The organism is Vibrio sp. RM-69-4 (genome assembly GCF_024743775.1).
In the GTDB taxonomy this organism is placed as follows: domain Bacteria; phylum Pseudomonadota; class Gammaproteobacteria; order Enterobacterales; family Vibrionaceae; genus Vibrio; species Vibrio anguillarum.
Genome location: NZ_JAMQXI010000064.1, coordinates 115,343 through 173,013 on the forward strand (window position 1 = coordinate 115,343; position 57,671 = coordinate 173,013).

41 protein-coding genes and 2 pseudogenes (2 of these 43 running past the window's edge) are annotated in these 57,671 nt (G+C 45.2%); 27 read left to right on the forward strand and 16 right to left on the reverse strand.

The genetic code is table 11. The features are described 5' to 3' along the window. Nucleotides 1-3,962 carry the final stretch of a retention module-containing protein gene (locus NB504_RS10120; RefSeq protein WP_258428808.1) on the forward strand. The gene continues 5,473 nt to the left of window position 1, outside the view, so 3,962 of the gene's 9,435 nt are visible here — the last part of the coding sequence; the start codon falls outside the window, past its left edge; the stop codon is at nt 3,960-3,962. A gap of 127 nt (nt 3,963-4,089) precedes the next feature. On the opposite strand, the gene NB504_RS10125 is transcribed toward NB504_RS10120, so the two are convergent. From NB504_RS10125 to NB504_RS10135, 3 genes are all read right to left on the reverse strand, one after another. Beyond that, nucleotides 4,090-5,418, reverse strand: coding sequence for an anaerobic C4-dicarboxylate transporter (locus tag NB504_RS10125; protein WP_013868401.1), 1,329 nt, complete (start codon nt 5,416-5,418; stop codon nt 4,090-4,092). A gap of 280 nt (nt 5,419-5,698) precedes the next feature. Then, nucleotides 5,699-6,148, reverse strand: a complete 450-nt coding sequence (locus NB504_RS10130) for a GNAT family N-acetyltransferase (RefSeq protein WP_013868402.1) — start codon at nt 6,146-6,148, stop codon at nt 5,699-5,701. Nucleotides 6,149-6,190: 42 nt separating this feature from the next. After that, nucleotides 6,191-7,285: a two-component system response regulator gene (locus NB504_RS10135; protein ID WP_258428810.1), complete on the reverse strand. Its 1,095-nt coding sequence runs from the start codon at nt 7,283-7,285 to the stop codon at nt 6,191-6,193. A gap of 123 nt (nt 7,286-7,408) precedes the next feature. Between NB504_RS10135 and NB504_RS10140 the strand changes: the two genes are divergently transcribed. Together NB504_RS10140 and NB504_RS10145 are read left to right on the forward strand one after the other, a co-directional pair. Then, a complete protein-coding gene (locus NB504_RS10140; protein WP_258428812.1) occupies nt 7,409-11,377 on the forward strand; it encodes a response regulator in 3,969 nt (1,322 codons plus the stop codon). 139 nt (nt 11,378-11,516) lie between these two features. Continuing rightward, nucleotides 11,517-13,253, forward strand: coding sequence for a methyl-accepting chemotaxis protein (locus NB504_RS10145; RefSeq protein WP_047688716.1), 1,737 nt, complete (start codon nt 11,517-11,519; stop codon nt 13,251-13,253). A 129-nt stretch (nt 13,254-13,382) separates the two neighbouring features. On the opposite strand, the gene yjeH is transcribed toward NB504_RS10145, so the two are convergent. Continuing rightward, nucleotides 13,383-14,660: an L-methionine/branched-chain amino acid transporter gene (yjeH, locus tag NB504_RS10150; RefSeq protein WP_405054809.1), complete on the reverse strand. Its 1,278-nt coding sequence runs from the start codon at nt 14,658-14,660 to the stop codon at nt 13,383-13,385. Nucleotides 14,661-14,851: 191 nt separating this feature from the next. Between yjeH and NB504_RS10155 the strand changes: the two genes are divergently transcribed. After that, complete coding sequence (locus NB504_RS10155; RefSeq protein ID WP_013868407.1) at nt 14,852-15,466, forward strand: LysE family translocator; 615 nt, start codon at nt 14,852-14,854, stop codon at nt 15,464-15,466. Between the two features lie 82 nt (nt 15,467-15,548). Here NB504_RS10155 and NB504_RS10160 read toward each other — a convergent pair whose 3' ends face one another. After that, nucleotides 15,549-15,758 carry a hypothetical protein gene (locus tag NB504_RS10160; protein WP_258428815.1) on the reverse strand — a complete coding sequence of 70 codons (210 nt, stop codon included), beginning with the start codon at nt 15,756-15,758 and terminating at the stop codon, nt 15,549-15,551. A gap of 318 nt (nt 15,759-16,076) precedes the next feature. Here NB504_RS10160 and hcp point away from each other — a divergent pair, with 318 nt between their 5' ends. Then, nucleotides 16,077-17,738 (forward strand): hydroxylamine reductase, encoded by a 1,662-nt coding sequence (gene hcp / locus NB504_RS10165; protein ID WP_258428816.1) that lies wholly within the window; start codon nt 16,077-16,079, stop codon nt 17,736-17,738. Nucleotides 17,739-17,833: 95 nt separating this feature from the next. Beyond that, complete coding sequence (locus tag NB504_RS10170; RefSeq protein WP_258428817.1) at nt 17,834-18,889, forward strand: hybrid-cluster NAD(P)-dependent oxidoreductase; 1,056 nt, start codon at nt 17,834-17,836, stop codon at nt 18,887-18,889. Nucleotides 18,890-18,995: 106 nt separating this feature from the next. Here NB504_RS10170 and NB504_RS10175 read toward each other — a convergent pair whose 3' ends face one another. Then, the gene (locus NB504_RS10175) at nt 18,996-20,438 is read right to left on the reverse strand and encodes a glyceraldehyde-3-phosphate dehydrogenase (RefSeq protein ID WP_258428818.1); all 1,443 of its coding nucleotides are present in this window, start codon (nt 20,436-20,438) and stop codon (nt 18,996-18,998) included. Between the two features lie 515 nt (nt 20,439-20,953). Between NB504_RS10175 and NB504_RS10180 the strand changes: the two genes are divergently transcribed. The 6 genes from NB504_RS10180 to NB504_RS10205 all read left to right on the forward strand — a co-directional run bounded on the left by NB504_RS10180 (nt 20,954) and on the right by NB504_RS10205 (nt 30,870). Then, nucleotides 20,954-23,620 (forward strand): ATP-binding protein, encoded by a 2,667-nt coding sequence (locus NB504_RS10180; RefSeq protein ID WP_309303443.1) that lies wholly within the window; start codon nt 20,954-20,956, stop codon nt 23,618-23,620. 112 nt (nt 23,621-23,732) lie between these two features. Beyond that, nucleotides 23,733-24,149, forward strand: coding sequence for a hypothetical protein (locus NB504_RS10185; protein WP_258428820.1), 417 nt, complete (start codon nt 23,733-23,735; stop codon nt 24,147-24,149). An 82-nt stretch (nt 24,150-24,231) separates the two neighbouring features. Beyond that, complete coding sequence (locus NB504_RS10190; protein WP_258428821.1) at nt 24,232-25,644, forward strand: TolC family protein; 1,413 nt, start codon at nt 24,232-24,234, stop codon at nt 25,642-25,644. Between the two features lie 9 nt (nt 25,645-25,653). Continuing rightward, the gene (locus tag NB504_RS10195) at nt 25,654-27,156 is read left to right on the forward strand and encodes an efflux RND transporter periplasmic adaptor subunit (protein WP_258428822.1); all 1,503 of its coding nucleotides are present in this window, start codon (nt 25,654-25,656) and stop codon (nt 27,154-27,156) included. Continuing rightward, a complete protein-coding gene (locus tag NB504_RS10200) occupies nt 27,153-30,281 on the forward strand; it encodes an efflux RND transporter permease subunit (protein ID WP_258428823.1) in 3,129 nt (1,042 codons plus the stop codon). Before NB504_RS10195 ends, NB504_RS10200 begins: the two co-directional genes overlap by 4 nt. A 76-nt stretch (nt 30,282-30,357) precedes the next feature. After that, nucleotides 30,358-30,870 carry a cupredoxin family protein gene (locus NB504_RS10205; protein ID WP_309303444.1) on the forward strand — a complete coding sequence of 171 codons (513 nt, stop codon included), beginning with the start codon at nt 30,358-30,360 and terminating at the stop codon, nt 30,868-30,870. A 76-nt stretch (nt 30,871-30,946) separates the two neighbouring features. Here the strand turns inward: NB504_RS10205 and NB504_RS10210 are convergent, their stop codons facing one another. After that, entirely contained in the window at nt 30,947-31,390 is a 444-nt protein-coding gene (locus NB504_RS10210) for a dCMP deaminase family protein (protein WP_010319355.1), read from the reverse strand. Between the two features lie 849 nt (nt 31,391-32,239). On the opposite strand from NB504_RS10210, the gene NB504_RS10215 reads away from it, so the two are divergent. The 4 genes from NB504_RS10215 to yddG all read left to right on the forward strand — a co-directional run bounded on the left by NB504_RS10215 (nt 32,240) and on the right by yddG (nt 35,337). Next, nucleotides 32,240-33,226, forward strand: a complete 987-nt coding sequence (locus NB504_RS10215) for a Gfo/Idh/MocA family protein (RefSeq protein ID WP_088733164.1) — start codon at nt 32,240-32,242, stop codon at nt 33,224-33,226. Nucleotides 33,227-33,256: 30 nt separating this feature from the next. Beyond that, the gene (locus NB504_RS10220) at nt 33,257-33,655 is read left to right on the forward strand and encodes an OsmC family protein (protein ID WP_026028175.1); all 399 of its coding nucleotides are present in this window, start codon (nt 33,257-33,259) and stop codon (nt 33,653-33,655) included. A gap of 171 nt (nt 33,656-33,826) precedes the next feature. Beyond that, entirely contained in the window at nt 33,827-34,426 is a 600-nt protein-coding gene (locus tag NB504_RS10225; RefSeq protein WP_258428825.1) for a sugar O-acetyltransferase, read from the forward strand. Further along, the gene (gene yddG, locus NB504_RS10230) at nt 34,423-35,337 is read left to right on the forward strand and encodes an aromatic amino acid DMT transporter YddG (RefSeq protein ID WP_258428826.1); all 915 of its coding nucleotides are present in this window, start codon (nt 34,423-34,425) and stop codon (nt 35,335-35,337) included. The genes NB504_RS10225 and yddG overlap by 4 nt, the downstream gene beginning before the upstream one ends. 76 nt (nt 35,338-35,413) lie before the next feature. Here yddG and NB504_RS10235 read toward each other — a convergent pair whose 3' ends face one another. Further along, complete coding sequence (locus NB504_RS10235) at nt 35,414-36,310, reverse strand: cation diffusion facilitator family transporter (RefSeq protein WP_017043151.1); 897 nt, start codon at nt 36,308-36,310, stop codon at nt 35,414-35,416. Between the two features lie 219 nt (nt 36,311-36,529). After that, a complete protein-coding gene (locus NB504_RS10240; RefSeq protein ID WP_010319645.1) occupies nt 36,530-37,408 on the reverse strand; it encodes a LysR family transcriptional regulator in 879 nt (292 codons plus the stop codon). Between the two features lie 213 nt (nt 37,409-37,621). On the opposite strand from NB504_RS10240, the gene NB504_RS10245 reads away from it, so the two are divergent. Beyond that, nucleotides 37,622-38,203, forward strand: coding sequence for a class I SAM-dependent methyltransferase (locus tag NB504_RS10245; protein WP_038198459.1), 582 nt, complete (start codon nt 37,622-37,624; stop codon nt 38,201-38,203). Nucleotides 38,204-38,521: 318 nt separating this feature from the next. Here the strand turns inward: NB504_RS10245 and NB504_RS10250 are convergent, their stop codons facing one another. Both NB504_RS10250 and NB504_RS10255 read right to left on the reverse strand, forming a co-directional pair. Beyond that, the gene (locus tag NB504_RS10250) at nt 38,522-39,457 is read right to left on the reverse strand and encodes a LysR family transcriptional regulator (protein ID WP_199871549.1); all 936 of its coding nucleotides are present in this window, start codon (nt 39,455-39,457) and stop codon (nt 38,522-38,524) included. Between the two features lie 133 nt (nt 39,458-39,590). Continuing rightward, a complete protein-coding gene (locus tag NB504_RS10255) occupies nt 39,591-41,564 on the reverse strand; it encodes an acetoacetate--CoA ligase (protein ID WP_258428846.1) in 1,974 nt (657 codons plus the stop codon). A gap of 270 nt (nt 41,565-41,834) precedes the next feature. Here NB504_RS10255 and phhA point away from each other — a divergent pair, with 270 nt between their 5' ends. The 3 genes from phhA to NB504_RS10270 all read left to right on the forward strand — a co-directional run bounded on the left by phhA (nt 41,835) and on the right by NB504_RS10270 (nt 45,592). Next, nucleotides 41,835-42,626 carry a phenylalanine 4-monooxygenase gene (gene phhA / locus NB504_RS10260; RefSeq protein ID WP_017045087.1) on the forward strand — a complete coding sequence of 264 codons (792 nt, stop codon included), beginning with the start codon at nt 41,835-41,837 and terminating at the stop codon, nt 42,624-42,626. Then, on the forward strand, nt 42,619-42,951 hold the full coding sequence (locus NB504_RS10265) for a 4a-hydroxytetrahydrobiopterin dehydratase (protein ID WP_258428827.1): 333 nt from the start codon (nt 42,619-42,621) through the stop codon (nt 42,949-42,951). Before phhA ends, NB504_RS10265 begins: the two co-directional genes overlap by 8 nt. A 316-nt stretch (nt 42,952-43,267) precedes the next feature. Further along, nucleotides 43,268-45,592, forward strand: coding sequence for a methyl-accepting chemotaxis protein (locus NB504_RS10270; RefSeq protein ID WP_094150859.1), 2,325 nt, complete (start codon nt 43,268-43,270; stop codon nt 45,590-45,592). Here NB504_RS10270 and NB504_RS10275 read toward each other — a convergent pair. After that, nucleotides 45,589-45,765: pseudogene (locus NB504_RS10275) on the reverse strand (MATE family efflux transporter); the annotation flags it as partial. The gene NB504_RS10270 and the pseudogene NB504_RS10275 overlap by 4 nt on opposite strands. Here NB504_RS10275 and NB504_RS10280 point away from each other — a divergent pair. The 3 genes and pseudogenes from NB504_RS10280 to NB504_RS10290 form a co-directional block, all read left to right on the forward strand. Further along, nucleotides 45,752-45,898: pseudogene (locus NB504_RS10280) on the forward strand (helix-turn-helix domain-containing protein); the annotation flags it as partial. The pseudogenes NB504_RS10275 and NB504_RS10280 sit on opposite strands and share 14 nt — an antisense overlap. Nucleotides 45,899-46,135: 237 nt before the next feature. Further along, nucleotides 46,136-47,683 (forward strand): DUF3369 domain-containing protein, encoded by a 1,548-nt coding sequence (locus NB504_RS10285; protein ID WP_017048193.1) that lies wholly within the window; start codon nt 46,136-46,138, stop codon nt 47,681-47,683. A gap of 50 nt (nt 47,684-47,733) precedes the next feature. Beyond that, entirely contained in the window at nt 47,734-48,507 is a 774-nt protein-coding gene (locus NB504_RS10290) for a transporter substrate-binding domain-containing protein (protein WP_258428828.1), read from the forward strand. 22 nt (nt 48,508-48,529) lie between these two features. On the opposite strand, the gene NB504_RS10295 is transcribed toward NB504_RS10290, so the two are convergent. Continuing rightward, a complete protein-coding gene (locus NB504_RS10295) occupies nt 48,530-50,500 on the reverse strand; it encodes an ATP-binding protein (protein ID WP_258428829.1) in 1,971 nt (656 codons plus the stop codon). Between the two features lie 113 nt (nt 50,501-50,613). On the opposite strand from NB504_RS10295, the gene NB504_RS10300 reads away from it, so the two are divergent. Further along, a complete protein-coding gene (locus tag NB504_RS10300; protein ID WP_258428830.1) occupies nt 50,614-51,588 on the forward strand; it encodes an ABC transporter substrate-binding protein in 975 nt (324 codons plus the stop codon). A 112-nt stretch (nt 51,589-51,700) separates the two neighbouring features. On the opposite strand, the gene emrD is transcribed toward NB504_RS10300, so the two are convergent. Then, nucleotides 51,701-52,906 carry a multidrug efflux MFS transporter EmrD gene (gene emrD / locus NB504_RS10305; protein ID WP_013868437.1) on the reverse strand — a complete coding sequence of 402 codons (1,206 nt, stop codon included), beginning with the start codon at nt 52,904-52,906 and terminating at the stop codon, nt 51,701-51,703. A gap of 345 nt (nt 52,907-53,251) precedes the next feature. Between emrD and NB504_RS10310 the strand changes: the two genes are divergently transcribed. Both NB504_RS10310 and yegD read left to right on the forward strand, forming a co-directional pair. Further along, nucleotides 53,252-53,509 (forward strand): hypothetical protein, encoded by a 258-nt coding sequence (locus NB504_RS10310; protein ID WP_115340040.1) that lies wholly within the window; start codon nt 53,252-53,254, stop codon nt 53,507-53,509. A gap of 107 nt (nt 53,510-53,616) precedes the next feature. Further along, nucleotides 53,617-54,969, forward strand: a complete 1,353-nt coding sequence (gene yegD, locus NB504_RS10315; protein WP_258428831.1) for a molecular chaperone — start codon at nt 53,617-53,619, stop codon at nt 54,967-54,969. Here yegD and NB504_RS10320 read toward each other — a convergent pair. Beyond that, entirely contained in the window at nt 54,960-55,913 is a 954-nt protein-coding gene (locus tag NB504_RS10320; protein ID WP_208892768.1) for a DMT family transporter, read from the reverse strand. The genes yegD and NB504_RS10320 overlap by 10 nt on opposite strands. 149 nt (nt 55,914-56,062) lie before the next feature. On the opposite strand from NB504_RS10320, the gene NB504_RS10325 reads away from it, so the two are divergent. Continuing rightward, complete coding sequence (locus NB504_RS10325; RefSeq protein WP_026027548.1) at nt 56,063-56,518, forward strand: Lrp/AsnC family transcriptional regulator; 456 nt, start codon at nt 56,063-56,065, stop codon at nt 56,516-56,518. A gap of 38 nt (nt 56,519-56,556) precedes the next feature. Here the strand turns inward: NB504_RS10325 and NB504_RS10330 are convergent, their stop codons facing one another. Continuing rightward, nucleotides 56,557-57,671, reverse strand: partial view of an SGNH/GDSL hydrolase family protein gene (locus NB504_RS10330; RefSeq protein ID WP_019282665.1) — the 3' portion only. It continues 136 nt past the right edge of the window; the window shows 1,115 of its 1,251 coding nt (coding positions 137-1,251); the start codon falls outside the window, past its right edge; the stop codon is at nt 56,557-56,559.

Below are 57,671 nucleotides of genomic sequence, written 5' to 3' on the forward strand. Positions count from 1 at the left end.
GCCGCATTAATATTCATTGGCAGCCAGAAGAGGAACAACATCTTGATGCTGATGAATATTTTGCCTCTGTTACACTTTCTGGCTTCCCAGCTGGTAGTACTATTTACGTCGATGGTGTTGTCACGGCCTTAGACAGTGACGGCAAGCTCATTTTGACCCCCGCACTGGGACAGAGCGAGCAAGATTTCTCAGCGCAAGTGCTGACAACTGGTTACGTTCAAGTTCGGCCACCAGAGCACTCCAGTACTGATTTTACCTTGAGCACTGAGATTGTGGTTAAAGAGCAAGACAACGAATACGTCGATGCAATCAATTCTGGAGAAGGTATTGCTTCGAAAGTCATTCACGGCTCTGTTGATATCACGGTAAGGCCGATAGTTGAAGCTGATGGACAACTGCGTGTTGAAGAAAACGGCGTAGTTACAAATAAAGCTGTCGCAGATGCCTCTGGTGCGATCTATTTTACTATTAATGATGCGGCCGGCGGCGAGCCTAATGCGAACGTTATACGCTTTGATAATGCAGACACTCAATCGACAGAAGGTTACCAATCATTAGAAGTGGTCGACCAACTGGTGGTGCGTTTTAGCAATATTACGCCACAGGTACTTGATCAACTACTGATTACTGGTGCCATTAATAATGGGGATGGTTCATGGACCATTGTTGATGAGCAGAATTTCAGTGTAAAAGCGCCGAATGGCCTGACATTGAGTAGTGGTAACGATCCTGATGGTGATGGTTATAACGACATCACTGTGACCATTTTTGCCCAAGTGTATGACCAAGGGGAAGATAGCTCTGAAGCCAAAGTGGTTCAACAAGTGCAATCAGAGCTCACCTTACAATTTCCGCTCACGGTTACGGGCAACAACACGGTAGCGGCTGACATTACTTTAGCTGGCAATGCGGATGATATTGTATTAGGCATCGAAGATAACGCCATTAATTTAGGTCAGCAAATTCAAGATAAATTGATGGTGAGCGCTTCAGGTTTTGATGGTGTAGAAGATGAGCTCAGTATTGTTATCGCGCAAAGTGTCCTGCCAGCGGGCGCAAGTTTATCTGGTGGTCATTTTGATTTCGTTGATGGCTTGTATGTATACAAAGGTACCGTGAATACCGATGGCTCGATTTCAGGGTTAGAAAATCTGCATCTGCATCTGCCCGAAGATTACTCTGGCGACTTTAATTTGCCGATCACTTTTGTGACGACAGACATGGCTTCTGGTGATGAAAAAACCCTCAGTACGCAAATCCCAGTGGCAGTTTCTCCGGTAGCCGATGTTCCCGGAACGCATCAACCGCAAGATGATAACATTAACCCTAAAGCGACATTGACTGTGGAAGGTTCGCTTGGGTTAGATGCAAATCATCAGCCGACTTCAAGCTCGTCCGACGTTCCGACCAATGACGGCATCGGGTATGAAGATGGTATTATTCATCTTTCGCTCGACATTGACCTTGCTGATATTCGCAATAGCGCCACGGAAGGACAAGAGGTGCTGAGCGAAGTCACCTTAACCCTACAAGGAACCAATATCGGAACCTTTGTTGATGCGCAAGGCCATGATCTCGGTACCAGTATCACTTTTAGTCAGCCTCAGCTACCTGCGGCATTAGACAATGTTTATTTCAAACCCGCACCCAATTATCCGACTGGCGATGATGATGATACCGTCAACATTACCGTGGCGGGGAAAGTGACTGATATCACGCAATTTGATGATACCAATGCCAATGCGTTGGGTGTGGCTAATACTGATGCTGATAAACCATTTACCACACAAGTAAGTTTTGATGTGACGCCAGTGGTAGACGACGTCATTATTTCCAGTGGTGGTAGCAGCAATATTGAAGTGAGCGGTCTGGAAGATGAGTGGATTGTCCTTTCTAAACCGGGTTCCGAATTTACCGTTGATCTGACCGATACAGATGGCTCTGAGGTATTTGTGTCGATCAAGCTTACTGGGGTGCCGACGGATTTTGTCGTGAGTTCTCTCTCTTCTGACTATACCGTGAAAAATAATGGTGGTGGTGAGTGGAGCATTCAGATTAACAACCCAGCACAAACCTCGATCAATTTATCCGATATTGCGATGAAACCTGCGAAGAACTTTAGTGGCGAAGTTGAAATTGGTATTAAGGTCTTCACCGAAGAATCCTTACTCGGTGTGCCAGTAGAGCATAACGGCAGCTTTAGATTAGATATTACGCCCGTTGGGGATGTGGTGGATGTTGAACCAGTGACTAACGGCGCTGGCGATGAAGGCGTTGACATTGAAATTGATATCAACGCGCAAATTATCGATAAAGCCGATTCCATTGCAGCTGGTACGAACCATAGTGAAAACTCACCAGAAACGTTGAGAATTGAAGTTTCTGGAGTGCCAGATGGAGCAAGTATTGCATTGCCTGATGGCACGCTGGGGACTTACATCGGTGGTGGAGTATGGCTGTTGAATGCCGATGCGCAAAGCTTAGATAAACTGATTTTTAATTCTGGTGATTGGCATAAGGACACTTGGGCGGGAGATCTGACGATTAAAGTACAGTCGGTCGATACAGGGCTGGACGGTACTGAACATTTGGGGCCTGCGCGTGAGTTTACTGTTTCAGTTGATGTTCAGGCGGTCAATGATGCGCCCACCATTGATAGTGCTACGGTCACCACAACGATTGATGAAGAGGCGGGGCAAAAAGTTACCGGCTTGAGTGTGAGTGATGTCGATTATGCAGGCTCACATGCCAACGACCCCATGACGGTGATTTTGAGCGTGAGCGAAGGTTTGCTCAGTGCCGTGATCCCCGCGTTAAGTTCTGTCACGCAGAGCACCAATTTGGCTGGAGAACTCGTCCTACAAGGCACGTTATCGGATATCAACGCACTACTTAATAGCAGCGATCCCGCCAGTGGCGTTTTTGTTGATGCCACCGCGATTGGTAGTGACCATATTGATCTGACAATTAAGGCCAATGATGGTGGTGTTTATGCCGACAATGTTTCTGGTATGGCGCTAGAAGAGACAGAAACCGTCAGTATTGCGGTGACGCCCAAAGCCAATACGCCGATATTAACCCTTGATCCGAGCTTTAATTATATGAAGCAGACGTATGTTAGCCAAAGTATCAGCGCTCAAGGTATTGCATTGCTGGGGTTAATCGCGGCATTAACGGATAGCCATGAAGTGTTGTCATTGGAGATCGACAGTCTGCCAAGTGGCGCTACGCTTTCTAGTAGCTCGGGCAGTGTGACTGAGCAAAACGGAGTGTGGATTGTTTCCGCTGATGCTATCGACGGATTACAGGTTAGTGGGCTCGATTTAGGGCAACACACTCTGTCGGTAGCGGCTATCTCAACAGAAACGGATGGTAGCCGTGCAGCCTCTGCATCAATTGATATTGCGATTGAAGTATTGCCTGACGGTAGCACGATTGATCAATCAACGAACGGGGATGATGCGCAATTGCTCGCCGGTAATGTTGGAGCGCAGTTGCTAGGTGGCAGTGGTCATGATCACCTTGAAGGTGGCGATGGTGATGACTCCTTAGTGGGTGGTGGCGGAAATGATATCTTGATTGGCGGGCTTGGTGCCGACATCTTAACCGGGGGAAGTGGCGCTGACATATTTAAATGGACGCTCGATACTGTTGATGAGCAAATCGACACTATCACTGATTTCAACGCTGGTGAAGGTGATGTGATCGATCTCACTGATGTTGTGGCCGATTTACATTTGCCCATGGATCAACTGCTCGTTTCGCTACACACTTCTCATCAGATAGAAGCGAAAGTGATGACCAACACGACGGATGTGGAATTGGAAATTCTGACGGACAATAACGTACATCAAACCATTGTGGTGCAAGATCTTGCCAGCCAATTCAATTTTGATGGCATGGCGTCGATTGACATTGTTGGCTTCTTATTGGACAACAACATTATCAAGCATGACGTTTAAATAAAGAAAAGAGCAGTTAAATAAAGAAAAAGTGCACCCAACGGCTTCAGGCTCAGTTGGGTGCACTTTTTTATTTAGCAGTAAACACACCCCAGCGCTGTATCAGTCTGGGGGCATTTACAGTGGGTTAACCAATGATGATTTGGCTCAGCACATAACCTAAACAGCACGCACTCACGACGCCAATTAAACCGACGGACATGAACGAGTGGTTGAAGTAGTACTTACCGATTTTGGTGGTTCCTGTGGTATCAAAGTTGACCGTTGCAATATCTGACGGATAGTTTGGAATGAAGAAGTATCCGTACAATGCGGGCATTAAGCCTACTAGTAGCGCAGGTTCTAAACCTAGCCCGAGGCCTACAGGTAACATCATCACCGCTACTGCGGCTTGTGAGTTCACCACAACAGAAACAATGAATAGTGCAAGCGCGAAGGTCCAGTGATGGTCGGTAACCATCTCAACAATGCCTGATTTAAACTGAGGCATCGCGTATTGAAAATAGGTATCCGACATCCAAGCGATACCGAAGATGGCAATTGCCGCCACCATACCTGATTTGAATACCACACCGTTTGGTACATCTCGTGGGTCGGTTTTGGTTGCCAGTAAAATGATACCGCCAAAGCAGAGCATCATCATCTGGATAACCACCGCCATACTGATCGGTTTACTGCCTTCAACAATAGTGCGTGTTTCTGGCACCATCGCTAGCACGACTATGGTTAATATCGCACCAATGAAAATCAACACAGAATTACGCGCTGCCGCGGGTAACGTTTCATTCAGCGTTGTCGCGGTTGTGTTTAGGATTTTCTCTTTCCACACTGGATCTTGCAGACGTTCTTGATACTCAGGATCATCATCTAGTTCTTTCCCGCGGCGCAAGCTGTACAAAGACATCAACAGCGTACCGAATAAGGTCGCAGGTACAGTGACCAGCAAAATAGAGAGCAAGGTGATCTCGTGTTGAATATTCGACAATTGAGCAAGGTAGTAGACAACGGCCGCTGAGATTGGGGAAGCGGTAATCGCGATTTGCGAAGCAACAGAAGACGCAGCCATTGGACGTTCAGGACGGATCCCATTTTTCAATGCCACATCACCAATGATCGGCATGATGGAATATACCGCATGGCCAGTACCCAGCATAAACGTCATTGCGTAAGTGACGAACGGTGCAATCAAAGTGACATTTTTCGGGTTCTTACGCAGTAAACGTTCTGCCACTTGCAGCATGTATTTCAATCCGCCAGCCGCTTCGAGTATTGAAGCACAGGTGACAACGGCAAGAATGATCAACATGACGGTGATCGGTGGTGATGTGGGTGGCATTTTGAAGACAAAAACTTCAATGACCAAGCCAATACCAGAAACCACACCAAGGCCAATACCACCGTAGCGTGAGCCTATATAGAGCATTAATAGCAGGAATAAAAATTCCAAATACAACATATCTGTTTCCTATCCAAAGGTGTTAATGAAAATATTGTCTAACGTAACGTTAAAAAAAGATGAAACCTTGTTCACACAACCATTTACCCTATAAATGAAACGACATTAATCAGAGATTGCTCACGCATTTTATTCAATAAGTAATGAATATGAATAAACAAATGTAACCATTTTGTTGTGCTACAGGTGGGCTGGCGTTAATGATGAAGCTTATTTTCTCGCCGCGTAGGCTGTTTGCCGATCGCTAACCTTAATTCAAGATAGCACAAAGGGTACTGAGCTATTGGCCTTTGGGCGTTGGAATGAAATGCATATGAGAAAACTCATCGTCCATTTGGTAGTGCGTAAACCCAAATCGCTGATACAAAGCACCGACGGGGCTACCTTGCAAATAACAGAGCTTACATGGGTATTGAGTCAGATTGGCTTGGTTGACGACCAGTTGTAACACTTGGCTACCCACCCCTCTATTTTGAAAATCTGGCAGAATAAAAAAGCGTGAGAAGTAGAGCGTTTCATGCTTGCTCTGCAGTAAATAAGTGCCAATCGGTTGGCCATCAGCGCAGATGATCGTTGGTAGACCAGAATGCCATTCTTGGCGATGCAGCACTTGCTGCAACTCTTCATCCCAGCCAAATATCGCCGTAATACCATCCATTTCTGCGACTTTTTTTAGATCAAAAGCAAATTGATAATCGCTGTCACTTGCGGGGCGAAAGGTTACCTTCATACGTTTATCTTTTTGTTTAATAATACGTTGCTTACCAAGATATCAATCGTCGGCGTATTCATGGGCAATCGAAATAAAGCGCTCTTCTATTGCCAAGAAGGCATCAATGACTTCAGGGTCAAAATGGCTTCCTCTTCCGTCCAAAATAATCCCTTTCGCATCGGCGTGAGGCATCGGCTCCTTATAGATGCGTCGGCAAATCAGAGCGTCATAAACATCAGCGACAGCCATTAACCGTGCGCTGAGCGGTATAGCATCACCTTGTAAACCGTTAGGATAGCCAGAGCCATCCCATTTTTCATGGTGCCCATGGGCGATCTCTTTCGCCATATCGATAAGGTCATTTTTCGCGCCTGACATCTTTTCCGCTTTTTCTAGCGCACGTAGCCCTAAGCTGGCATGGCCTTTCATGATCTCAAACTCATCACTGTCCAGTTTTCCTGGTTTTAATAGTATGTTGTCGGCGATGCCCACTTTACCAATATCGTGTAAAGGGGCGGCTTTAAAGTAGGTATTAATAACATTCGGCGTTAGCTTTTGTTGATATTTTGGCAGCTTAGCCAGTTGCTCGGCTAACGCTTTGACGTAATGTTGTGTTCGCAGGATATGGTTACCAGTATCTGGGTCTCTGGTTTCAGCGAGGCTGGCGAGAGCATACACGACCGCGTCTTGCATTTTATCCAATTCATTTGAACGTTTGATCACCTCTTTTTCCAAGTAGCCATTTTGGTTCTTCAGTATGTCTTTTGAAATTTTGTTTTGCAGGTGAGTATCTACTCTGGCTCTTAGCAACGGTACGCTTACGGGTTTGTATACATAGTCAACCGCACCTAACTCAAAGCCTAGTTTTTGATCTTCAGGGTTATCCTTTGCGGTCAGAAAAATCACAGGGATGTCTTGGGTGTTAGGGTTTACCATGATCTTTTGTATGACTTCAAAACCTGACATTTCCGGCATAACAATATCGAGCAACACTAGGTCAATAGAAAACTTGTCTAAGATACTGAGCGCCATCGGGCCTGATTTAGCGGCCTTGACATGATATCGGTTAGCCAACCCCTGTGACATAAATGCAAGGTTATCTGGCGAATCATCGACGATTAACACGGTACAATTGTCCAAGTTTTCGATGGGCATGAGTCTTTCCTAATAAAAAATAGCAATTGAGCGGCGAAGGTTGGGTTTAAGTCTAAACTTATCAATAACTATAGCTAATCTCAGCGTTAGTAGAGTGAGAAAATTATTAAGAAGGCGCTTCACATGCGATCCATCCGAACTTTATTCACCGTCTTATTTATTGCTATGGGATTATGTTCCATTGCGATGTTTAGTATCACAGACAAAGTAGCCGCTCTGAGAACTGAGAGCCGACAACTGAACGACGAACTTTACCGTTTCTATCGTCTGTCACAAGAGTTGAAGCAGAGCTCAGATCACTTAACCAAATTTGCCCGAGCCTACGCTTCGACTGGCGATGAAAAGTGGCTCAACCTTTTTAATTATGTGCTGAGCGTCAGAAATGGTTCTGTGCCTTTACCGAAAGGGAATGAGTACGAATTTTGGGATGTCGTTGCACAAAACAAACTACTTGCCCGCTCACTGGGTGGTGCACCAGACAACCCTTCGTTACTCGATAGAATGCGTCTTTCGGGCATTGAATCGGTGGAGTTTTTAGAGCTCAAAAATGCGCTTACTTTGTCTGATTCACTGGTGTCACTCGAAAGAGAAGCCTTCATGGCCATCAAAGGATGGAAAAAAAGTAGCCAAGGCGAATTTGTCGACACAGGTGAGCCGGATCTGGAATTGGCTCGGGCTATTCTCTATGGTGACCAATACTTCGCGGAAAAGGCGAAAATTATGCAGGCGATTGGTTCTGCGCATCAATCGATCATGCAACGCATGGAGCAAAACATTCAACGTGCCGATAGCGAAGCGCTGCGTTATGAATGGATAAACTTGGCGTTAGTATTAACCTTACTCAGCGTGATCATCGCCTCCTTTGTTCTGCTGTGGCGTCTTTACATCAATCCGTTAAGTCAGCTACTCAAAACGGTTGTGACTCAAGTCAAACGGGAAGATTACGCTTTTACGATCACTCAAACCGCCTATGCAGAGCTGCAACATTTTATCGACAGTTTGAATGTGGTGTTTCATCATATCGCTGAGCAGCTTAGCCAAAATACCTTGCTTAAAGATTTCAATATCATCCTGCGCAAAAACGATTCTACGGACCGTTTGTGTAATGAAGTTACGCAATTCTTACTGCATCAATTTCCTTTGGAAATGGTTGGCATGTACATCTATCAAGAGGGCGTATTAAAACGAGTGGCTGGGGTGGGTTATGGTGAGCATTCGGCCAGAGAATACACCGATCCATCATCGACGCAGCTCAGCGTGTTGCTCAGCGGTCAGCCCTATGCGATGAAAGCACTCGATGGCAACTGTCACATTGAATTTAACGGTGGCAAGTTAGTCATTAACGAAGTGTATTATTTGCCGCTGCACGTCAATCAGCATCCTGTCGCTTTACTAGAGCTGGGTACTATCGGGTCGTTGTCGAGTTTGCAATTTCAGTGGTTATCGCAAATGTTGGATGACTTATCGGTCAGTATTCAATTGAGCCAAAATCTTGAAATTCAGCGACGAGCCGAGCAGAAAGTACTCGAACAATCTCAACTGAATCAAGAGATCCTCGATGCGACGCCGAACCCCATGTATTGCTTGTCGGCCTCGGGTACGTATCTGACCATTAACGCTAAGTTTATGGATTTAGTTGGCCTGTCTGCCGAGCAAATTATCGGTAAATCGCCGCAAGATATCTTTCAAAATGAAACGGCGACCATTTTTGCCCAAGTACATAAAAGGCTTGGAGAGGAGCAGTCTTCGCAAGATTACGAATTGTCTCTCTATGACGCTTCACACCACAAAAGAGAGATGTTGGTATACGAAGCTTCTTTCCAAAATAATCGCGGTGAAGTCTCTGGAATTGTCGGAATTTTGCTTGATTTAACCGATCGCAAGCAGATGGAAGAGCAGTTAAGAGAAGCTAAAGAGACCGCGGATGCCATGAGCCAAGCCAAAGGCGATTTCCTTGCGAACATGAGCCACGAGATCCGTACACCAATGAATGCCATTTTGGGCATGGCCCATCTAGCACTCAATACCGAGCTCAATCCTACGCAACAAAAATACATTTCACGGATTAATGAATCGGCGAAAAACTTGCTTGGCATCATTAACGACATTTTGGATTTTTCCAAAATAGAGGCGGGCAAGCTGAATGTTGAGCACATTGATTTTAGCCTTGATGAGGTATTGGATAACCTCACCACCTTGATTTCGCTAAAAGCCCAAGAGAAAAACATCGAGTTTTTATTAGATATCGACCCACATATTCCTGTGGGCTTGGTGGGCGACCCGCTGCGTTTGGGGCAAGTCCTCGTTAACTTATGTGGCAATGCGGTGAAATTTACCGAACGAGGGGAGATCATCGTTTCGGCGCGAGTCGTGGGGCAAAACGACGCCAACGTGACCTTGAAGTTTACCGTTTCTGATACAGGTATTGGCATTGCTGAATCTAACGTAGCCACTCTATTCTCTGCATTTTCTCAAGCTGATAATAGCATTACTCGCCAATATGGAGGCACGGGCTTGGGGCTTAGCATCAGTAAACAGCTAGTCGGATTGATGGGTGGCGACATTCAAGTACGCAGTGAAGAAGGGTCAGGATCCACCTTTGAATTCACGGTTGAGTGTGGGCTGCAAGAAGCCAAAATGCGCGATATCGCTAAGCCACTCAGCGCTCTAGCAGGTAAACGTGCGTTGGTAGTCGATGATAATGACTCGGCACGCAATATTTTAATGACCTTGCTCAATGCGATGCATTTTGAAGCGAAGTCAGTCAGTAACGGTTTTGAGGCGCTCGATGAAATCCGCAATACGCATTTTGATATGCTGTTTATTGATTGGAATATGCCGGGTATGAATGGCATAGAGTTGCTGCAGAGAATGAAACCATTGGGTGTTTTTGATAACACCAAACGATTCCTCGTCACGGCTTACGGCCGAGAAATCTCCTTGGTGGGAGAAAACAGTAAATTAGTCGATGCCTTGATTGTGAAACCTGTGAACCCATCAAATCTCCTTGATGCCATTATGGACAGCTACGGCATCGAGCAATTAAGGCAGAGCCATGAGTATCTTGATCATGATACAAGGCCAACATTTATTGGGCAAAAAGTGCTTTTGGTAGAAGATAACGAAGTGAACCAAGAGGTGGCTTTCGGCCTGTTAGAAAGTACTCAATTGAGCATTGTTCTTGCTAATAATGGACAAGAAGCTTTGACGAAATTGCAGCAAGAAGCTTTTGATTTAGTGCTGATGGATATGCAGATGCCCATTATGGATGGTATCAGTGCGACGAAAGAGATCCGCCAACATGAGGAGTGGAAAACGCTACCGATTGTTGCAATGACCGCCAATGCGATGTCTTCAGATGTCGAGCACTGTTTAAATGCAGGTATGAATGATCATGTGGCGAAACCAATTGATGTACAGCGCTTGTACCACGTACTACGCAAATATTTAAAGGCGGATGAAACCACGCCAGTACCCTCTACGGTATTACCGAATCAAGTGAAACCGAGCACTGGCTACCCAGAATTGACGGGTATTGATGTGGAGCAAGCGATTTTCCGAATTGGTGGCAATGCGCAGCGATACTTTGAAATATTGGATCACTTCCTTGCCAGCCAGCAGCAAGAAATAGCCGCATTCCCTAAATTGATTGATAAGGGGCAGTGGGAAGAGGCAGAGCGAGTGATGCACACCCTAAAAGGTTCAGCGGCTAATCTAGGGATTGAGCCTATTGCGCAGCTAGCCAACGAGATGGAAGGGGTAGTACAGCGACATACGAAACCCGCCATTCAAGATCTCAACACGGTATCAAAGTTGATGTCTACTTTGTTGGATGAGCTAAGGGATTGGGAGCTGACACAATTACATCCGCAGCAAGAGCACCGTGATATTGCGTTGCTCTACCAACAATTAGTGCAATGTGTTGAAAACTACGATGCTGATGCGATTCATATGATCCACCAAATTAAACAATGCAATTTATGGTCTGACGAGCAAAAGAAAAGTTTGATGCATGCGATTGAAGATTTTGATTTTGAAGCGGCTAAAGAGGTATTGGCTCAGTTGCCAGTACCGACTGAAAAAATAAGTTGAAGTATGATGGTGCTTAAAATTGATGCAATAATTGTGGCGTAAAATTCGACACTTTGGCCATTCTCATCCTATGCTAAAAGCAATAATAACAATGAATAAACAGAAATAATTTCGTTGATAAATGAAGAAGGATACTTTTATGAATATCAACAACACCATGAAGCTCGTGTTTGCCGTGATCGGCATTGGTATTGTCATCAGTGTTGTGACGGTATTACAGCTCAATGGGCTAATGCAACAAGTTGATAATATGGCTCAAGTTCGTTACCAATCTTATCAAGCGGCCGATGAGCTTCGTCAAAGCTCTGATGACTTAACTCGGTTAGGCCGGACTTATGTGGTCAGTGGCGATGAAAAATACGAAAAAATGTACATGGATATTCTTGATATTCGTAATGGTAAGAAACCTCGCCCGCAGAACTACCACACGATATATTGGGACCTTGTGCTGCAATATGGACAAAAGCCTAAAGCAGACGGTAAGAATATCTCTCTCAACCAAATGATGACGGATCTTGGTTTTACTCAGCAAGAGTTTAGTTTGCTCAAAGAAGCTCAAGCTAATTCAGATGGCTTAGTGAACATGGAAGTCAAAGCGATGAATGCTGTTAAGGGGCTTTATCCTGATAGCAATGGCAACTACACCGTTAGAAAAGAGCCAGACCGTAATATGGCGATTTCTCTCTTACACAGTAATGAATACCATCAAGAGAAAGCCAAAATCATGGCTCCGATCGATAAGTTCTTTATTGAATTAGAAAATCGAACCAATAAACAATTCATGGATGCGGCGCAGAAAGTAAAAAGTACGGTATTGGTTGGAAATATCTCCTTAATTAGTGTTTTTATTATTGCCATTATTGGGTATGCCATTGTTAACCGAAAAGTAGTGAAGCCGATTGATACCATGGCTAAATTGCTACAACAAGTAGACAAAAATTCTGATTTGACTTTGCGAGTTGACGATAACAGTCACAACGAACTGGGTATAATCGGCGGCACCATTAATAAGGTGCTTGGTAGTTATGCCACCACCATTAGCAAAATAAACCAGGTAAACCACACCATTTCGGCCATCTCTGAAACGATAAGCGATGTCACCAAACAAAACGTCAAAGTGGCGAATCAGCAAAATCAAGAACTTGAAATGGCGGCGACGGCGATGGAAGAGATGACATCGGCGCTCTCTAGCGTGGCGGAAAGCACCACCATGGCAGAAGAGTATGCGGGCAGCGCGGAAAAAGAAGCCAGTACCAGTAAACAGGTCTTTGATAAAACGACCCATGAATTCGGTGAATTAGAGGGTGAATTTACCAAAACATCCGAGATCATCCAGCAACTTGCGAATGAGTCTAATAACGTTGGTAATGTGCTTGATGTGATTAAAGCGATTGCTGAACAAACCAACCTACTGGCGTTGAACGCGGCGATAGAGGCTGCTCGTGCGGGTGAGCAAGGTCGCGGTTTTGCGGTGGTAGCGGATGAAGTACGCTCACTTGCCCAACGAACTCAACAATCGACGGGTGAGATCGAGAGCATGATTTCGATGCTGCAAGAGAAAGCAGAACAATCGACCAAAACGATCCGGGTGAGTGCTGATAAAATGCAGTCAACGCGCTCTAATATGTCGGTGGCGAACGAAGCGCTTGGTACCATCCAAGGATCGGCGATTGAGATCCATAAATTGAATACGTCGATATCGGCTGCGACAGAAGAGCAATTGGCTGTGAGCGACGAAATTTCCAGCAATCTCAGTAACATTAAAGCCCTTTCGGGTGATATGAACGTTGCCATCAATCAACTCGGGCCTGTCGTTGTTGATTTGCAACGTAATGTCGATGAGTTAAATAGCGCGATTAAGCACATCCGCACTTAAATTTAATATCCTCTCCTTGCTATTTTTTAGGCTCTCTATACTGAGAGCCTTTTATTTCGGCAAAATTTTTTATTTGCAGAATGATGCCCACTTAAGTGGTCACGGCAATACCGCAAGGTAAGCGATAAGTTAAAGCTCTTGCTTCGGCTGACTTTTTCTTGCCAAACGTTGCCAAGGTAAAGAGAGCAAAATGAAGATAGTCAGAGCATACAGCATTGACCAGCCTAAGCAGATAAATACCGCAGTGCAGAGGATCAACGAAATCGCCGCCAACAGTTTGTTGATGCCACTGAGCAATTTATAAGCGGCGAACATCGCTAACAGATAAACTAAGACAAAGATTCCATTCGCAAGTTTTAGGAAAAATTCCAGATTGAGACCAGACCATTCACCAAGCAGGCAAGAAGCCATTAATACAACTCCAACAGCAATGGTTGCATTGGCTGGGACGCCGCGGATTGAAATTCTGGCGATTGCGCTTTCTGGTCGATATTGCCTTGCTTGTGCCCACACCATGCGAGATAAGCTTTGCGTGTATAAATTGATGCTCGCAAAGCATGCAAAAAAGCCGATAAGGCTTATCACCGTTGCCAAACTGCTACCAAAAATTTGTTCGCTCAGCCAAGGAATGGAGGTGCTATCAAATTCTGCGCTGCCATACGCACCAAATTTAAGGATGACCACCGAGCATGCCCAATAGGTGATTCCAGCCACAAAGCAGCCGACAATGATCGCGATCGGAAAATCGCGCTGTGGGTTTTTAAACTCTTCTCCCATATGAGCGAACGCTTCAATCCCGACGAAACACCAGAACATCACGCCGAGTGTGGCGCCAATCGGCCAAATACTGTCCGTGCTGAGTGCGGGCATGGTTAAATCTGCAGCGCCAACATCGCCTATCCAGAAAAAAGCACCAACTAATACGAAAATGCTCAGTGCAATAACGGTTTGTAACTGCCCGGAAGATTTGGTGCCCGCCAAATTGACCGCAATCAGCAACAGTACGGTTAATACTTGCGCCATCATCGCCGAGTTCAGTGGCGCAGGGAGGAGTTGTTGAGCAAAGCCTGCCGCCAATGCGACAGCGGCCGGAACGCCGACAGGGATCACGCTGACAAAAAGCCAAGCAACCGAGCGTTCCAACTTAGCGTTAAAAGCTTGGCGGACAAAGTAGGCGGTTCCGCCGGCGTTAGGGTAACGCTTACCCAGAGCGGCAAACGTCAGTGCAATCGGGCAAATCGCCACAAACAGCAGTAGCCATGCCCACAGTGAGAGCTCACCTGCAATACCAGCGGCAATCGCTGGGATCATAAATAACCCTGTTCCCATTAAAGTGGTGGAAAGTTGTCCAATACCAGACAGCAAGGTGATCTCTTGTTTTAACTTATTCACGGCTTCCGTTCCCAAATATCGTTCTGGCGGTTAGCATACGCTGAAGCGAAATAATATGCATCTATCTCAGTTTGCTTACGCCCATTGGGTGCAACGGCTCACCTGCAATATCAGGCCGTTTGGGCAGCGCCACATTCAGGTAGCGTTATGCGAGTCATTTCGTTATCGTCATTACCTTAAATCACCGAAACAACAGCGAGAAATCCATGACATTCACCGTTTGGTTATCACTATTTACCATTTGTATTTTAGGCGCGATGTCGCCAGGGCCAAGCCTAGCGATGGTGGCCAAACATAGCCTCGCTGGTGGGCGTAAAAATGGGTTTGCAACGGCGTGGGCGCACGCATTTGGTATTGGTGTCTATGCCTTCATTACCTTAATTGGCTTAGCGGTTGTACTGCATCAATCCCCCTTACTGTTTAAGACAGTAGGCTATGCAGGCGCGTTGTATTTGGCCTATTTGGGTATCAATGCATTACGTTCAAAAGGGGGCGTGGCGGCTAAATTAGAATCGGGTGAGACAGTCAGTGTGTGGCAGTCGGCTAAAGAGGGATTATTGATTTCTCTGCTTAGTCCTAAAATCGCGCTATTTTTCATCGCGTTATTCAGTCAATTTGTCGCCATCGGCAACGAACTGAGTAGCAAAGCCATTATTGTGTTAACACCATTTTTAGTGGACGGGCTTTGGTATACATTCATCACCTTAATTCTTTCTAGCCCAATATTACTCGATAAACTGCGCGCGCGTGCCGTATTGATTGACCGTTTGTCGGGCGTAGTACTGATTGCGCTTGCCATCCGCGTCGTCATGACTCTTTAGCTAATACCAAAAAAGTGGGAGGAAATGCCTCCCGCTTCTAATGAGTTTCGCCGTGCCAATGAAAGAGTGCGAATAGAGTTGTTCATCGATAGTGTACTTGAGTTTTTTCTTCATATTCACCTTCAATAACGTAGCCGCTTTTTGGTGTAAAGGTGTGGCGCTTGAGCTGCTTTTCTATACGTTTGCCAGTGATGATCGCTGCAATAGCGAGAGGAATGGCGAGCAGCAAACTCAGCATCAACGCGAAAAACCCTACAACCAGCGCAAATGTAGTCACAATAAATCTATTCATAATCTGTACCTCTTTCTGAATTGAAGCTAGGTTAACGCAGCCAAGATGAATCCAACATGAATGTTGCGTCTCCATTTTTTTGGAGTTGCATGGACCTTCCACAATATTGGGACGCTGGCAGACAGTTCAAACTTGAGTCATTTTGACATTTTGGTGTCTTTGTTTGTGATTTTTTAGTAGTCTGATTGACATATTTATAATGTGGTTTTTATTGATATCCATTAAAAAACAAACGGTTATATGTTGGCATACATTATGCCCTAGAGGCTTAGGATAATAAGCGTGATCGACACGCCTTAAATAACTGGAGCCAAAATAATGTTCTGTATTCAATGTGAACAAACCATTCAAACCCCTGTGGCAAAAGGCTGTGCCTACTCTCAAGGCATGTGCGGTAAAACCGCTGAAGTTTCAGACTTACAAGATGTATTAGTGTATTCATTACAGGGTGTCTCTTTTTGGGCCAATCTAGGTCGAGCATGTGGTGTGATTGATCAAGAAATTGACCAATGGGCTCCCAGAGCCTTCTTTGCCACGTTAACCAATGTCAATTTTGATCCTGAACGTATCCTCGAACTTGTTCAAGACTCCACTCAGTACCGCCAACGTTTGGAAAAGAACGTGAGAGCCGCTGCGGTATTAACTGGATTTGAATTGCCAGAGCTGTCTGCTGCGGCAAAATTTGAATTACCACAAACCAAAGAGGCGCTGTTGGCCTTTGCACCGATAGCGGCCGTTAACCGTGGGCGTGAAAGCTTGCATGAAGATGTGATTGGTTTGCGTTTACTTTGCTTATATGGGTTAAAAGGTGCGGCGGCTTACTTAGAACACGCTCGCGTTTTAGGCCAAAGTGATCAAGCCGTGTACGCTGAATACCACCAAATTATGGCTTGGCTTGGCACTGATCCAACCGACCTGCAAGCTTTACTCGATACGGCAATGCAAATTGGTATGGTCAATTACCGCATTATGGAGATGTTAGACACGGGTGAAACCGAAACCTTTGGTCACCCTGAACCTACGAGCGTCAATGTGAAAACAGTGGCGGGTAAGTGCATTTTGGTTTCCGGCCATGACTTGCATGATCTGGAAAAAATTCTGCAGCAGACTCAGGGCAAAGGCATTAATGTTTATACAAATGGTGAGATGTTGCCTGCTCACGCTTACCCGCAGCTAAAGAAATATCCGCATCTTGTGGGCAACTATGGTAGCGCTTGGCAAAATCAGCAAAAAGAGTTTGCTAACTTCCCCGGTGCAATCGTGATGACATCAAACTGCTTGCTCAACCCGAATGTGGGGCAGTATGCCGACCGCCTATTTACCCGCAGTATTGTCGGCTGGCCGGGTGTGGCGCACGTTGAAGGTGACGATTTCAGTGAAGTGGTCGAGTGCGCGTTAGCCCAGCCCGGTTTTAAACACGATGAAATAGAGCAACATATTACGGTTGGTTTTGGTCGTAATGCATTGATGGCGGCCGCGCCAGCCGTGATTGAACAAGTCAAACAGGGCCACATCAAACACTTCTTCCTTGTAGGAGGTTGTGATGGTGATAAATCTGAACGCAGTTACTACACTGATTTCACGACGCAAGCGCCGGAAAATAGCCTCATTTTAACGTTGGCGTGTGGCAAATTCCGCTTCAATAAAAATCAATTTGGTGACATCAATGGCATACCGCGGTTATTGGATGTTGGCCAATGTAACGATGCGTATTCAGCGATTCAACTGGCACTCGCACTGGCCAGTGAGTTTGATTGCGGTGTGAATGATCTCCCACTGACATTGGTTCTTTCTTGGTTTGAACAAAAGGCGATCGTTATCCTACTGACGCTACTCGCGTTAGGTGTGAAAGGAATTTATACCGGCCCAACCGCACCAGCATTCCTCACCGAAAACTTGATGAAGATTTTGCAACAAGAGTTCGATCTGCGAGGGATCACTACTGCTGAGAATGATTTGAAAACGATTTTGGCTGCGTAATCGTCAACGTTAGGCTCTGCGTGTTCAGAGCCTAATGCCGCTTAAGATGTTTGAATAAAGCATGATTTGAAAAAAGTATTATATGAGGGATGGGTATGTCAGCTTGGGCTTACCAAGATGTGCTTGAACTAACTTGCCGCCGAAAATGGGCAGAAACTGAGGAAAGCGTCAGTTTTGAACTGGCCTCGAAAGAAGAGAACGCCTTTCATTTTAAACCGGGTCAATTTGCAACTTTAGGCTTTGAATTACCAGAAGGCGTGGCGTTTCGTGCTTACTCCATCAGTTCAATACCACAGCAAAACTTTCTGCGCTTTACGGTTAAACGAGTAGTAGGCGGAAAGGTTTCAAACCATATTGTCGATGCATTGAGTGTTGGCGATACGGTCTCGGTGCTACAACCGCAGGGTGCATTTAACAGTGTAGATTGCGCGCCGAAACGAAAAGTGACACTGATCAGTGCGGGTTGTGGTGTTACCCCTGTGATGGCTATGGCGCAACAATGGCTGCGACAAGGCGATATTGAGATTGATTTTATTAATGTCGCCAAAAGTGTTTCCGACACCATTTATTACGCAGAGATGCAACAACTAGCACAATGTTATCCGCAGTTTCATTTAAAACTTCTGCTCAAAGAGACGAAGGGCAGCTCGCATCAACAAGGGCGGCTGAGTCAGGCTTGGTTGGTCCGATTGTGCCCTGATATTGCCGAGCGCAGTGTGTATCTGTGCGGTCCCGTTGGTTTTATGCAAGATGTTAAAAGCTACCTACAACAGCTTAATTTTGATATGGCACACTTCTTTGAAGAGAGTTTTACTCCATCAGTGTATGAAAGCGAAGTGAGCCACCACAAACAAGAGAGCTCAGATCAAGACGAGATTGAGCCTCAGGAGGTGACAGTCAGCACGCCAGCGTTTGCATCATCCGTGACCGTGAAAAAGGGCAGTTTACTGCTCGATGCTTTAGAGAAAGGTAACGTACCAGTGATTGCGGCTTGCCGAAGTGGGATATGCGGATCGTGCAAATGCAAAGTGAAGGTGGGTATGGTCGAGAGTTTGAGCACCGAAACATTGAGTGCACAAGAGATTGAACAAGGCTATGCCTTAGCGTGTTCAAGCAGATTAGTTTCGGACGTTGAAATCTCATTGAACTGATCACTTCATAAAAAAGCCGCCTTATATCAAAAGGCGGCAAGCAGGGGGAGGTGAGATAAACACTCACTATTATTATGTTGTGGAGATAAAAACAATATTAAGCCGTTTACTGGGCTATAGCTGGGAAAGTTCGGTAACGAACGCCCATCATCTGCTCCATACAATGTACAACTTGGCCGCTGTAGCCAAATTCATTGTCATACCAAATGTAGAGCACGCAGCGGTTGTCTTGAGCGATCGTCGCTGCACCATCAACCACGCCAGCATGGCGAGAGCCAACCAAATCACTGGAGACAATTTCTGTGGAGTCGGTGTAATCAATTTGCGCTGAAAGTGGCGAGCTAAGCGCCATTTCACGTAAATACGCGTTAAGATCTTGCTTATTCACTGCATTGGCTAAGTTGAGGTTAGCCACGGCCATCGACACGTTTGGCGTGGGGACACGAATCGCATTACCGGTTAACTTACCAGCGAGTTCAGGTAACGCTTTTGCAACCGCTTTGGCGGCACCCGTTGAGGTTAACACCATGTTGAGCGATGCGCTGCGGCCACGTCGTTCACCTGAATGGAAATTGTCGATAAGGTTTTGGTCATTGGTAAAGGAGTGCACCGTTTCGATATGGCCAGAAAGTACGCCATATTGATCATGAACTGCTTTCAATACCGGTGTGATAGCGTTGGTGGTGCAACTGGCGGCTGAGATAATGGTGTCTTCGGGCTGAATATCAGCGTGGTTTACGCCGAACACGATATTTTTAATCTCACCTTTGCCGGGTGCTGTCAGCAGCACCTTGCTTGCCCCTTGACAGTCCAAGTGTTGACTAAGCCCTTCGCTATCACGCCAAACACCAGTATTGTCGACCACTAACGCGTTATGAATACCATAGTGTGAATAATCAACCTCTTGTGGCTTATTGGCGTAGATGATTTGGATATAATTGCCGTTGGCAATAATGGCCTTGCGAGCCTCATCGATGATGATGCTGCCGTTAAACTGGCCATGAACTGAGTCACGGCGTAGCAAGCTTGCCCGTTTTTCTAAATCTCCAGCTTTACCCCCACGAACGACAATCGCTCGCAAGCGCAGTGGATAGCCCGGGCCACTTTTTTCTATCAAAAGACGAGTCAGCAAGCGACCAATACGACCAAAACCGTACAGCACCACATCCTTAGGCTCACTGAGTGTTTCACCATTCAACGCACCATTAAGCGCCGTTAGCAGGTAATCCTCAAGGCCATGTTCATCATCATGTTGTTGCCAAAATTGATGAGCAAGTTGGCCAATGTCGATACGACATGGCGACAGAGCAAGCGTGGTCAACTTTTGTAAAATCGGCATCGTTTGCTGGGTTGAAAGCGCCTCGCCCGTGTAGCGACGGACAACGCGATGTGCTTTGATGATATCAATGGTGGTGGCGTTGATGAGTGTTTTTCCAAATAAAACCACTTCAACACCTTGTTGGCGATAAAGCTGACCGATGAGGGGAGACATAGATTCAGCAATCGTTTGGCTGGCTTGCCAGTCTGAGAGATGTTTCTCTGGGCTCATATTGACTTGGGACCTTTCACGTTATGTTAAGCAGTAATGTTCACAGTGTAGGGCTGGTGAACGCGTATCTTGCACGGTCATCTGTGCTGAGATACAAGTCGATGTTTATTGTTGTTTTTATGTGGCCGGATTGTAAATGTGGAATGGTTATTCTGCTAGCAAAAATAATGGCGACATTTTTTACTGAAAACTAGGTAAAAATCAGCGTATTGAGTGGTTTTTGGCGGTGGTTAGAGATATTGACAAATTCTAAAGTCGCGACTTATTTTGTGATGATAATGGTCTGCTTCAAATATTTGATGCCTGAGGTTTTTCCTTTTTCATAAAAATGAGATTAGATTCAAATTGTTATCTTAAAATGTGGTGAGTTTTCGGCTAATTCACCATCACGCTTAGAGGGTGAATAGTGACGGGCAACGCTTTCGTTACTGCGCTGGTTTTATCTTAATAAGAGCGCAGACGCATAAAATAACGTCTACTATTTAACCATTGGCTAGGATGTATTACTTCCAAGGATGATAACAATGGTAATACTTACCCACTTCTCAATTAAGGCACGCTTGTTCTTACTCTGCCTCATACCAACACTGGTTATTCTGGCTGTGGCATGGCGTCTATTCCTCCCATTTGAAAGCCGTTTAGACACATACCATGTGTTGAACCAAAAGATTGGGGCAATCAATCAGGTCACCACCGGTTCTGCCCTTTTTTATACCTTGCTCAGTGCGCAGCTGCGCAGCGAAAATAGCGAGGACTCTCGGCCGCAGCTCAAGCAGGAGTTAGCTGAATCGCTGGATAAAATTGTGCTGGATACAGGTTCTACAAATAGTCATTTTGGGAGTAAAAGCAACCGTACATTGATAGAAAACCGTGTGCTTGACCTTCACCATTTGTTGGATGAGTTGCCGTCGGCCTCACAAAGCGAGACCCTAGAATTAGGCCGCCAAGTATTTAATCTTTTGTATGAAGTGATGGCCGAGCTGCAAAAAACCAACAGTTTTCTTGCGCCTGTTGATATCCATACCTTGGATCTGGTGTATAGCGACCTGCATTGGTTTGCATTTTGGGTGCAAAAAGAGGCGTGGTTAATCAAAGAATTAACCATGGATCAAGAGGTGTTTCAATCTCGACAAACAGAATACTTTCAAGCTGTTGAGCGCCAGCAACAATACTTCGAACGTATCATTGATAACGGCGCTCAACTCGAACAACTGGTGCAGTTGTTTACGCAACCTGAATTTCGCCAAGCCGCCTTGATTCGCGAAAAAATCGTTAGTAATGAAGCCGATCCTCAAGCATTAGCTTCTTATGTCAAAAATGTGGAAGAGCGTTACTTGGTGATAGATAAACTGGTGCAAAGTGTCAACCAACACTTATCGGCTCAACTGAATGTGCGTCTCCAGCAAGAAAAAATGAGTATGTTAAGTATATCGGCATCGCTGTTGGCCGTGTTGGCGCTGCTGTTTGTGCTAGGAGCAAGTACCTCATCTCGTATCTCGTCAAAGCTCAAGCGGATCATCAATACTATGAGTCGATTGCATGAAAAGCAGAACGGCATTGAACAGATCCCGATTGATGGCAAAGATGAGTTTTCCCGCTTTACGATCAATCTCAACCATATTATTGAGAAACAGCAACAGTACGAGAGTGCTTTGGTGGAAACAAAGGAAGCGGCAATTGCCGCTAATCGAGCCAAAAGCGCGTTCTTAGCCAATATGTCGCATGAGATCCGAACGCCTCTTAATGGCATTATCGGTATGATTGAAATATTGTCACGCAGCGAGTTTACGGGGAATGAGCGTGAAATCCTGGCCGATATTGATACCTCTTCGCAAGCGTTGCTGATCTTGATTAACGATATTCTCGATTTATCTAAAATTGAATCAGGCAACTTGGAGCTTGCTCCGCATCGCTTTGAACTCGCTGAATTGGTATACGACACGGTGAACTTGGTGAACGCGAAAGCATTGAGCCAGCATATCGAGCTTAATATTTATCTCGACCCTGCATTACCTCGTTTTATCATCGCGGATGAATATCGTCTGAAGCAGGTCTTGATGAATTTGTTGTCCAATGCGGTGAAATTTACCAAAGATGGTTATGTCAACACGGGTTTAACCTTAGAAACGGGCGATATAACCTCGATACGTTTTGCTGTATCCGATACGGGAAGTGGCATCGATAAAGAGATGTTGAACACGATTTTTGATCCATTTATTCAAGAAGATAGCAGTATTACCCGTCGTTTTGGTGGGACTGGGTTAGGGTTGGCTATCTGTCGTCAATTAGTTGATCTGATGCAGGGTGACATTCATGTACAGTCCACTAAAGGTTTAGGTAGCTGCTTTGAATTTGTCGTCCCGATTGAGGTTGCCGAAGACCAGCCGCAAGTTGAGCCTCTTGCCATGCAGGCGTTGTTAATTACCAATATGTCTAACTACTCATCCGCTATTCGGCGTGAATGTGTTCAATGGGGAATGCAACTCAATGAAGCGCGTGATGTTGAACAAGCAGTCAAGAGTGGGCTTAGCGCCGTATGTATTTTATATTGCCAAAGCTTAAGCCACAGCGTGCAATCTGATCTCATTGCGCTGCGTAAGCATTTTTCCAGTGTAAAAATAGTGGTTCTGCAGCATCACTTGTTCGTCAACAAAGACGCAATTCATCTTGCGCAGGCAAGCATCACGTTGCCTTTTTTAGGGACGCGTTTTGAACGTGCCCTCAAAGCATTAGTGGCCGATACAGAGACGGATTTAACGCCAGTCGAGGAGAGTCAGTTAGACTACTTAGAGTGCAATCATAAGCGTATTTTGATTGTTGAAGACAATTTGATGAACCAAAAAATCGCCAGCTTCTTCCTTGAAAAAGCAGGGATTGGTTATGTGGTGGCCAACAACGGGCAAGAAGCGGTAGATGCCATCACCCAAGGGGGACATTTTGCTGCGGTGTTAATGGACTGCATGATGCCAGTGATGGATGGCTTAACCGCGACGAAGAAAATCCGCGAATGGGAAAAAGAGCAAGGCGTTGAAAAATTGCCTATTATCGCCTTAACCGCCAGCGTTTTGGAGGAGGATATTAAAAGCTGCTTTGACGCGGGCATGGATGCGTATTTGCCCAAACCATATAAATCCAAGCAACTTTTTGATATTTTTAGCGATCTGCAAGTGGCGAACTCTTGAGAAGATAGCCTAATCGCTATTTTTATCGATTTTCGAAATTTAAATTAATTGACCTTACCCCTAGGGTAAGCTTTAGTCTGTGGGAGTTTTCAGTCAGATAGTGATATTGGATATGCAACTTTCGCTGCATACAATTTGGGTCTCCATGTTGGTGATGATGACGCTGCTTGCTTCAAGCTTAGTGTCTAGCGCACCTTTAATGGCGATCACAATGTCACCGACTTCGGCTGTATCCCATTCAGTGATTGACGATGCAAACCCTCCGCAACACTGCTCAAATATGAACGCTGCGCACCATGATTCCGATGCAAGTGACATGACTTCATCAGCGATGAGTAACGATTGTATGGATCACAGCGACCAAGGTGTTGATTCCTGTTGCAGCGTCATGTGCATGACCACGTTAGCTTTCTTTATCACTGAACACCAACCCTTCACACCTCACGCGGTTTTATTGTTGATCAATGCAGAAGCAACGCGCGGCATTGTGATGGTCGCCCGCTCACTTTACCGTCCCCCTATCGTTTAATTTCCTTTTCATTACGCCTATGGCGTGTTTGTGCGGCCTTTAACTAGGTTCGTGACTCTCTGTTGCATCTCAACCTTTTGCGATGCATGAAAGATGGAATTTTATTGTGAACCTTAAACTCTCTGTGATCGCTTGGTCGATCAGTATAGTGGGCGTTTTATCATTCCCCTTGATGGTGAATGCAGCCCCACAAGCCGCGATGGCTCAGCCAGATTCGCATGCAAAACAATTAGCTCAGCTGATTGACGCTGCATTATCGAATGATGCCGTCCGCAAGCAATATTTTGCTCAATCTCAAGCAATACAAGAAACTGGAATTGCCAGTTCAACCCTAATGGATCCTAAGATCAAAGTTGGCTTTAGTGGTTTGCCCATTGATAATTTTAAGTTTGATGAAGATCCTATGACTAACATTTCTGTGGGCTTAATGCAGCAGTTTGAACGGGGTTTAAGCTTGGCATTACAAGCGAAAAAAGCAAAGCAACAAGCCACTGGCGTTGCGCTTCAGGTTAATTTACGTGAGTTGGAAGTAGCAAACAGCATGACTCAATTATGGTTAGAGTTAGGCTACCAACAACGCGCTGAACGTATCGTGCGGGCAAACCAAACCTTAATGCGTGAGCTGGCTGGTTTTATTGAAACGAACTATTCATTAGGTAAAAGCGAAGCGCAAGATCTGCTGCAAGCGCAGTTACAAGTTTCCAAGTTGGACGAAAAATTACAAGCCAATCAACAAATGCAGCAACGCATTGTGTCGCAATTATCCGAATGGTTAGGTAGCGCTTGGTTGGTTGAACAGCCTATGTTAACCGCTGAAGAGTCAGTGAACTGGTCCCGTTTAGATGCGCAATTGGCTACGGTTAACGACAGCACCACTCACTACGCTTTGTTGGTCACTCACCCGATGGTCGGCATGGCAGAAACGGCAATTCACACCAACCAAACGCAAGTCGAAATAGCACAAACGGCCTATCAACCTCAGTTTGGTGTGGAAGTGATGTACGCCTATCGCCAAGCAAGCAGTATGCAAGGCGGACCCGCAGCCGATATGGTTAGTGCTTATCTCACCATGGATATCCCGCTGTTTACGGGGAGCCGCCAAGATAGAAACCACGCTGCGGCGCAATATCAAGTGGGCGCGGCTAAATCACAGCGTGATGTTCTATTGGCGCAGATGAACGCCAAAGTGAATGCCTTATTGGTTGATAAAACGAACCTCGAACAGCGTTTATCGCGCTATCAAACCACCTTACTAACGCAAGCGAAAGCCCGCACTCAAGCGGTTGAGAGAGGCTATGAAAACAATACCTCCCAGTTTAATGATGTCGTCAGTGCCGCCAGCGATGAACTAGCGCTGCAATTAGAACAAATGCGCCTAATGACCGATTTAAATCTAACCAAAAGTAACCTTGCTTATCTGTTAAATGGGTTCGATTTTCAAGTTAGCGCTCCTTCACTTACGTCTGTAGAAACACTCACGCCTGTAGAAAAGTAGGAGAATTCAATGAAATCATTAAACATAGCCGTACTTTCCTTAGCGATAGGTGGATTACTGGGGTTTAGTATCAATCAATACCTGTCTGGTCATGATATGGAGACAATGAACTCAACCAATGCGATGTCTGAACCGCTGTACTGGGTTGCGCCGATGGACCCAAACTATAAACGTGATAAACCGGGTAAGTCACCGATGGGGATGGACCTCATCCCTGTGTACACCGAATCGCCGACGCAAGCACAAGAGAAGAGTGGCACGGTGACCATCAGTGCTGCGGTCGAAAATAACTTGGGTGTGAAAACGGAACCCGTGGTGTTTGCGCAGTTATCTCCACGTATTGAGACAGTGGGCTACATTGCATTTGATGATAGTTTATTGTGGCAAACGAACGTTCGCGTTGCCGGTTGGGTTGAAAAACTGAACATTAATGCGGTTGGAGAGCAGGTTCGTAAAGGCGATGTCTTGTTTACGCTCTACTCTCCGGAGTTGGTTAAAGCGCAGGAGGAACTGTTAAATGCTCATCGAGCCAACCGTGAAAGTTTACTAAAAGGTGCAACCGAGCGTTTGGTTTCACTGGGTGTTGATCGTGCACAGATCAGACAGATTATCGCTCGAGGCAAAGCCACTCAATCGATAGAGGTCAAAGCCATTGCTGATGGGGTGATTGCGAGTTTGAATATTCGTGAAGGGGGTTACTTATCGCCAGCGCAAGCAGTGATAAGTGCAGGCCCCTTAAACGAAGTGTGGGTTGATGCTGAGGTATTCGAGCGCCAAGCACATTGGATTACGTCGGGTAGTTTAGCGTTAATGACACTGGATGCTATTCCCGGCAAGGAGTGGCAAGGGAAGATAGATTACGTCTATCCCATTTTGGATCCGAAAACCCGAACGCTGCGTATGCGTTTGAAATTTCTCAATCCGAAGGGTGAGCTGAAGCCTAACATGTTCGCCAATATCGCTTTGCAGCCCGTATCGCAACAAGCGGTGCTCACCATTCCTAAATCAGCAGTTATTCATTCGGGCGGCATGACGCGCGTCGTACTTGCTGAAGGAAATGGCAAATACCGTTCAGCAAGGGTTGAAGTTGGCCGCGAAGCAGGCGAGCGCCTTGAAGTTTTACAAGGGTTAACGGAGCAAGACACGGTCGTCACGTCGGCACATTTTCTGTTGGATTCAGAGTCGAGTCAAAGTGCTGATTTATCACGTATTAATGGAGTGGAAGCTGCCAATGAAGCTTGGTTAACTGGAGACATCAGTACGCTTATGGCTGATTTCGGGATGCTCACACTTAACTATAAACCGGTAAGTAAATGGGGCTGGCAAGCGGGGCAGATGAACTTCACGGTTGAGGAGGAGTTTGATCTCAGCTTATTTGCTGAAGGGCAAAGGGTTCGATTTCTAGTGGCAAAGCAGGGTGACGAATATGTACTAAAAGCACTGGAAGCGAGTGAGCAGGCAAGTAGTGAGACGAACATTACCGCCGCAGAAACGTTAGGAGGTCAACAATGATTGGTGCGATTATTCGTTGGTCGATCAATAACCGTTTTTTGGTGTTGGTGGCGGCTCTGTTTCTCACTTTGGGCGGACTTTACAGTGTAAAGAACACGCCTGTTGATGCTTTACCGGATCTCTCAGATGTGCAAGTGATCATCAAAACCAGCTATCCCGGCCAAGCGCCGCAGGTAGTGGAAGATCAGGTCACTTACCCACTCACAACGGCGATGCTGGCGGTTCCGGGAGCGGAAACGGTTCGTGGTTATTCATTCTTCGGTGATTCCTACGTCTACATTATCTTTAATGATCAAACCGATATTTATTGGGCTCGTTCGCGGGTATTGGAATATCTAAGCCAAGTGACGCCAAAACTGCCACCCAATGCCAAACCAACCTTGGGGCCCGATGCGACGGGGGTTGGCTGGATCTACAGTTATGTACTGCAAGATAAAACCGGCCAACACGATCTTGCGCAGTTACGCAGTTTGCAAGATTGGTTTTTGAAGTACGAGCTACAAACGGTGAATGGCGTCTCCGAAGTGGCTACCGTTGGCGGCATGGTTAAGCAGTATCAAGTGCAAATTGATCCGGCAAAGCTACGCGCTTATAACCTGACTTTGCAACAAATCAATGCGGCGATCCAAAATGGTAACCAAGAGTCGGGAGCGTCAGTGATTGAGGTTGCGGAAGCCGAACACATGGTACGCACCAGCGGCTATCTGACTAGCATTGATGACATTAAAGCGCTACCACTGAAAGTGACCGATAAAGGAACGCCATTATTGTTAGGTGATGTGGCGGATATTAACCTCGGCCCACAAATGCGTCGTGGTATTTCTGAGTTTAACGGTGAAGGAGAAGCGGTTGGAGGTGTGATCGTGATGCGTTTTGGCGAAAATGCTAGCCAAGTGATTGATGACGTCAAAGCGAAATTGACTGATCTCCAACGCAGTTTACCGGAAGGTGTCGAAATTGTTGCCACTTATGATCGTTCAACCTTGATCAATCAAGCCGTTGAAAACCTTTGGCATAAGCTAGCAGAAGAGTTCATTGTCGTTGCGGTCGTGTGTGCGCTGTTTTTATTCCATATCCGCTCATCACTAGTGATTGCTTTGAGTTTGCCCGTGGGCATTCTATCGGCGTTTATTGTGATGCACTGGCAAGGTATCAATGCCAACATCATGTCACTTGGGGGGATCGCCATTGCTATCGGTGCTATGGTCGATGGGGCGATTGTGATGATCGAAAATGTGCATAAACATATTGAACGCACCCCACTGACCGACAAAAATCGCTGGCAGGTGATTGGCAAAGCCGCTGAAGAAGTCGGTGCGCCACTATTTTTCTCACTACTTATCATTACGTTAAGTTTTGTGCCCGTCTTCGCACTCGAAGGCCAAGAAGGTAAGATGTTCTCGCCATTGGCGTTTACTAAAACCTATGCCATGGCCGCCGCTGCAGGTTTAGCGATCACGCTCGTCCCGGTTCTTATGGGCTATTTTGTGCGTGGCAATATTATTTCCGAGCACAAAAATCCTATCAATAAAGGGCTTGTGGCACTTTATCGTCCACTACTCAACCTGAGTTTGCGTTATCCCAAAAGCATGATTGTATTGGCTTTGGCATTAATGGCTTCCGCTTATTACCCAATGAGCAAATTAGGCAGTGAGTTTATTCCGCCATTAGATGAAGGCGATCTCATGTACATGCCGACAACCTATCCGGGGATCTCGATTGGTAAGGCGCGTGAGCTATTGCAGCAAACCAATAAACTCATCAAAACCGTACCAGAGGTCAAAACCGTGTGGGGCAAAATGGGGCGTGCAGAAACCGCAACCGATCCCGCGCCCTTAACCATGATTGAAACGGTGATCCAACTTAAACCTCGCGATCAATGGCGTGAAGGCGTAACCACAGAATCGCTACGTAAGGAATTTGACAGCTTAGTGCAATTTCCAGGGTTAACCAACGCGTGGGTGATGCCAATCAAAACACGCATCGATATGTTAGCTACAGGGATCAAAACGCCGATTGGTATCAAGATAGCGGGTCCCGATCTCAAACAGATTGAAACCATCGGTGCGCAACTTGAACCTATCCTTAACCGCGTTCAAGGTACGGCATCGGTTTATGCTGAACGTGTGGCTGGTGGACGTTATGTAACGATAGACATCAATCGGTTACAAGCGGCGCGCTATGGGCTAAGCATTAAAGATGTGCAACAAGTGGTTTCAACCGCAGTGGGGGGCATGAATGTAGGGGAAACCATTGAGGGGTTAGAGCGTTACCCGATCAATGTACGTTACCCGCAAGATTACCGTGATTCGGTAGTGAAGCTGCAAAATTTACCTTTGGTGACTCAAAACGGTGCACGTTTGGCCTTGGCCGATGTGGCTGATATTCGCTACGAAGACGGCCCGCCAATGATCAAAACCGAAAACGCACGGCCAAACGGCTGGGTCTTTGTAGATATTGATGGACGCGACCTCGGTTCGTATGTGGCAGAGGCGCAACAAGCGGTAGCGGAGCAATTACAGCTGCCAGCGGGATATTCTCTCGTATGGTCTGGTCAATATGAATACATGGAGCGAGCAAAAGCACGCTTGGGAGTCGTCGCACCGATCACGATCGCAATCATCATGTTGCTACTCTATTTCAGTTTCCGTCGAATCGGAGAAGTGTTGATCATTATGGCGACATTGCCGCTGGCGATGGTGGGTGGCGTGTGGTTGATGCACTACCTTGGCTACAACTTTTCAATCGCCGTGGGGGTGGGCTTTATTGCACTTTCAGGTGTTGCGGTAGAAATTGGCGTGATCATGCTCGTTTATTTAAACCAAGCTTGGCACTACAAAAAAATTGATGCGCAAGAAAATGGTGCGGTCATTGACAGCCAAGATCTCATCAATGCCATTGGCGAAGGAGCAGGACAGCGCGTGCGCCCAGTCATGATGACGGTACTGACAGTTATTATTGGCCTGATCCCGATTATGTATGGCACGGGAACTGGTTCGGAGGTAATGCAGCGCATTGCCGCCCCCATGATTGGAGGCATGGCTTCAGCACTATTGCTCACATTATTGGTTCTACCTGCGGTATTCAAGTTATGGAAAAACCGTGAAATCGCAACACTCAAATAGCGTGCAGCTGGCAAAGTAAAAGCTAAGCACTAATCGGAAAATAAATAGTAACTGGATGAATTTAAGGAAAATCAAAATGAAAAAAACACTAATCACACTTTCACTAGCGTTATTCACCTCTTCTGTCATGGCTGAAATGGACCATAGCAAAATGGATCATGGCAGCATGGTGATGAAGCAAACAGACACGATGAACATGGCGATGGATGACATGTCAGAAGTCGGCATGCCTGCTAAAGGAGCAAAACCCGATAAAGTGGTGCATGTTTTACTCTCGGATGACATGAAAATCACCTTCAAAAAGGAGGTGAATATTGAACCTGATGATGTGGTGCAATTTGTCGTTATGAACACAGGTAAAATTGAGCACGAATTTTCGATTGGTTCAGCCGAGGAGCAGCTAAAACACCGAGAAATGATGCGCCAAATGGGCAATCATAAACACGATGGCGGCAGTGCCGTCACCGTGGCACCGGGTAAAGCGAAACAACTGTTATGGCACTTCCATGGTGATAATAATGTTGAGTTCGCCTGCAATATACCCGGCCATGCTGAAGCTGGGATGATTAAGAAAATTCAGCTTCAGTAAAAGTTGTCACGCTAACTCGTTAAAAGAAAAAACCGCCCTTCCAATTTGGCAGGGCGGTTTTTTGACCATTGATTAATTATTTCAAATCACTGAGCGGTAGCCAGTTTACTTTAACACCCGCTTGTAAAAACATATCTTGGCTGACTTTGATCTTATCACCCCAACGGGATAAAAAGTCTTCTGTTTGCTCTGGGCAGTGTACTGCGGAAATCCCAGTTTGAATGATTTTTGCTGCACAGTTTGGGCAAGGAAAATGTGTCACATAAATTTCGCAACCATCCAAATCACGCTTGGCGAATAGGATGGCATTTTCCTCAGCATGCAGTGTTTTGAGGTATTTCATATCACGATCATCGGTGCCTGCACTGTCTGAAATACCATGCGGGTAACCGTTAAATCCAACCGAAACGATGCGATTTTGCTTCGTGATCACTGCGCCGACTTGCGTGGAGGGATCTTTACTCCAAGAGCCAACAAGTTCTGCCATTTGGTAAAAGCGCTGTGCCCATTTCGAAATCATGTGTTGTTCCTCTGACGATTTTCTTGCATTTCCTCAGTAGCGAGGGAGATGTGTGATTAAGATCGACATTAATATCCTAGTTTTCTCACACTTAGTCTAGAGCAATTCTCATTTCTAAATAGAATTCAGCCGTGCCAATCAGTATTAGAGTGAGAGCTCTATCTCATTTCGTGCGGGTATCTTAGCTGCGGCGATAGGCAATTATAGGATTAAGTTTGTGAGAGATCTCTTACACGTATCGTGAGACTTTAACGTTTCGCTATGCAATAAAAAGAGATTGAATTTCTATAATTATTTGAATTTAAATGATAATTTTCATTCGGTGTCTTTCTGGTAGAGAAAAAACAACAGGTGGGGGATTGCTGAAAAAAGTGAAATCCGTAATCTGAAGTTGTCAGCAGGAAGCGGACACGGAACAGGAAAGACCCAAGGATAGGTCATCTTCAGGACGAAGATTCGATAATTCAGGAAGAATGATCGGCAAGGATAGCGAAAGACATTAGCTGGATGCTGAATAACTAGGATGGTTATCAAGGAAAGTTAATGGACGGTGCAAAGGAAAAGTGCACAAATCTGTCGGGACGACGGAGTTAAGGACACCGCTAGGAAGGCGATGAAAGGGAATGCGCTGAGGGAATTAGCAGACTATCAAGGAATTGATGCAGGGAGCACTTATCAGTAGCTGGATTGCTGCGAGTAAGAACTGGAACCCCACTAAGCGAGAGCTTAGTGGGGTTTTCTTTATTTTTGTTACCTGAAAATAATGGCCACCTGAAAATAATAAGTGGTGAGGTTAACATTGCTTCCTGCGGAGTAACTCCAGATAATAGGTGAAAATAATGAAAGGATATGATGATGATTCGCTTAGCTGTTATTGGAACCAACTGGATTACTGACCAATTTATCGAAGGGGCATTAAAAACGGGGGAATTTCAGCTAGTAGCGGTTTATTCCCGTTCGCTGGACAGGGCGAAACAATTTGCCGAAAAATACGATGCTCCTGCTTTGTTTACTGACCTTAAGAGCCTAGGTGAGAGTGACAATGTGGATGCCGTGTACATCGCCAGCCCGAATGTACTGCATGGTCCACAGTCGATTCAAATGATGCAAGCGGGCAAACATGTTATCTGTGAGAAGCCGCTGGCTTCTGATTTCTCATTAGCACAGCAGATGTATCAAGTTGCCAAACAGCATGGCGTAGTATTATTCGAGGCCTTTATAACCCCACATTTGCCCAATTTTTCCGTTCTCAAACAAGAGCTATCGCAGATTGGCGCTATCCGTAAAGCGGTGCTCAGCTACTGCCAGTATTCCTCTCGTTACCCTAAATATCTTAAGGGTGAGATGCCCAATACCTTTTTGCCCGAGTTCTCCAATGGTTCGATCATGGATATTGGTTATTACTGTTTGGGCTCAGCCATTGAACTGTTTGGTGAGCCTAAATCGGTACAAGCCCAAGCGCATTTACTGGAGACGGGGGTTGATGGTAACGGCAGTGTGATCTTAGGATATGACGGTTTTGATGTGCTATTAATGCATTCAAAAACCAGTGACTCCTATTTGCCGAGCGAAATTCAAGGTGAAGAGGCCGCACTGCACGTTGAGATGATCTCTACCTGCAACCGCATCACGAGAATTAACCGTGGTGGTCAAACCCAAGATCTGAGTATTGAGCAACACGCCAACCGCATGTTCTACGAAGCACACAAATTTGCAGATCAGATACAGAACAAGACAATAGATGAGCAATGCAAATTACGCTCACTCACCGTTTCCAAATTATTGACAGAAATACGCCGCCAAACGGGCGTGATTTTTCCAACCGATAACCTGTAGTTTCATCGCACAGAGAAGAGAGCAAAAATAATGCAAGCTGAAGTAAAGTGGGTCGAAAATTTCAAGTTCTTGGGCCAATCCCAATCTGGTCATTCGGTGGTGATGGATGGCAGTGGTGGTGCAACCGCGCCTAGCCCGATGGAGATGGTTCTGATGGCCGCGGGAGGTTGTAGCTCTGTGGATGTGGTTGATGGCTTAAAATCGGCCAATCAACAGGTCACTGCATGTAACGCCAAATTGACGGCTGAGCGCCGTGAAACCGCACCTCGGATTTTTACGCTAGTCAATATCCATTTCGACGTATCAGGCGTTGATCTTGACCCTAATGTCGTTGAAAAAGTGACGGCCGATTCATTAGAAAAGTACTGTTCTGTCTGCTTAATGTTAGGCAAAGGTGTCACAATGACTCACAGTTGGTCGATTGTTTAAGCCATTCAATCAATAAGACTAGGAAAAAGCAATATGCTCTGATCTTGCCTTTTCCTGTGCGTTACAGGTTGGTTGAAATTAAAGAGGAAAGTGAAACAGTGAGCTTTTCTCTTTTTTCTTTTGTTTATCCAAGTAGTCTAAATACACTAGATGCATAAGGAGGAACGGCTCATGACCGAAATGGAAAAAATGATGAATGGTATGGTGTTTGACGGTGCAGACCCAGAAATGGAAGCCATTCGTAGTAAAGCAGGACATTTACTGTTGCAGATCAACCAATGCGCCGATGCTACAGCCCGCCATCAATTGCAAACTCAGCTATATCGTGAAATTGGCCAACAAAGTGTGGTGCAGCCTCCTTTCTATTGTGAATTCGGTGAAACAATTTCCATTGGTGATGAAACCTTTATCAACATGAATGTCACTATGCTTGATGGCGCTAAAATCACGATTGGTAATCATGTTTTGATTGGCCCTAACACCCAGTTTTATACACCAGCGCATGCTTTGGATTATCGCAGCCGCCGCTTGTGGGAAACATTTTGTAAGCCGATTACGGTTGAAGATGACGTATGGATTGGTGGCAACGTTGTGATTAATCAAGGAGTCACGATTGGTGCGCGTTCGGTTGTCGCGGCAAATTCAGTGGTCAATCAGGATGTGCCAGCTGATAGCCTAATCGGAGGCTCACCAGCGAGAGTGCTCCGTTCATTAAAAGAAATGAATGGAACATCTGACCTGCATAGTTCCGTTAAGGAAGGGCATCATTGAAGCAGCATAAACATACACTATTTGGTGTTGCGGCTATCTTGCTGTGGAGCTGTCTAATGGGGCTAATCAGAACAGTCACCGAGCAATTTAGCCCAATTGGTGGGGCGGCGCTGATTTACACTGTGAGCTCAGTATTTCTGATGCTTGTCATGGGTGTGCCTAAATTCAAACACTTTTCTCTGCGTTATGTTCTGATCGGTGGCGCGCTTTTTGTGAGCTACGAAATCTGCTTAGCATTAGCGTTAGGTATGGCCAATGATCGCCATCAAGCGCTCGAGATGGCGGTGATTAACTATTTGTGGCCAGCCTTGACGGTGTTGTTTGCGGTATTTCTCAGCCGTAAACCCGTCCATATTCTGGTGTATCCAAGCGTTGCGCTCGCATTTGTTGGGGTTGCTTGGACCATTACTGGTGATAGTGGATTTTCGGTGATGCAAATATCGGCCAATATTGCGACTAATCCCTTAACCTATAGCATGGCGTTTGGCGGTGCGATTATTTGGGCTGTTTATTGCAATATCACCAAACAGTTAGCCAATGGACAAAATGCCATTATCCTGTTCTTTATGGGTACTGCTATCGCCCTCTGGATTAAGTATTTTCTTAGCAGCGAAAGCACTTTAGTGTTTAGCGTTCCAGCAACCTTGAATTTAGCGTTAACGGGTGTGGTGATGGGCAGCGGTTATGCACTTTGGAATGTGGCAATCTTGCGTGGCAACATGATTCTATTGGCGACTCTTTCTTATTTCACGCCAGTGATTTCAACCTTGCTTTCATCGCTAATCTTAGGTGTAGCGCTTGGGCTAAGCTTTTGGCAAGGTGTGATTATGGTGACGATGGGTTCTTTAATTTGTTGGTGGGCGACCAGAGAACGTCAATCGACGGTGCAAGAGAAAATGCCAATAGCCTGACATCGCAACAGCTTTGCTATGTATAAAAAAAGCCCTCTCGTTCCCGAGAGGGCTTTTTCCGTTTAATTGAGACTGATTAACGAGCTACGTTCATGGTTAATTGCAGTACGAATGGCAGCTTTGATAAACGCTTATGTAGCGAGCGACGAGTACTTTCGATATCTTCGAGTGCAATCATTTCATTCTCATCAGGGCGAATATCGACATTGACCCACAGCTCATGACCGACTTTAGTCACCGCAGTCAACTCGATATCTTGCTCTGATTCTTCACCTACGGCAATGACACCTTGATCCACGGTTTTACAAATCTCTTTGCTTGGTGACATCATCAACAATTCACGCGTTGCCGATTTAAGCATGTCATAAGGCACTTTGATAAAGTAAAACGACATTAATAGCATCATGATTGGGTCTGCATAGACGGCATATTTTGCCCAAGGAGACAAGGTCATCAACCAAGCGGCAATGAAGCCGACCGTTACCGCGACGCTTAATAGCGTGTCCATTTGCCACTGTTTTACTTCAGCGTCAATCAAACCAGAAGAGTAACGTTTACTCTTGTTGACCATGAACCACCACGCAATCGCACAACCAATCACGTTCACTGTGCCAAAAACAGTTGCGATAGAAGCATCCACTTCTCGACCACCGCTAAACAATGCCATGACAGCCGAGTACAACGAATAACTCACGACTAACAAAATAACGCTGGCTTTGATAGCAATAACCGCAGGTTCTAGCACCGCGCGTCCAAAGGGAAAAGTCGAGTCAGAAGGTTTACGAATGTAGCGTGACGCCACCAGCGACAATAATGTTAACAGCAAACTAACCAGTGAATACACACCGTCAAACACGATAACCAGTGAACCGACAAGCATACCAACCACAAGTCCGCCACCAGCAAAGCCAGAAGCTAAAAGGGCCGAAATCGTCAAAATGCGATTTTCATTATTTCTTGTTCGAGCACACATAAAAGACTACCTGTTGAAAACATGCTGTTATTTTGGCTTAAAGCACGGTTTTGACAATCTCTAAGTGCATTGGTCGTTGGCTTGAATATTGGGAGGTAAGTTTATTTTTAATTAAAACAATTGGTTATGAGTTTATTTGCCTGTCAGGATAATTGACGCTGACTGTCTTCGCTTTAGATTGTTTGAAATGTGGGCATCTTGAAAGCTAAACAACGGAAATTAAAAATCAAACAAATAGTCACGCAACTTATCAGCTAACCAGTTCATGCCAGGGTGTTCGGCCATGCCCGTGGCCGTAAACATGCAGTAATCTTCTTGAGTGAGACCGTAGGTGTGCTTAATCACCGTTAGCTTTTGTTCACGTAGGAAGTGGCGAATTAAAGGTTCTGGCAATACGCCCCATGCATTCTCAGTCAAAATGGTATTGAGCATGTAATCGAAACTGGAAAAGCCAATGTAGCGACGAGAGAAAGGTTGTAATTCGGGGTTATCTTTTTCGTTTAAATAGACCATCACGGCTTGCATTGCTCTGCGCAGCTCTTCGTCGGTGACTCGCGAAATTTTAGTTAGCGGGTGGTCACTTTTGCACACCGACATCATCCGGATTTTACCCAAAGGTTGATAAGTGATCCGCGGGTCGTTGATTCTTTCGTAATCGACGCCAAAGGCAAAATCGACTTGATGAGTGGCAATCAAGTTGGCTAAGTCGCCGCTAGAAGCCAATACAAGGTTGAACGAGGTCGCGGGAAAACGATTATTCAGCTGGTGTGCAAAATCTTGCCACAAGGCATCAGGAAGAGAATCATCACGGGCAATCCACATCTCGGCGTTGAAGCCCCGTGATATTTGCGTACAGGTGTGTTTTATACGTGCAATGGTCACCAAAACACTTTCACAATCTTTATAAATCGCTTTCCCCGCTTCAGATAAGGTCAGGTTGTTGCCAGTGCGCACAAAAAGAGCGGTATCGAGCTCTTTCTCCAACGCTTTAATCGCCATGCTGAGTTTGGTTCGGTTACATTCTAATTGTCGCGCCGCTTCGGAGACTGAGCCTGTGTCCGCGACAGAGAAAAATGCTTCAATTTGAGAAAGGTTCATAACGTTCTCTAAGGCACAATAATGGGTTGATCATAAACAATTTTAGTACCACTGCCTATCTGATGTTCTTCTACCAACTGACGGTTTTCTCGCCAATCAAAGCCAGTTCATCATTTCTTAGTCAAGATTGAGCTGTAACTCTATGAACGTAACACAGTTTTGGTTTATTCTTGGGAAAATTTCCCCAATACAAGAAGTAACACGGAGGCCATGATGGCGAACGAATGGGATGAGTGTGCGGCTCAGTGGGAGCAGGACGAATCCACAACGCTTTTTGCTCAAAATGTGTTTCAGCAATTGCAGAAACGGGTCACTCTCGAAGGTAAACATGTTCTTGATTTCGGGTGTGGTACGGGTTTGCTGAGCCAAATGATGTCTCGCCATGCCAGAGATATTGTCGCGCTCGATGGCTCTGAGGCCATGATTGAAGAGTTGGATAAAAAAGAGTTGGTCAACGTTGAACCCGTGGTTGATTTTCTGACCCGTGGTCTAGTCGCGCAACATCCTGCCTTTCGCAAACAATTCGATCTTGTTGTGGCGTCATCTGTGTGCGCGTTTGTGCCGAATCTTAATGAAGTATTTACCATCATTCATTCTCTATTAGATGAGCATGGCGTTTTTATTCATTGGGACTGGTTGGTTGAAGAAGATGATCCTGACTATGGTCTTAGCCAAAACCAAATTGAGACACAACTGAAAAGCGCAGGTTTTAGCCAAGTGGAAACCGCAGTTGCGTTTGAGGTTAAAAATTCAAAAGGTCTAGCGCCAGTAGTGATGGGCATTGGTAGGAAATAACATCATAAAGTCGATGGTTTTCCAGATTGAGAATGGCTTATTTACATTATTTCACTGTTCCATAATGACCAACTTGCGTAAGCTCTAGCTTGTTGATAAGTGTCATGATAGTCACTCCATAGAAGACTATAAGGCATTGATCACGAATAATTCTGTTTGTTGACTGATAACTCATGGCTAGGGTTAAGCAAAAATAAAAGTACATCAGAAGATAAATAAAGAAGGCCAGCGCAAAATAGTGCTGGCCTTCTTTATTTTAAGCATTGAGCTACTTTATTTTGAGCATTGAGCTAAATTTTCAATGTTGATTCACAAACATCAGTGTGGTTTTTTGAGCTGATCACACAACCATTTCAAAGCTTGGTCGTTCATACTGGGCTTGTTCCACACTAAGCTGTAAGCCACTTTCCCATAATTGAAAGGTAATGGTTTGATGAGCAACTCCCTAGCTTGCATCGCTTGTTCCGCCCAGCGTTTGGAGCAAGTAAAGAGTGAGTCAGTATGCTTGCATAAGATGGCGGCCGCACCAAAGTCAGCAACAACAACCGGAACATGACGAGCTCGATGAGATTGAGCTAAATTCTGTTCAAAAAAAGGTTCAGCCAGCTCTTTGTCCATGATGCCGATATGCGATTGAGCAAGGTAGTGATCGATAGTGAGTACTTCATTGGCTAAAGCATGATCACTACGCATTAAGCAGACCATTTCATCGTGAGCAATCACTTCCCACACGAGTTCTTTATCTCGCGTTGGGGGCTGGCTGATATCGTGTGGCAAAATGACGAAATCAATCAGCCCGCTTTGCAGGGCGTCGAAGCCATAGTGATCTTTCGAGTAGATAGTAAAGGAAGCTTGCGGTGCATGATTTTTTATTACGTTTGTCAAAATAGGAGCAAACAACTCAAAGGCACTTTCTCGCATCGCAAGGCGGTATTTCCCCTGATAGTGTTGAGGTTCGAAATTTGAGTGATGCAGCAATCCATTCATGCTAGAGAGGATTGAATGGACAGTGGGGCCCATTTGTAGCGCGAAAGGGGTAGGTATCAAATGTGTACCGTCACGATAAAATAGTTCATCTTCCAAGAGAATGCGCAATTGCGACAAGTTTTTACTGATGCTTGAAGGGCTAATGCAGAGCTGGGCTGCTGTCTGCGTGACGCTGCGGGTACTGAGCATGACGTGTAGCGCTGTTAAGTGTTTTAAACTGATTCTTGAAAGGTGAATATAATCCATAAATAAAGGCGGTTCCTCCAAACTTTTTCAAAAGCATATCACTGACATACTGACAAATTACACGAAAAGATGCGGGTTATTTGACAAGCTGCCGAAATATTTACCGCTATGTACCTACATCAACTTCCATCGCCTTTTATTTCGAGAATCGTGTTTATGTAAACAGCGCGTGGATTTCTTCTAATACATGAGGATTGGCAATGGCACCTAAGTTTTTGACTGTCTCGCCATGCAGTACTTGCTTCACCGCGAGTTCTACCAGTTTTCCGGATTTGGTGCGCGGGACATCACTGATGGAATGGATCTGCGCAGGAACATGACGAGGGGAGCAGTTTTCTCTTAGGCGCTGTTTGATGGTGTTCACCAGTAGGGTGTTGAGTTCGCACTGTGGAGCCAGTTGTACAAAAAGGATGATCTGCTCATCATTATCGATTTTCTGACCCACTGCGACCGAATCTTGTATTTCAGGAAAGCTATTCACTTGCTGATAAATTTCCGCCGTGCCGATACGCACGCCCCCAGGGTTTAAGGTGGTGTCACTGCGCCCATAAAAACGTATTCCCCCATTGTCGGTCCACTCAACTTCATCACCGTGGTGCCATACACCAGAGAACTTGCTCCAATACGCATCGTGATAACGTTGGCCATCGTCATGCCAAAACCCGATGGGTTGATTAGGGAAACTGTTGCGGCAGACTAACTCTCCCCGTTGTTGTATCACGGGTTGACCAAGGTCGTTAAATACGGCGACATCAAGTCCTAAGCCTGCGCCTTGGCATTCTCCTCGATACACCGGCGATATGGGGTTGCCAAGCACGAAGCAGCCACAAATATCGGTTCCACCCGAGATAGAGGCGAGGTGTAAGTCCGCTTTTATGTTGGCGTATACATAATCAAACTGTTTTGGGTACAAAACCGAACCTGTTGAACATAATGTTTTCAGTGAGGAGAGAGGGTAGTAATCGCTCGGTGAATACGCGGTTTTTTGCAGTGCCTCTAAATATTTGGCCGATGTACCGAACAAAGTGATGTTGGCTTCTTCTGCCAAATCCCACAATACACCCGGTTGCGGATACATTGGGCTACCATCATAAATAACCAACGTAGCACCGCTAGCGAGCGCCGAAACATGCCAGTTCCACATCATCCACCCACAAGTGGTGTAATAAAACACACGATCGTCCGGTTGAATGTCACAGTGTAATTGATGCTCTTTGAGATGATTTAAAATCGTACCGCCAACCGAGTGGGCGATGCATTTGGGTTTACCTGTCGTACCTGATGAGTACAAGATAAACAGTGGGTCATTGAAGCCAACGCGTTCATAGCGTAGCCCACGTGGAAGGTAACTTGCGAGAATCGCATTCCAATCAGAAAAAGCATCGTTAAAATCAGCCGTGAGTGAGCGTTGCTGTAAATATTCGATCTGACAAATGTTGTGTAGGCTCGAAATAGCATCGGCAATCTGACCGTTTTTTTCTTCCATGAGGTGGGTTTTGCCATTAAACGTATACCCATTACAGCAGAATAAAATTTTGGGTTGTACTTGGCCGAAACGCTCCACTACGCTGTCGACACCGAAATCAGGAGAGGTTGATGTCCAAACGGCTCCTAAGCTAGTAGTCGCTAACATAGCCACTAAAGTTTCGGTCATATAGGGTAAGTAACCGGCGACAACATCACCTTTTTCAACTCCATTTTGTTTTAACCACTGCTGGATAATAGAAACCTGATCACTGAGTTGCTGCCATGTTAGCTTCTTGCTTTGCCCATTTTCATTTTTAAACCAAACGGCAATGCCTTCCGGTTGTTGAAACGCATAAGAGAGCAGGTTTTCCGCGTAGTTCAATTGTGCTTGGGGAAACCAAATTGTGTCTCTGGCGGCGGTGAAGTCGTCCCATCTCGCAATCCCCTCACCGTAAATGCAGTTACCACGAAAGCCGATCACATCGCAAAATTGCCACACTTCTAACCAAAATTGTTTTCTCTCGGCAACGGACCAGAGATGCAGTTGTGAGTAGCTTTCTATCGCCTCACCTTGCATATTAATGTGCTCAATAAACTGGTTTAAATTGGACGCTTTGATGCGGTCTTGGCTAGGGACCCAAAGCGGTGTGTGCGGCGTCAAATTTTCTTCAAACATAATCGCGTTCCCTACAACCCTACAAGTGGGTATATATCCGTTTATTTTCTGATCTGTTGGCACTGTTTAGTGTTGTCGGCGAACGCCGTAAAGTCAAACGGGTTTGCCATAATCATATCCCTGATATCTAAGTAAAAAAAACATAAATGTAAAATATTTGTTACGCGCGAGCGTCGCCAGATGTCGAGCCTAAGATTGGCAGACTTTTCACGAGGCGATAGGCTTAATGTAATCGGTTTGTTAAAAGGTTGTGGTATGACGCAGTATCATTCTAAGCCATTAAATAGCAAAGGTTTCATTGACTGGAGTAACGAAGAGGATCGGATTTGGTATGATCTGATCGCACGTCAAGAGACCGTCGTTGAGCAGCGAGCATGCCAAGCCTATTTGGATGGGTTAGCGATGCTGCAACTCTCTAAAGATCAGGTTCCTCAGTTGCCCGATATCAACCGTATTTTGCAACGTGAAACCGGATGGCAAGTCGAGCCGGTGCCCGCTTTAATTAATTTCGATCGATTTTTCGCCTTATTGGCAGAGAAAAAATTTCCAGTTGCCACGTTTTTGCGTAGCCGTGAAGAGTTTGACTATTTGCAAGAACCGGATTTTTTTCATGAGATTTTTGGTCATTGCGCGATGCTTACTCATCCTGATTTTGCATCATTTACTCAGGTTTACGGCAAGCTTGGGGCTAACGCGAGCCCAAAACAGAGAGCTTATTTGGCGCGGCTCTATTGGTTTACGGTCGAATTTGGTTTAGTGCAAGAAAGTGACGGTGTAAAAATCTATGGCGGAGGTATTTTATCCTCTCCCGCTGAAACCGTGTATAGCCTTGATAATCAAACGGCCATACGTGAAAAATTTGACATCCAACAAGTGCTGAGAACGCCATATCGTATTGATATCATGCAACCCATTTACTATGTGTTGGATGATCTACGAGATCTGTACCATTTGAGCCAAGAAAATCTTGTACAGCAGGTAGAAAGTGCCATGCAGGCAGGCTTGTTGGCCCCCTTATTTCAACCCAAGGAAGAGACCCATGCTTGAAGAATTACGTTGTGAAGCTTGTAGCCTTGATGCGCTAGCATTATCGATCCCCGAGCAGCAGCAACTACTCACTGAACTTGAGGGGTGGTCTCTTGTTGTACGTGATGGCATCCCCCAGTTGGAAAAAGTGTATATGTTCAAAAACTTCAAGTTGGCGTGGGCATTTTCTAACCAAGTTGCTCAATTAGCTGAAGCGGAATTCCACCACCCCAGTTTGTTATTAGAGTGGGGCAAAGTGACCGTGACTTGGTGGAGCCATTCCATCAAAGGATTGCACAAAAACGATTTTATCTGCGCCGCAAAATGTGATGGATTAATCGATTAAAATTAATACTATCAATGTGTTAGGTTTAGATCTCGACCTGATGGTTATTTTCCCTTCGTTGTGCACTTGAAGCTGCAGCAGTGCTGGCTACGTTTGCTCAACCCAGCATAGAGTTTACTTGTGCTCATGGGGATGAGCTCACTTACCGCCTACCTGCAACTTCAACAAGTTGTTTGGATGTATCCGGTCGTTTTTCTACGCAAAAACCAAACCGTGACCTACACTTTGAAAAGCTCATAATACAAATTTCATATAAACCCAGTGGCTGGGGGCGACGATGGCTTTACAAAAAGTTGTTCATTTCTATGCGTAGGGTTTGACTATGAAAATATCAACGAAAATCATTGCGGCATGTACTATCTTGTGTTCAGTTGGCGTGGTAATCAGCGGTGGTTTTGTTGGGTGGCGAGCATCAGAGCTCTCAAGCCAAGCACTTTATGACCGAGCCGCAAATCAACTTACCTCCGTACGCGAAATCAAAAAGAGTGAAATAACTAACTATTTCAAACAGATCCGTCTGCAAATTGAGACCTTGTCTTCCGAGGTATCGACTCAAGAAGCAATGGATTCTTTTAGTCGTTCGTTCTCTCGTTATCCTGCCCACCGTATAACGCCCCAAGATACGGATGCGCTAGAACGGTATTATCGTGATCAGTTTGGTCGTACTTACCGTCAGGAAAACAATGGCAGTCAGCCAAATGAACTTGGTGCATTTGCACAGCTTTCAGAGCAGGGAAAAGCACTGCAGGCTCGCTACATCGGCGTAAACCCTAACGAGCTTGGATCCAAACATCACTTGGATTTTGATTCATTGGGCAGCAGCTATGATGAAGCTCACCGGCGTTATCACGCCTCGTTTAGGCGATTTTTAGAAGCGTTTGGCTATTACGATATTTTCCTTGTCGATTTGTCAGGCAACGTGGTTTATACCGTGTTTAAAGAACTGGATTTTGCGACCAATTTATCAACTGGCGCATATCAAAATTCGGGGCTAGGCCATGCATTTGCTAAGGCGAAAAACTTGCAAGAGGGGCAATCCTACCTCGAAGACTTTGCACCTTATTATCCTTCCTATGAGGCAGCGGCTTCGTTTATTTCGGCCCCAATTTTCAAAGAACAGCAGCGGGTAGGCACGCTGATCTTTCAGATGCCGATCGATGTGATCAACAACATCATGACATTTGGCGGTAGCTGGGCTGATGCGGGGCTCGGTAAAAGTGGAGAAACTTACCTTGTGGGGCAAGATGGTTTATTGCGCAGTCAATCACGGTTTTTATTAGAAGATCCTGAGCAATATCTTCAAACCTTAACTGATATTGGTGTTGAGCCAGCCATCATCGATCAAATCAAAACCAAGGGTTCGGCCATTGGACGTCAACGCATCAAGACCGACGCGGTACGACAGGCATTGGCGGGTGGACAAGGCCTAGAAACCATCAAAGACTATCGCAATGTTGAAGTACTTTCGGCCTACGCACCTCTGGATGTTTTGGGACAAAAATGGGCCATATTAACTGAAATCGACCAATCTGAGGCGTTACAAGATGTCTCGACTTTAGAGCGTTCAGTACTGCAGACTGTGTTGATTAGCATTGCTGTTCTTGTGGTGCTTTCACTCTTTATTTCTTACATCGTAGGAAGTGGTATATCCAAACCTATCCGCAGTGCGTCGTTAGAGCTGCATCGGATTAATCAGGAGAATGACTTAACCGCGCGTTTAAGTGAAAAGGGTAAAGATGAAATGGCGGAAGTTGCGGTTGCCTTTAATCAGCTATTTAGCAGCTTACAGAAAACCATTGAGCAGTTTGCGCGGGCGACGGAGTCACTCAACGGCAGCACTCATCGTATGTCTTCCAATATGGAGAGCACGCGAGGCGCCGTTGCCGAGCAGAGTATGAGAACAGAATCGGTCGCGGCGGCGGTAAATCAAATGAGTGCTTCAATTGGCGAGGTAGCGCAGTTTGCTAGCCGAGCTGCCGATTATGTGAAATCAGCTAATGATACAGGGTCACAAAGTGTCGACGTCGGGGAAGCGTTGGGAAATGAAATCAGTTTGTTGAGCGATGAGATGAGGATGGCGGTGGAAGCTATTGAGCGGCTCCATAGTGAAAGTAATTCTATTGCTGAAGTGCTTGATGTTATCCAAGGTATCGCCGAGCAGACCAACTTACTGGCCCTTAATGCGGCGATTGAAGCAGCACGTGCTGGCGAGCAGGGGCGTGGTTTTGCGGTCGTTGCCGATGAAGTGCGATCATTAGCAGGGCGCACGCAAACTTCTACTGAAGAGATCCGTAAAAAAATCGATTCGCTACAACATGAAATAAACAGTGTGTCGCAGGGAATTGAAAAGGCCAATAAAACCGTGGTGAAAGGGGTTGAAACCTGCCATTTGAATACGGATATGCTTGCTCAAATCATGTCAATGTTAACCGAACTGAATGACATGAATGTGCAAATTGCTGCCGCGACAGAAGAGCAAAAATCAGTAACGGATGAAATCAGCAGCAGTATTACTTCGATTGCCGATGCTTCACTGTCAGTTTCTGGGCAGGTGAATGATGTTGATGGGGTGCTTACCGACCTTTCTGGGCAAGCAGAGACACTAAATAGTGAGATTGCTCAGTTCAAATATAAGGCGTAACGCTGTGCACCAATTTCATGTCCAAGCAAGATAGAGGCGGCCACGGCAAATCCAAGAAAGGCGGAAATGAGTACACTTTCAATTGGGGAAAGCAGTGAGATAATCGCAAGTTCAGAAACGCCCAACTGACCGACAATAACGTTGTAAATCAAAATGCCAGCCGCTCGTTTGCTTGTTTCTACCGACTGGCCAATCCAACATGTCGGTGACATTGTCGGCTATCCTAACCCAGCAAACTTTAGTACTCATTTTAAGGTATGGAGCCATTGCACACCACGAGAATTTCGTAAAAAACGAAATGATTAATTCCACGGCATTGGTAAATGGCACTCTTCATTCATAAACTTTTTTATCTACTAAACGCGATGAAATTATTGCACCTCGAGCACGGCTTATAAAGGTGATTGAAATATCAATATCATTGAGTATATAGCTTGTAAAAATCAATTTATTCATCACATTAATTAGATTCTAACCACCAACAAAACGGTTATGTGCTAAACCTATAAGAGTAGGAATATTGTCAATATAGAGAGATAAGCGATGGATCTGTTTGCGGATTTTCGACAAGAGGCTCAACCAAAGAGCCAGGAGAGTCATGAACTTAGTGTTGAAAATAAACCATGGCGAGTACTGCTAGTCGATGATGATGAGCAGATGCACCAGATCACTCGTTTAGCGCTAAGAGGGTTTTCATTTCAAGGACGGCCACTAGAGCTACTGTCTGCTATGTCTGGTCTTGAAGCCAGAGAAGTGCTGAATACTCAGCCCGATATAGCTTTAGCGCTCGTTGATGTAGTTATGGAGACGGAACACGCGGGGTTAGATTTAGTTAGGCATATCCGTGAAGAGTGTAAGAATAGAATCATTCGTTTGGTATTACGTACCGGGCAAGCAGGGCAAGCCCCCGAAGATACGGTCATCCAAGAGTATGAAATTGATGACTATAAAGAGAAAACAGAACTTACCACACAAAAACTCAGAACCCTGCTCTATTCGATGTTGCGATCTTATCGGGATCTTTGTTTGATAGAAGAGCAAAAAGAGGGGCTTAAACGCGTGATTGAAGCCTCAGCGAAGGTACAAAATACCACAACCTTACAAACCTATGCTGAATCGGTACTGAGCCAGCTCACTTCTTTACTTAAACTCCATGCATCGGCATTTTATTGTATCGTTCAGCCTAAATCTGAAGGCGAAGGTTCGTGTGCTTTAACGTTGGCGGCTATTGGAGGATTTGTCGATTTTTATTCTGACTGTGATTTCTCGCGCTTACCTTCGGAAGTGGCTAAGCGCTGCCAGCTTGCACTGCAAAGCAAAATGTCTCATAGCTACGATGATGCCTCTGTACTTTATATGACAGACAGTCGTGGTGTAGAAAATTTACTCTATATTAATTTGCTTGAGCGCTTATCTGAAAATGACGAACGTTTGCTTGAAATCTATATGTATAACATAGGGTTAACTTTTGAAAACTTAAATTTACAGCTTGATTTACGCGAAACATCGAGGGAGCTTGTTTATAACTTAGCCAATGCCGTCGAAGCCAGAAGCAAAGAAACAGGGGCTCACGTACAGCGTGTTTCTCTGATCTGTGAAAAATTAGCCACATTAATGACCCTACCTGAGCAGGATATTTATATGATTAAAAATGCGTCACCCCTGCACGATGTAGGCAAAGTGGCGATCCCTGATAGTATTCTTCATAAACCAGGGAAATTGGACGCTCAAGAATGGGCGATCATGCAAAAACACGTTGAATACGGTGTTGATATTTTAAGTCGTTCAAAACGCAGTTTAATTATCAAAGCGAAAGAGATTGCCGGTTCTCACCATGAAAAATGGGATGGAAGCGGTTACCCAAACCAATTAGCCGGTGAAGGCATTCCTATCAGTGGCAGAATCACAGCATTAGCTGATGTGTTTGATGCTCTTGGTTCTAAACGCAGTTATAAAGATGCTTGGCCGGAAGAGACAATCAAACAAGAAATTGTCGCGCAAAAAGGAAAACATTTTGATCCGATGTTGGTCGATCTGATGCTGGCGCATTGGGATGATTTCATCACTATTCGTGAACAGTTTCCAGACTAGAATCTTTTTTGGAACCGAAAAATAAATCCGTTTTCAGGGAGTAGGATAGAGTGAAAAGCAACCAATTAAAGACGATTGTTGGCTTGTGTACGTCTAGCTTAGCCATCGTTCAGATTCCTTTTGTACAAGCACAAATTGATCCTTCAAATCCCAAACTTAATGAACCTAAACAAATGGTCGCACACCTTGGTGAACTCCCTGGACTGATTAATGCGGATGGTTCGGGGCCATTTGTCGAATTAGTGAGGTACATGGATAAGGTCGACCCTGATACAGAGATCCATATTGAAGTTTTCCCTTTGCATCGAGCTGTACATGAGGTCGTTAATAAGCAAGCTGACTTTGCCTTACCCGCGATTTATGTTGATGATCCTGAAGGAAAGTTACCATTTCGTTTTAGTACGAAGTCGTTCGGTTTAGTGGCACATGTTCTTTATACAAATAAAGCCAATCGAATCACGTCAGAACAGCTTTGGAGCCAGCCTGATAAATACTACGTTGAGGCCGTTCCTAGCTATATACCTTTTGAAGTTGCGCGCTCAAATAGCATCAATGCTTCACTACTTAAAGTAGCCGCTGGACGTATTGATGGATTTGTCTGGGCACAAGAAGAAGCGGATATTGCGCTGAAAAGTTTAGGTTTAGAGAATGTTTCACGCCAACACTTTGCCGATTTCAAGGATGTATTTGTCATTGCTCACGGCTCTAAAGGCGATGAGGTTGATCAATACTTAACGCGAATACTCTCTCAACTAGAGGAAAGTGGAGAGTTGAAAATACTCTATGATGCTATTCACCGTCCTTACGATGATTGGCAACCTTGACCCTCTTACTTTCTATCTATTATTACTTTCTGTCTATTATTACTGCATCATTTATTGCAGCATCATCATTAACAAGTTCAAGAGCCTTAGGGAGAGTAAAAACGTAATGAACACCTTGGCCAACATTAGAACTAAAATCTAGTTTTCCTTGTAATTTTTGAGTCGCTAGATTAAAGACAAGATTCAAGCCAAGCCCTGATCCGCCACGGCCTCTTTTGCTGGTAAAAAAGGGTTCAAAGATTTTATGGTGCAGTTTTGGTTCGACGCCACAGCCATTATCTTTATATTCTAAGAGGATATTCTCTCCTTCCTGTTTGAACGCAATGGTTATGATGGGGTTTTGCTCATCACTAAAAGCGTGGTTGACGCTATTCATCACTAGATTAGAGACTATTTGAGTCAATACTCCAGGTAAGCTGTTCATGGTTAGTCCTCCATCGCCCTCAAGTACGGGGGTAACAGGGATTTTCCTAGTCTCGGGATGAAGACTGGCGATAAGCGCGCTTAATACTTGGTGGATTGAGAATTGACTACGACTCTCAGATACCTGATCGACCGCTGTTTGTTTAAAGTCTCGGATCAGTTTGGCAGCACGATTTAAGTTGCTTTCAAGCATCGTATTGGTTTCATTCATTCTCTGCATCAATTCAGAAAATTGCTGACTTGTGAGCGTTTGGTTGGCGAAGGCGGTATTTAGCTCTTGTGTGACCTCAATGATCACCGAACTTGCGGTCACCGCGATACCCAATGGCGTGTTGACTTCATGCGCCACCCCTGCAACTAAACCACCTAAAGCCGCTAATTTCTCAGATTCAATCAACTGTGTTTGCGTGGCTTTTAGTTGCTCAATACTGTTTTCCAGATCGCAGGTTCGCTTGGCGACTTGGCGCTCTAAGTTTTGGTTGAGTTTTTGTAGTTCAAGCTGCGCCAGTTTTAGCTCGGTAATATTAATGGCTGTGCCCCGTAACCCGAGAAACATATCCTTCTCATATCGTGCTACTGCTTGAAACATCAAATAGTGCTTACAATCATTGATGATAATTGTCTCTTCACACATTGAAAACGAGCAGTGTTTAGTAATGGATTGGAGTAATTTTTTCATATCTCGCAGTGAGTCAATCTCTGAAAGTAGTGGCTTGCTATTTTCACTGATCTCTAAAGCTTGACGCATGGGCTCGGAAGTGTAAATCAACCTGTCAGTACTATCCGTCTCCCATAACCAGTCGGATGAGACGTCCGTAAAATCGGCTAATCGTTCTTGTTCAAGTTTTATATTACTGTACAACGTAGTTACATTTCCGGTAATTTTATTGGTCTCATCGGCCAGCCAAGTGAGTTCATCGTTATGCCCCATAATCCATTTCTTATGAGGAAGTTTTAGTGGTTTTGGGGGATGGCGAGGGTTGTATTTGCGTAAGTATTGAGCAATAGCGAAGACACGTCGATTTACGCTCTCATGGAAAATCATCAAAATAGCGTAACAAATAAAGGCAGTCTTAATCGCGTTCACGACCAATATCAGTAGAAACTGCTTGATTAAGTAGTTGTAGATTTCTTGAGCATTAGACTCAACGTAGATCTCACCAATCTGCTCTTTGGCTTCTGTTTTTGGGTTGATATAAAGCATGGGATAACGGTGTGCGACTAATTGCTCCATCACTTTTTCTCCGGCACTGAATTGATAACCGCCAGACGTGATTTCCAAATAATCAATTTTAGGCAAGTTCACTAAGCCATCTAAGCGCTGTTGAAGCGTCACGAGATCATAATTCCATAAAGAAGCGGCAAGCAGTTCGGCATGAACGAATTCTATTTCGTGATGACGCTGAGCCACATCATCGAACTCTCTGTCATAGTCGAAATATGTTTGTGCTAACGTTGTCATCAGGGTAACAGCACCACTTAAAATGACAAGGAAAAAAATGATCCTGCGACCAATACGACTCGATAGTGGGTTATCAATGCTTTCATTAAATGTTCGGCTTTTGTTCATCCTGCTTCTCATTTTTTTGAGTGATAATTTGAGTATAGATGTCACATGGGAAGTGTGGATAACATCTTATTGACTACACTATAAAAAAATAGCCAAAACATTGGAGGCAGTTCATGCGTTGGATATGGATATGGATATTGTGTGTGATAAGTGCGCCCGTGATGGCGGGAAACGTACTTTTAATAGAGAGCTACGAGCAAGGTTATGAATGGGACGCTAGCTATGTATCCGCCCTTAAGCAGTCGTTAACGCCTGCGCATGAACTGCATACCTTTGAGATGGACACCAAACGTGTACCAGCGAGCCGTTATTCACAAATCGCCGAACAAGCCTTTAGCCAATATCAGCAACTGAAACCACAGGTGGTGGTTTTAGGTGACGACAATGCGTTGGTTTATATGCTGCCGAAACTCTACAACGAGCCAATCTCAATCGTGTTTCTGGGGATTAATTCAAACCCACGAAAATTCATGGCTCAATACCAAGGGCAAGCCAAAGTGACCGGTATTTTAGAGCGCCCTCTCTATGTGAAAACCATGGGAGAAATTGGCCGGATGCTCGATAAAGATAAGCGTAAAGTACTGGTGTTATTTGACTCGGGTAGTACGGCGAGTATTGCGTTGGAATTTATGCAAACCCAAGCGAGTATGATTGAAAAGAATTTAGGCATTGCGACAGAGATAGCTTCAGTGGCGACAGAGAAAGAATGGCAGACAAGAATAAGCACAGCTAAAGAGCAAGGATTTGGCGCCATAGTCGTGGGGCTTTACCAAACCTTGGTCGATGAGAGCGAAAATAATGTGCCAGCGGATACTGTATTAACGTGGACAAACCAACATACAGAGGTTCCTTTATTTGGTTTTTGGGATTTTTCGATCGGTGCGGGCAAAGCGGCTGGGGGTGTTGTGTTAGCGGGTCGTGATCAAGGCGAAATGGCGGGCAAAACGGTGTTACGCATTTTAAATAATAATGAAGACGCAAGCCGCATTCCTATCCAAATCGGCCAACAAGGGCGTGCTATTTACCATCAGGGAGAAATGTCCCGTTGGGGGTTAAGCGTGCCGGAAGGATGGATGAAGATTGACTGACTTTGATGGGACTGTATTGAATTGTCGAATTCAGCATTACGTCTAAAATAAAAAAAGCAAATAAAAAAGCAGAGAGGCGGGTACCTGTCTGCTTTTTCTTCATTACAGTTTATTAAACAGCCAATGGCATTTCATTTGATGGATCATGTTTACTGTAAACACGAATCAAACCAACCACAGCAAACACAGACATCAACAGCATCAATGCGCCAAGTGGCATCTGGTCATGAGCTGGAATAGCCGACGCTAAAAGGGTGGCTAAACCAGCCCCAAGGTTTTGCATACCGCCTAACACAGCACCTCCTGTTCCTGCATGGTAAGGCAGTGGTGTTAACGCTCCAGTGGTCGCTGCGGGAAAGAGAATGCCTGCACCGAGAAAATAGACAGTGGCACCACCAATTAATGTCAATGCGCTGGTTTGCCCCAACACTCCAGGAACAAACACCACCAATGAACCTAATGCTATCGCTACCAAGCCCACATACAAGGCGCTTTTTTCGTTGAAGTTCAACGCAATCACACTCGATAGCGCCGCACCAACTAAATAACCAGGGATCGGTAAGACAAACAATAAGCTGACGGTGGTGGCAGGCAGTTGCAAAACGCCACCAAGTAATACACCTGCAGCGGCTTCAAATACCGCGACGCCAGAGAAAGTCGCCACGAGACAAATTAAATACCCTTGGAAACGTTTGTCACTCAGCACATAGCGATAGCTGTTTGCAACCGATTCGTGTCTGCGAGCCGCTTTAGGCAATGTTTCTACCATACTCGTCATCATAGTGATCACCACGGCAATCGCGAATAGGGATAAAAATAAGTAACTAGAGCGCCAGCCAAAACTTTCTGTTAAGTAGCCACCAAGAACAGGAGCAATGAGTGGCGAAAAAATAACGCACATGCTGATAAGGCTATTGGCCTTATGTAATTCTGCTCCTGAAAAACAGTCTCGAGTAAGGGTTCGAGACATTGCGCCACCACACCCAATGCCAAGCCCTTGAATAAAACTACCGACCAAAAACCAATCGTATTGGTGAGCAAATAATGCGAGTAGCGATCCTGCAATATAAATCAGCAACCCAGCGATAATAATCGGTTTGCGTCCTAGGCGGTCTGACAATGGACCATAGACAAATTGTGATAGTCCATAAGGGATTAAATAACATGCCATGACCGCCTGCAGTGATGCAGGAGAAACTAAAAATTCTCCCGCCATATGGCCAATGGACGGGACGTACATCGTTTGTGTCATTTGGCCGACAGCGGTCAAAATCGCAATTAAAAATGTGAGTTTCACTAACGGAAACGATGCGGACATGGTCTATCTCCTGCACAATGGTGCAACTACGAAATATAATTAATATGAATAATGAAACTAATGGCCAGCGTTAAAAGTATCGCTCTTTCGGCGCGAGATATTAGTGAGGCCAGACGCTTTTATCAATCTAAAAGTGTGAAGTTGAGCAAGATAAAAATCTATGATTTGAATTAGAAAAACTAATCATTATTTGGGTAGGTAAAGAGAAATGAAAGACGGTTTCAATGCCTGTGTTGGGTATGGCTCTTGGTGTCTGATAATGTACCTAGTTTTTCTATTGCTTTTGCGCTGAACAGTGACTAATATTTAATGTAAATGAGAATTAATATCATAAAGGTGTGATTAATGATGTTACCTTTACTTGCTGCATTATTATTTATAGTGGGACTTGGCAAAAAGTTGTCGGTTCCAAATTCGTGGCTCTTCTACTATGCACTTTCTGTTGTATTGTTAAGCTGGCTATTCAGTATGAACCCCATTTTTGTCCTGATCCCGTTGTTTATCTTGTCACCTTGTCTTATCCACTATCGATATATCAAGGTGATTAAAATGGCTTATTTGGGCTGCCTGCTGCTGTCTTTTTTCGTCTCTTGGCTTGTGTAAACCAATCCATGTCTTTTCTCACCAGACAGTCCAAGTAGCTTGGGGATAGTATTTGTGAAAATCATAAGGTAGGATCGCCGGCCTTTTTCTGATGCTAGGAGGTAGCGATGTTTATTGGTTTTGACTATGGAACGGCGAACTGTTCTGTCGCAATGATGCAAGATGGGCAACCAACATTGTTACCCATAGAAGGTAAAAGCCACTACATTCCTTCGACAATATGTGCCCCGACGCGAGAGTCCATTTCTGAGCATCTGTTCCGTCATCACAATATTACGCCAAGCGATAAAATTGGTGAGCAAGTACTTCGCCGCGCGATCAATGTGAATAGAGAAGAGAGTATTGAACTTGCCGCGCAAGACATTGCCTTTGGCCAAGCGGCGCTCGATCTCTATCTGCAGGATCCGCGCGATATTTATTACGTTAAATCCCCTAAATCATTTCTAGGCGCGGCAGGTTTACGTGATGTGCAGGTCAGTTTTTTCGAAGACTTGGTGTGCGCCATGATGGTCAATATTAAGCACAATGCAGAGCTGCACCTTCAGCGCACCATCCAAGATACTGTGATTGGTCGTCCTATTAACTTTCATGGCCGAGGTGGTGAAGAGGCCAACCGACAAGCGGAATCTATTTTACAACGTGCGGCGAAACGCGCTGGTTTTCAGCACATCAGTTTTCAGTTTGAACCCGTTGCGGCGGGCTTAGAATATGAAGCGACTCTGGTGCAAGATCAAACCGTACTGGTGGTTGATATCGGTGGTGGAACCACCGACTGTTCATTGCTAAAAATGGGGCCGAGTTGGCGAGGGCGTGACGACCGCACCGCGAGTTTGCTTGCGCATAGTGGCCAACGGGTCGGAGGCAATGATCTTGATATCTATATTGCTTTCAAACAGTTGATGTCTTCTTTTGGATTAGGAAGTAAAGCCATTGCTGGCATTGATATGCCGATCACGCAGTTTTGGAACCCGATTGCAATTAACAACGTGGAAGCGCAACGTGACTTCTATGCTCAGCAAAACTTGGCAGCATTAAAATTGCTACACAAAGAGGCGCAGCAACCAGAAAAGTTGGCGCGTTTGCTGAAAGTCTATTTTGAAACGCTCGGCTATCAAATTGTACGCCGTGCAGAAGAGGCAAAAATTGCTCTATCTGATCTTACGCAATGTCAGGTGGTGCTTGATCTTCTTTCTGAGCAGATCGAAGTGCAAATTGAGCGTGAGCAAATGATCGACGCCATTGAATCCCCTAAAGCGAAAATGGTGGAATTGGTCAAAGAAGCGGTTGAACAAGGTGGCGTAAAGCCGGATGTTATCTTTATGACGGGCGGCTCTGCTCGTTCTCCAATATTACGCCAAGCGGTAGAGCAGCAACTGCCCCACGTACCCGTTGTCAGCGGTAACTACTTTGGTTCAGTGACTGCTGGTTTGGCTCGTTGGGCAGAGATTTGCTATCGCTGATATGAGCGCTTAGCGCTTCGTTTTTGATGCGTTGGGGGCCGGTAATATTGCGAATGATCGTGTTTCATTAAAACATTACTGGCAACCAAGCTACCTAAGCTTATCAACCCTAATCCGATCCAAGTCAAAGGCGTTGGCATCTCACCAAAAACGGGAATCGCCAACAAGGTTGCCACGACTGGTGTTGCAGAGCCAAAGGCAGCGGAGCGTTCTGCGCCGAGTGTTGAAACTGCATATAAATAGGTAAATGCTGCAATGAGCCCCGCCCCGACACCTTGCAGCAGTGTGTGTCCCGCCAGTTCTTTCCACGGCCAGTGTGCAAAAGAGTGTGTGGCTAAGTAGCTATCGACGATGCCTAAAGCGATTAGAACGGCCAATAAAATAGTAGAAAGTAAAGCAACCCATCCCGCGCTGACGAGCGCATGCAAATTCGCTACCCGCGCACAAATTGTAAACATCGCCCACATCAGGCTGCCGGTTAAAAACATCAAATGCCCGGTCAAACGGTTTGACTCAAAATCAGTGGCACTTGAATAGAGGAAAATACCAACCCCTGCCACCACTAAAGTCAGCCCAGCGACTCGATGGCGACTTAACGGCTGTTTAAACAGCAACACCGCGATACCCGAGACAAACAGCGGCAGCACGCCCGGAACAAGCGCGCTACCATCAGAAACCGGAACGTAGTGCATCGCATGGCTTGTCACTAGTAAATAGGGCAATCCACAGCCAATAAATAGACCAATTAAGTAACGTATAGGTACATTTTGCAATTGATGTCGAGTTCTCCAAACCAATGGAGAGAGCAACAAAGCGGGCAGTAAAAAGCGTGTTAATGCAATATCAGCGGGGGTTAATAGGCCGCTGGCTCCTGCCTTTAAAGAGAGGAAAAAGCCGGACCATAATAACAGCGTGGTGCCTATCGCGAGGTAGCCATAAATCATAATTTTATTCACATCAATGGATGGTTTCTCACCATTATCTATGGTTCGGCTTACTTTTACCCGGCAAGTTCACCCTTATTGCTAGATGGTTTGGCACTTATCCGCTATAAATTAGCAAAATGTTAGTGGATTTCATCAAGGATCGAGTAATGGATAGAATAGACCGCCGCATGTTGACCTTATTACAAACAGAGGGACGCTTAAGCACCGCAGAGCTTGCAGAAAAGGTTGGATTATCACCTTCTCCCTGTGCAAGACGCTTGAAACGATTAGAGGAGAGCGGGATCATTGATGGCTATCAAGCTCGCTTAAGCCGGCAAGCTGTCGGAGTTGGTATGACGGTTTTTGTTGAAGTTAGCCTGAATAATCATCAAGCCGCTTCCATTGATAGTTTTGAAGAGGCAATCAAAGAGATGGAGGAGGTGATCAGCTGCCATGTGGTTTCAGGTGCGTATGATTACTTGCTGGAAGTCGTTAGTGCCAATTTATCAGGGTACGAAGCATTTACGCGTCAGTTACAGCGGCTCAACAATGTAAAAGATATGCATACCCACCTCGCCATGCGTCAAGTGAAAGCCGCTACCGCGATGCCTATTTGGGTTTAGAGACAGCACTTGCGTGCTGTCTTCAGGGTCAGACGTGCTTATTCAAATTGAAATGACGCGAGAGAGTTTTTACTGATTTCGTTGGCAATCAATTGATGGATGGCCGTGGTAGGGTGCGTTACGCCCCAAAATACGTATTTGTCAGAGCTATGGTAAGCGCAATCATTGGTTAAGCTATGACGGTACAAGTAATCTAAAGCTGAATTGCGATTGATGTTGAGGCATGCATCGGTCGCATTTTCAAAGCCGTATTGCTGTGGATTGGCTGTGAGGTTTTCAAACAAGCTATGAGCATCAAACAGGATGATATTTACCCCTTGCATCTGATAATACAGTGCTTGTTGCTGAATAAACGCATTGAAGGTGGTGATCTTAGCGCTGACTTTCGCTATCTCTTCTGCTGTTGAATATTTGAACTGCGGGGCTTTGGTTGCATCGGGCAGGGTGAGTAGAATAATATTTTTGGCCCCTGAATCCACAAGACGAATCATCGCGCTGCTAAAATCTGCTTTGACTTCATATACTTCACGGTTGTAATTCATAAAGTCATTTAAGCCAAATTCAAGGGTAAAGAGCGTATTTTCTGGCTGGTAGTTTTTGGCCATTGTCATGTAATTTAGATAAGAGCGGACTTGATCGTTCACACCCGTCAGCGCGATATATTGATTACGCCCTGCGGCACCGCCAATCGCCCAGTTATATACAGGTAAATTGTGCATTTTTGCTAAATACTCTGTCCACACCAAACCATTGGAAAAGTGTCCTAAAAACCAAGAGTTAGGATTGGGAAATTTCCATTGTGACGCATTGAATATATTTCCTGTATCCGAAAGGCTGTCACCTATGGTCACCATTTTATTAATGACGGGTTTGGCATTTTGTTTATCGTTAGTCCAGATCGAATGATTGTATGAGAACCTATTGTCTGCTGCGAAATAAGTAATATCTGCAGAATCGTGACTGACGCCGAGTGTCTCTTCACAACGCTGTTTTATTTCATATTGTGAGGTGTCGGTATAAAACATATTTTTAAAGCGCACAGACGACCACCAGTAACCACTAATGGTGTAGTCATTTCCTTGTTCATCCAATGCCCACTCCCAATCTGTTGCTGGGTCATCATGATTGCCAGCGGGCCGATACCAACAGCGTA

Excerpts from the sequence above, each read along its gene's own strand:
- NB504_RS10130 (WP_013868402.1), bottom strand. The coding sequence starts at position 6,148 with ATGAAGGTAACCTTTCGCCCCGCAAGTGACAGCGATTATCAATTTGCT.
- NB504_RS10155 (WP_013868407.1), top strand. The coding sequence starts at position 14,852 with ATGACATTCACCGTTTGGTTATCACTATTTACCATTTGTATTTTAGGC.
- hcp (WP_258428816.1), top strand. The coding sequence starts at position 16,077 with ATGTTCTGTATTCAATGTGAACAAACCATTCAAACCCCTGTGGCAAAA.
- NB504_RS10300 (WP_258428830.1), top strand. The coding sequence starts at position 50,614 with ATGCGTTGGATATGGATATGGATATTGTGTGTGATAAGTGCGCCCGTG.
- phhA (WP_017045087.1), top strand. The coding sequence starts at position 41,835 with ATGACGCAGTATCATTCTAAGCCATTAAATAGCAAAGGTTTCATTGAC.
- NB504_RS10325 (WP_026027548.1), top strand. The coding sequence starts at position 56,063 with ATGGATAGAATAGACCGCCGCATGTTGACCTTATTACAAACAGAGGGA.
- NB504_RS10140 (WP_258428812.1), top strand. The coding sequence starts at position 7,409 with ATGCGATCCATCCGAACTTTATTCACCGTCTTATTTATTGCTATGGGA.
- NB504_RS10195 (WP_258428822.1), top strand. The coding sequence starts at position 25,654 with ATGAAATCATTAAACATAGCCGTACTTTCCTTAGCGATAGGTGGATTA.
- NB504_RS10210 (WP_010319355.1), bottom strand. The coding sequence starts at position 31,390 with ATGATTTCGAAATGGGCACAGCGCTTTTACCAAATGGCAGAACTTGTT.
- yegD (WP_258428831.1), top strand. The coding sequence starts at position 53,617 with ATGTTTATTGGTTTTGACTATGGAACGGCGAACTGTTCTGTCGCAATG.
- NB504_RS10310 (WP_115340040.1), top strand. The coding sequence starts at position 53,252 with ATGATGTTACCTTTACTTGCTGCATTATTATTTATAGTGGGACTTGGC.
- NB504_RS10160 (WP_258428815.1), bottom strand. The coding sequence starts at position 15,758 with ATGAATAGATTTATTGTGACTACATTTGCGCTGGTTGTAGGGTTTTTC.
- NB504_RS10185 (WP_258428820.1), top strand. The coding sequence starts at position 23,733 with ATGCAACTTTCGCTGCATACAATTTGGGTCTCCATGTTGGTGATGATG.
- NB504_RS10265 (WP_258428827.1), top strand. The coding sequence starts at position 42,619 with ATGCTTGAAGAATTACGTTGTGAAGCTTGTAGCCTTGATGCGCTAGCA.
- NB504_RS10285 (WP_017048193.1), top strand. The coding sequence starts at position 46,136 with ATGGATCTGTTTGCGGATTTTCGACAAGAGGCTCAACCAAAGAGCCAG.
- NB504_RS10200 (WP_258428823.1), top strand. The coding sequence starts at position 27,153 with ATGATTGGTGCGATTATTCGTTGGTCGATCAATAACCGTTTTTTGGTG.
- NB504_RS10320 (WP_208892768.1), bottom strand. The coding sequence starts at position 55,913 with ATGATTTATGGCTACCTCGCGATAGGCACCACGCTGTTATTATGGTCC.
- NB504_RS10205 (WP_309303444.1), top strand. The coding sequence starts at position 30,358 with ATGAAAAAAACACTAATCACACTTTCACTAGCGTTATTCACCTCTTCT.
- NB504_RS10225 (WP_258428825.1), top strand. The coding sequence starts at position 33,827 with ATGACCGAAATGGAAAAAATGATGAATGGTATGGTGTTTGACGGTGCA.
- NB504_RS10180 (WP_309303443.1), top strand. The coding sequence starts at position 20,954 with ATGATAACAATGGTAATACTTACCCACTTCTCAATTAAGGCACGCTTG.
- NB504_RS10190 (WP_258428821.1), top strand. The coding sequence starts at position 24,232 with ATGCATGAAAGATGGAATTTTATTGTGAACCTTAAACTCTCTGTGATC.
- NB504_RS10135 (WP_258428810.1), bottom strand. The coding sequence starts at position 7,285 with ATGCCCATCGAAAACTTGGACAATTGTACCGTGTTAATCGTCGATGAT.
- NB504_RS10145 (WP_047688716.1), top strand. The coding sequence starts at position 11,517 with ATGAATATCAACAACACCATGAAGCTCGTGTTTGCCGTGATCGGCATT.
- emrD (WP_013868437.1), bottom strand. The coding sequence starts at position 52,906 with ATGTCCGCATCGTTTCCGTTAGTGAAACTCACATTTTTAATTGCGATT.
- NB504_RS10170 (WP_258428817.1), top strand. The coding sequence starts at position 17,834 with ATGTCAGCTTGGGCTTACCAAGATGTGCTTGAACTAACTTGCCGCCGA.
- NB504_RS10245 (WP_038198459.1), top strand. The coding sequence starts at position 37,622 with ATGGCGAACGAATGGGATGAGTGTGCGGCTCAGTGGGAGCAGGACGAA.
- NB504_RS10125 (WP_013868401.1), bottom strand. The coding sequence starts at position 5,418 with ATGTTGTATTTGGAATTTTTATTCCTGCTATTAATGCTCTATATAGGC.
- NB504_RS10215 (WP_088733164.1), top strand. The coding sequence starts at position 32,240 with ATGATGATGATTCGCTTAGCTGTTATTGGAACCAACTGGATTACTGAC.
- NB504_RS10240 (WP_010319645.1), bottom strand. The coding sequence starts at position 37,408 with ATGAACCTTTCTCAAATTGAAGCATTTTTCTCTGTCGCGGACACAGGC.
- NB504_RS10295 (WP_258428829.1), bottom strand. The coding sequence starts at position 50,500 with ATGAACAAAAGCCGAACATTTAATGAAAGCATTGATAACCCACTATCG.
- NB504_RS10220 (WP_026028175.1), top strand. The coding sequence starts at position 33,257 with ATGCAAGCTGAAGTAAAGTGGGTCGAAAATTTCAAGTTCTTGGGCCAA.
- NB504_RS10235 (WP_017043151.1), bottom strand. The coding sequence starts at position 36,310 with ATGTGTGCTCGAACAAGAAATAATGAAAATCGCATTTTGACGATTTCG.
- NB504_RS10175 (WP_258428818.1), bottom strand. The coding sequence starts at position 20,438 with ATGAGCCCAGAGAAACATCTCTCAGACTGGCAAGCCAGCCAAACGATT.